Consider the following 57451-nt stretch of genomic DNA (forward strand, 5'->3'; position numbering starts at 1 on the left):
AAATCGTCTTGGTCACTTCACCAGACATTGAAAATCAAAAATTAATTTTGATGGTCGATGCTGTGAGTGCCCACACAGATTGCTTGATTCAAATTGTTAAAGAGCGTCACGCTTATCGCGTTGAGGAGGCGCATATTACGCTTCTCACTTCGAAAGTCAAGCACTTGTTTTCGCTTTTCTTTCGGCGCCCGCTTCACTGTGAAGCTAGCTCATCAACCCGGCGTGTTGTGCCGTGCTGGTAGGGGCGCATTATAGGGAACGGCGGCGCGATGACAAGCCGTTTCTTGAAGAAAGTCACGGAAACTTCAAATTATCCAGTTAGAAACAGCTTACCCAGTGTATATATACAGTGTTATCCACAAGCCGATGATTTCAGCTCTGTTTTATGGTTATTTAAGTAGGTCTTCCGGTATTAAGGAATGCCATACTGAAGCGGATAATGTGTCCCAAGTGGTCCATGGTAGCGCCAGGCGGTAAAGCTGGTTACCATGGAGGTGAATAGAGTGTTGCACCTTTTTTGCTTTCATTTACAAAAGGTCTTTAAAGATGAATTTATCCAAGTTTCCCGTATATGTGCAGGCGGCCGTTCTCGCTCTGGTGTTGGCGCTGGTCGGTTATCTGGTTGCCCAGGCCCTGCAGTTTTCTTTGAAAGCCGAAGTGATTTTTGCCGTGGGTCTGGCCATTGGCGGTTTCGTCGTACCGCTGTTCCTTAAGCGGACCTCTGCTGCCGCGGTCGAGCAGAGCTCCAACCAAGAGACTTGTACCTTATATGTAGGCAACCTGCCCTATCGCGCCAACGAGATCGCCGTGCGTGAGTTGTTTGCCGAGCAAGGCCAGGTGATTTCCGTCCGTCTGATGAAAGACAAGGCCACCGGCAAGCGCCGGGGCTTTGGATTTGTGGAGATGCCCGCCGCCGATGCGGCCAAGGCGATCACCGCACTCAATGACAAGGAGTATCAGCAACGCACCCTCAAGGTACGTGAAGCCAATGACAAGCGGGACAGGGATGAGCGAGAAGGCAGCGACGTCGACGCCGGATAACTCAGTACTCTACCTCTTCGAGTGATGACAGCCCCCATGCTTGCAAGGGGGCTGTCAGTTTTTGGGCCTGTGCATCCAGTCGGGTGCAATATGCCCTGCCCTGTCCTGCCACAGGAATGGCCGCAGGCACAGCAGCCAGCAGATGGGCCACCCTTCTCGCCACCGCATTACCCGAATCCACCAGCTGGCAGTCTGGCATCAATTGCCGGATCTCGTCATCGAGCAGCGGGAAATGGGTACAGCCCAATACCATGGTATCGGGTTTCGCATCCCCTTCTATCCAGTCCGCCAGCACCTCGCGCAACAACACCATGTTGACCGGTCGACCGGCCAGCTTGTGCTCGGCTTCGATCACCAGCTCGGTCACGCCCTTGAGCAACACCTGCTTGCCCGGTGCGAACTGGGCGATGAGATGATGGGTGTAAGCACGACTGACGGTACCCGGGGTTGCCAGCAAGCCGATGCAACCATTGCGGGTCAAGGCGGCGGCCGGCTTGATGGCAGGCACCACACCCACCACCGGAATGGTCAGGGCGGCGCGCAAGGAGGGCAGTGCTATGGTGCTGGCGGTGTTGCAGGCGATCACCACCAGATCGATGTGATGCTCGGCCACCATGTGGGTCACCAATCGGCAACAGGCGGCGATCAGATCCGGCTCACTCAATTCGCCATAAGGGAAGTGGGCATTGTCGAAGCAGTAGATATAGTTGTGTGCCGGCAAGGTGCGGCGGATCTCGCGATAGACGGTCAAACCGCCCATGCCTGAATCGAACACTAGAATATTGGCCACCTGAGCTCCCCCTTGAATGCGAGGCGGCGATCATACTCCCGCCGATGACCAATAGAAAAGGCCCCGCACATGGCGGGGCCTCGCTTTTCTTCTCTATATAAGCAGAAGCCTGGATCAGAGACGATAGTCTGCCGTCAGCTTGAACTCGGTACCCGGTGAGGCATAGCCATAGGCCGGGGCATAGTCACGATCGAACAGGTTGTCGATGCGGCCACCCAGGGTCAGCTGAGGCAGCACATCGTAACTGGCGCCCAGGTTGACCAGGGTATAAGAACCCAGCACCACCCGCTCGGCGGGGAAGCTGCTGAAGTTCTTGTCATCCCGCTTGCCAACATAGAGCAGCTCGGTCGACAGATCGACCTGTCCCAGCTGCACCTGAGTCAGCCAGCTGGCCTTCTGCTTGGCACGGCGCAGCAACTGCTGATCGCCATCATTCTTGTCTTCGGTCTTGGTGTAATCGAAGCTCAGGTCATGATGGAGCGGGCCGGTTTCCAGACCGACAGCAACCTCTACCCCCCGGATCTCCGCATCCGTGTTGTCCGGCTTGCAGGTGGAGAAGGCGCTCTGGCAGGCAATCAGGTTCTGGATCTGGTTGCGATAGAGGTTCACAGACCAGTCCCAGGCGGTGTAGCGGCCGGAGAAGTCCAGCTCCAGGTTCTTGCTCTCTTCCGGCTTCAGATCCGGGTTCTCGTAGCCTGGGTAATAGAGGTCGAGGAAGGTCGGCGCCTTGAAGGCGGTGCCATAGCTCAGACGCACATTGTGGTTATCGTTGATATCCAGACCGGTGGCGGCGGCCCAGGTATTGTGGCGGCCGTACTGCTTGTTGTCATCGGTGCGACCGGACAACTCAAACTGCAGGGCCTGCCAGCGATAGCTGCCGACGGCAAACAAGCCGGTGTTGTCGCGATCCGGCGCATCGAACGACTGACCGTAGCTGCGCGAGTCAGATTTCATCTGCTCCTGCTGCCAGTCGGCACCGCCGGTCAGCATCAGCCCTTCCACACCAGTCCAGCTGTTGATCCAGGAGAAGCGGGTCAGGCCGGTATGGATGGGCTCGGCACTGGACTCCCCATTGCCCTCCCACCAACTCTTCAACTTGTTCTCGCCATAGCTGGCCTCCAGTCGGCTGGTCAGGTCGCCACGCTGGTATTTGAGGCCACCGTCGTACTGGAAGGCCTGCACCCGGCTCTGATCCGCCGACAGATAGGGATCGTCCATCTCGGTTTGGTTGTCATAACCCTGCGCATTGAAGTCGGCGCTCCAGGCCTCGTTGAAGGCGTGGTTCAGACCGAACTGGCCGTTCAGGCTGTCAAAGCCGTCCCGATCCGGCTGCTGGGCACCGGCGACCACGTCGAAGCCGTCGGTACGCTCATAGCCGAGCAGCATGTTCATGTCGGTCTGCTCACCCAGGGCCTGCACGGTACGCACCTGACCCTGACCGTAGCCATGGCTGCCGACCCCACCCTTTAGGTGAGTTTCGCTGCCGTTCTTGGCCGAGGTCTGGGTGATCAGGTTGATGACACCGCCGATGGCATTGGCACCATAGACGGCGGCACGCGGGCCGCGAATGTATTCGATGCGTTCGATGTTGCCGAGCGGGATCTGGCTGAGATCCGGCGTGCCGGCCACCATGGCAGCGATGGGACGACCATTCATCAACACCAGAGAGTGATTGGAGTTGGTGCCACGGATAAACAGGCTGCTGACATTGCCACGGCCACCTAGCGTGGTGATCTGCACCCCAGGCAGGGTTTTCAACAGATCTGGCAGACTGGACACCTGGCGAGATTCGATCTCGGCACGATCGATCACCACCACGGGGGCGAGCACCGAATTGGCAGGCTGCTCGACCCGGTTGGCGGTCACCACCATAGTGTCATTGGCAGGCAGGGGGGACTGGGCAAAGGCGGCCGTCGGCAACAGGGCAGCCACCCAAAATTTCTTGGACATCACAGATCCTTAAGTTCGCGTAAGTATCTATTCCTTGGCCGGTTTCTCTCGGCCAGAAATACGAACTTTGGCAGGTCTTCGGACTCGGGGGCCAAGTGCCTAGGCGACGGCTTCCCGCCTTGCGGCAGTGCCCGGATGTCGCTTCGTTCCCCCTTACCGCTGCGCGCCAGCTCCGGATTTTCACCGGATTCCCTATTAAGCATGATGCGCCAAAGCGGGGGGATTATAGGAAAGGGGGACAAAAGAGTATAGCGATTTAGCCATCTATACGTCTTTTACTCACAAAAACAAAAACCGGCACCCATGGGCGCCGGTTTGTCAGATTTATCAATAGTTTCAGCTTCAGTCGGCGTAGCTGGCCTTGGGGGCCGGCAGGCGAATGGTGAGGGAGAGCACCAGCGCCACCACCATCAGCACCAGGATGAGGTTGAAGGTCGCCATGAAGCCACCGAACAGGGACGCGACTATGGAGCCAATGATGCTGCCAAGCCCGAAGCCAAGGTAGATGACACCGTAATTCTTGGTCAGGTTGTTCAGGCCGAAGAAGTCGCTCACCAGGGAGGGGTAGACGGTGATGGTGCCGCCGAAGCTGAAGGCCACGCAGGCCACCGCCACGAAGAACAGGTTGGCATTGAGCGGCACGAACAGCAGCAGCGCCATGCCCACCAGGGTGATCAGCTGGGCGATGGTGATAACCCGGATGCGAGACATCTTGTCAGACAGTATGCCCAGCACCAGTCGACCACCCAGGTTTGCCATGGCGATGATGGCGACGGCGTTGGCCGCTACCGAGCCCGGCAGACCCACCATCTTCTCGCCGATATCCTTGGCCACGCCGATGACGTAGAGGCCACTCATGCAGGCGGTGAGGAACATCAGCGCCAGCATCCAGTACTGCGGTTTGCGCATCGCCTCGGCCAGGGTGAAATCGCGGCTCTCGGTCTGCTGCAGGGAGGCAGCCTGCTTGGGCGCATCCTTCATCAGCATGCCGCCCACCAGCACCATGGACATGGCGATCAGGCCCCACAGCTGGAAGGTAGCTTCCAGGCCGTTGTTCGACAGCAGCAGCAGGTTGATGTACTTGAAACCCAGGCTACCGAGGCCGTAGGCACCGATGGAGCAGGCGGAGATCAGCCCCTTGCGCTCCGGGAACCACTTCACGCAGTTGGAGAGGGTCATCAGGTAGCCGGTACCGTCGGCGAAACCCACCAGGATGCCGGCACAGAGATAGAGCATGGCCAGGTTGCTGGCATGGGCGGTGAGGAAGAAGCCGATGCCGAGCAGCACGCCGGCGCCGAGGGTGACGTTGCGCACCCCGAACCGCTCCTGCAGCTTGCCCGCCAGGGAAGAGGCGACCGCCAGCGACAAGCTGAGCAGACCGAAGGCGAAGGCGACCTGACTGACCGGCTCGTCGAGCTTGTCGGAGAGCTGGGCGTTGAACAGGCTCCAGGTGTAAACAGAGCCCAGGGCGAACTGGGTAATGATGGTACCTATCAGGGTCAGGTACCGGGTGCGGTTCATCTCTTTGGTCATGATGCGTCTCGGTCGGTGGACTCGGGAAATTGAGCCCACTATAGGCAAGACGCATCAGTTGCAGACCGAATAAGGCATGAAATGCAGATCGGCGGGAATGAATGACAATCAGAGCCGCATCAGCTGACGGAATGCCTTGATGTTGCTGCGACTGACCGGTACCTCGAATGGCAAATCATGGAGCCGGATGAGGTAGGTACTATTGAACCAGGGCACGATTTCGCGGATCTTGTTGATATTGACGCAATAGGAGCGATGACAGCGAAAGAAGCCCTCCGCCGGTAGCCGACTGACGAACTCACTGATGGTCATGGTCATCACGTAGCGATCGGTGCGGGTGTAGACATAGGTCAGCTTCTCGTCCGCCTCCGCATAGTAGATCTGCTCGCAGGGGGTGACTATGATGCGCTCCCCCTTCACCAGGTTGACGGTGCGATTCTGGTTGCCGCTCCCCTCCCCGCTTGGCTCGCTCCCCTGACTGGATTGCAACTTGCCGGCATGCTCGAGTTTTTGCAGCAGGTTGATGATGCGCGGCTCGTTGTAGGGCTTGAGGATATAGTCGAACGCCTCCAGCTCGAACGCCTCTACCGCGAACTCCTTGTAGGCGGTGACGAACACGATGTGGGGCGGGTGGCTCGACTTGTGCAGATTCTTGGCCAGCAGCAGACCATCGATGGAGGGGATCTGGATATCCAGAAACACCACGTCCACCTCGTGATCCTGCAGGTACTTGAATGCCTCCAGCCCGTCCTCGAAGCTCGCCACTATCTCGATGGTGCTGTGCTGGTTCACCAGATAGACCAGCTCTTCCCGCGCCAGGTATTCGTCTTCGACTATGATGGCTCTCAACATGGCATCACCTCCAGACTCAGCAAACAGGCCAGCCCTTCTCGAACCAAGCACTCATCTTCCACTACGATAACTCTCAGCACGGCATGGCCTCCGGATCCGGCAGATAGAAACAGACTTCGGTGCCGGGCTCGAGCCGTTTGAGCTGCAACCCATCCCCATACAATAATTTGACCCGCTGATGAACGTTCATCAGGCCGATGCTGCGACTCTCCACCCGACCGGCGGCCACCCCGTCGATCACCGCCTGACTGATGCCGTAACCGGTATCGCGCACCGCCACCCGGATGCCACCCGCCAGCTGCTTCACCTCTATGGTGACCCGGCCCGGCGCGCTGCGGGGCTGGATGCCGTGCAGTATGGCGTTCTCTACCAGCGGCTGCAGCAACAGGCTCGGCACCTGAATGTGCACGTCATCCACCTCAAACACCACCTCCAGCTTGTCGCCGAAGCGCGCCTGCTCGATAGCCACGTAGTCGCGCACCTGCTGCAGCTCCTCCTGGATGTCGATGAGCTCATCCCCCTTGTTGAGGTTGTAGCGCAGATAGTCCGCCAGGTTGGCGATGAGCTGGCGCGCCTGCTGGGGCCGGATGCGGATGAGCGACGAGATGGCGTTGAGGGCATTGAACAGGAAGTGCGGGTTGATCTTGCTCTGCAATGCGGTGAACTCCGCCTTGCGGGTCATCTCTTTGAGCTGCTCGATGCGCGACACCTCCATCTGGGTGGAGATGAGCTGGGAGAGGCCCACCGCCATCTCCCGCAGGGAACTGGTGATGCTGTGGGTGCGACGGAAGTAGATCTTGAGGGTACCGCTGACCACGCCATTTTCCCGCAGCGGGATGATGATGACCGAGTGAAAATCCGACAGGTGGTATTGGCGCAGATCGTTGTTGATGATGATCTGATCCAGCAGCACGGCGCGCTGGGTCATGTCGCTGATGGCGTGGTGCTCGTCCAGCTCGTAGTAGCCCTTGCCGATCCCCACGTAGGCCAGCACGTCGCGGGTATCGGTGATGGCCACCGCGTCCGCGCTGATCTCGCGCCTGATCACCTCGCACACCTGGCCGAGGGAGTGGCGATCGATCTTCTGGAAAAACGGCAGCGTCTGGTTCGCGATATCCAGCGCCAGCTTGGCCTGCTTGGCGGCGATCAGCTCCTTCTCGTCGTCCAGATCCTGTACCAGCTTGATGATAAGGCCGATACACAAGGTGCCGACCATCATTGGGTAGGCGATATGACTAACAATCTCAACCCCAACAGCATGAGGCTCTGTCAGGATCCAGATAAGCAGCATGGTCAACCCCTCACAGGCCATGCCCGCCAGGATCCCGTACAGCCAGAGCCGCGACTTGCGGCAGTTGAGGTGGATCCAGGTCGCCAGCAGGCCGGCGATGATGCTGGCGATGAGGCAAGGGATCGAGGTGTGACCATCCATGTCGATGAGGTAACGGTGCAGACCCGAGATGACCCCGGCCGGAATGCCGACCCAGGGCCCGAACAGGATGCCGCCGGCGATGATGGCGATGATCCGCACGTTGATGAGGGCCCCTTCCACCGCGATGCCGGTGTAGGTGCTGAACACCGCGAAAAGGCAGAAGATGGAAGCGACCATCACCAGCTCGGCCGGGGTGTGATCCCGCTTCTGGAACAGGCGCTGGAAGGGTCTGGTACGGGTCAAGAGGAACAGCGTCATCAGCATCAGCGCCGCCCGTTCAAACACCGCCAACAACATCAACTGATTTTCGAGCATGGCCCCTCCGGCCGGCGGCCACCAGGGCGCACTATTAAGGTGTATGGAGTCAGCGGCTGCCATGGAGAGAGAAAACATCAGAGTGGCAGCGCTGGACGGCCCAGTTTACCTCAGACGACCCGCCAAGGGAGCAACGGCGTTGCAGACTGGCCGGGAGACAGCCAGCCTGCTGGAGGAATTCAGGAAGAGAGGGTCGCCAACCTGGCCGCGAAGCCCATGAAGAAGAGACCGATCAGGCCGTTGCCCAGCCTGGCGATGCCCTGCTTGCGGGCGAAGAAGCGCGCCATCAGGGTGCCGCCGAAGATAAGCAGGGTGAGATAGACGAAGCTCATGGCCTCCAGCATGCCCGCCAGCACCAGGTAGGAGAGCCAGGTGTGGGCATAGTTGAAGTCGATGAACTGCACGAAGAAGGAGACGTAGAACAGGATCGCCTTGGGATTGGTCAGGCTCAGGGTCAGCGCCTTGCCGAAGTAGTTTTCCCCCTGCACCGCCTCGCTGTGCTGCTCGTCCCGTTTGGCAATGAAGTTGGCATGGAGGATCTTGATCCCCAGGTAGAGCAGGTAGATGGCGCCGAGATAGCGCACCAGGGTAAACAGCAGCGGGGTGGTGCGGATGAGGGAGGCCACCCCCAGATAGGCACAGAAAATGAGGATCGCATCACCGACGAAGACCCCGAGCGCAGCCTTGTAACCCGGACCTATGCCACGGGTCGCCCCGGTACGTAGCACATAAAGGGAGTTGGGGCCCGGCGCTATGATGATAAAGAACAGGCCTATCAGATAGGTCCAGACGTTGATAACCCCAAGACTTTCAAACATATACTCCCCCGATGGGGGAAGGATCCGGTCAACCGGGGTCCTTCCCAGATACTGAACATGTGACTTTCCCATACTAAGCCTCCACCGGCAAAGCACAAGGGCACATCCATGGGGGCGGTGATCGGTCATCTCCCCTTTGCACATAGGCCGGCATCCCGCCCATTTTTGCTATGTCCAGATGGGCCAGGATCAGGCATGGTAGAGGGATCCTCAGGACAACAGACATACCCACTCATGGAAAAGAGCCTCAGCACCCACAGCCCACTCGCCGCGACCCCGGTGGCGGACTCCCAGCACGGCACCACGTATCCGGTGATTGCCGCCATCAGCTTCTCGCACCTGCTGAACGACATGATGCAGTCGGTGCTGCTGGCCATCTATCCGCTGCTCAAGCTCGGCCTCAACCTGTCGTTCGCCCAGATTGGCCTCATTACCCTCACCTACCAGTTCACGGGCTCCTTGTTGCAACCGCTGATCGGCCTCTACACCGACCGCAGGCCCATGCCCTATTCATTGCCATTTGGCATGGGGTTCACGATGCTCGGGCTGCTGTCGCTGTCCCAGGCAGACAGCTTTGGCACCGTGCTGCTATCGGCCATGCTGATCGGCATGGGCTCGTCGGTGTTCCACCCGGAATCATCGCGGGTCGCCCGCATGGCGGCCGGCAACCAGCCCGGTCTGGCCCAATCCCTGTTCCAGATCGGTGGCAACCTGGGGTCGGCCATAGGGCCGCTGCTCGCGGCGCTGATCATAGTGCCCCAGGGACAGGCCAGCGCGGCCTGGTTCTCGCTGTTCGCACTGGTGGGCGTGGTCGTACTCAGCTTCGTCGGGCGCTGGTCCAGCCATCACGCCGCCAGCTTCCACAAGCGGATGAAGGCCCATGCCGGCAACGGCCTGAGTCGCCGCCAGATCGGCTGGTCGCTGGCCATCCTCGGCCTGCTGATGTTCTCCAAGTTCTTCTACATGACCAGCCTGAGCAGCTATTACACCTTCTACCTGATGGACAAGTTCCACCTGTCACTGGATAGCGCCCAGTTCCATCTGTTTGCCTTCCTGTTTGCCGTCGCGGCGGGCACAGTGCTCGGCGGACCGGTCGGTGACCGTATCGGCCGCAAACGGGTGATCTGGATCTCCATCCTCGGCGTCGCCCCCTTCACCCTGCTGCTGCCCCACGTCGACCTGTTCTGGACCTCAGTGCTCTCGGTCATCATCGGCCTGATCCTGGCCTCGGCCTTCTCCGCCATCCTGGTGTACGCCCAGGAGCTGGTCCCCGGCAAGGTCGGCACCATCTCCGGCCTGTTCTTCGGTTTCGCCTTCGGCATGGGGGGCATAGGGGCGGCCTTGCTGGGTCAGTTGGCCGATGCCACCAGCATCGAGACCGTGTACCAGGTCTGCGCCTACCTGCCGCTGATCGGTCTGCTGACGATATTTTTGCCGACGATCAGAAAGGGCTAGCGAGCCGCCGATAGCCAACGCCTAAGCACGCTCTGGCTAATGCCCACCGGCAGGATGGTAGGGGAATGGGTGTGCTTTGCGGGATAACGAATGAGGAAAGTATCGGACGGAGAGAGTCGGGCAGAAAACAGGGGGCAAGCCGCCGAGCCATCAGCGCAGACGGCCTGCGCCAGCCACAGCGTCATCAATCAATCAGGCCGCCCTATGGGGCGGCCTGATTGATCTGGATAGCTCAGCCAAGAGGGCTTGTCAGCAATACTGGCCGGCAACCCAGCCGGAGGACCAGGCCCACTGGAAGTTGTAACCACCGAGCCAGCCGGTCACGTCCACCACCTCGCCGATAAAGTAGAGTCCCGGTACCTTGCGCGCCTCCATGGTCTTGGAGGAGAGCTCGTTGGTATCGACGCCACCTAAAGTCACCTCGGCGGTGCGATAGCCTTCGGTACCATTTGGCAGGATCTGCCAGTCTCCCAGCAGGCTGGCGATGGCGTCCAGCTCCCGCTCGTTGTACTGGCGCATCGGCTTGTTGACGAGCTGACCCAGCTCCACCAGCTTGTCGACGAAGCGCTTGGGCAGCTCACGGCCCAGCACGGTTTTCAGCTCCTGGGCCGGATGGGCCTCGGCCCAGCCTCTGAGGGCAGCGGGAATATCCAGCTCCGGCAGCAGGTTGAGGTGGATCTTCTGTCCTGGCAGCCAGAAAGAGGATATTTGCAGGATGGCCGGGCCCGAAAGACCACGGTGGGTGAACAGCATGGCTTCTTTGAAGCTGGTGCCATCTTCCGCAGTCACCACCACCGGCAGGCTGACCCCGGCCAGATCGGCGAAAGCATCCTTCTCGGCTTGATGCAGGGTGAAGGGCACCAGACCGGCGCGGGTCGGCAGCACGTTGAGGCCGAACTGCTCCGCCAGCTTGAAGCCATAGGGGGTGGCGCCGAGCTTGGGCATGGAGAGACCGCCGGTCGCCACCACCAAAGAGTGACAGCGGATCTCCCCCTTGTTGGTATCGAGGACGAAACCCGCCTCGTGCCTGGTCACGCTCAGGACCTCGGTCTGGTATTGCTGGGTCACCCCGGCCCAGTCGCACTCGGTGAGCAGCGCCTCGACAATCTCTTTCGCACTCTCGTCGCAGAACAACTGGCCCAGGGTCTTCTCGTGATAATTCACCCCGTGCCGGTCCACCAGATCGATGAAGTCCTGCTGGGTGTAGCGCGCCAGCGCCGACTTGCAGAAGTGCGGGTTACCGCAGAGGAAGGCATGAGGGCCGGTCTGATGGTTGGTAAAGTTGCAACGGCCACCGCCGCTGATCAGGATCTTGCGCCCCGGCTTCTTGGCATTGTCGAGCAGCAACACCGAGCGTCCCCGGTAGCCGGCCTGGGCCGCACACATCAAACCGGCCGCACCGGCCCCGATCACCACCACATCCACTTGCATCATCACAGCCTTGTTCATCAAACGACTAAAGAAAACGACCCATGAGAGCCGTCATCACGGGCACAAACCGATACCCCAGTGTGCCGGCGAAAACAGAAACGGCCCTCGAGAGGGCCGTCATTGTACTGACGCAGCACTAAGTGTCCATGACTATCAGGCGTTGCTATCCATGACGCTGGCGGGCGCGCCCTTGGCCAGCTCGGACAATTCTTTGTCGATGAAGTAGAGACCCTTGCCATCTTCGCCCACCAGAGAGAGGCGGTCGACGATGCTCTTGAACAGCTTCTCTTCTTCATGCTGCTCGGCCACGTACCACTGCAGGAAGTTGAAGGTGGAATAGTCCTGGGTGGTGAAGGCCACGTGGGCCAGGCCGTTGATGCACTTGGTGATGTGGTATTCGTGCTCGAGGGTGGTGCGGAAGATATCGCCGAGGGAGTTGAACTCGTGGGGCGGTGCTTCAATCGCGCCCAGTATCGGCATGGCACCGGTCTCGCTCACGTAGGTGAACAGGCGTTCCATGTGCTGGCGCTCCTCGACGGCATGCTGGCGCAAGAAGTTTGCCGCCCCTTCGAAGCCCTTGTCCTCACACCAGGCGCTCATCTGCAGGTAGAGATTGGAGGAATAGAATTCAAGATTAATCTGCTCGTTCAACTTCTCGATCATGGCTTTGGCCAACATGATGGTACTCCACGGTGATTTGGTCACAATTGTCGCCACTGTTGTACCACGAATCAACCATCCGCATGGGTCAGCTATCGCAGATGTGATAACGGCTTATCTCATCCTGCCCCCCATACAGGCATGGCAAGGCAAAGAAAGATGGTGTACCCGGACCCAGTCTCTATGATGACGCCAATGTTCAGGAAGAAGATTCAATGAGATTGCTGATGGCATTGGCGCTGCTCTGGATGACCCAGTTGCAGGCCGCTCCCCCTTTGCTGGAAGAGGTCGAATTGCAGGCGGCGCGCGATCCTGTCGGCTATTTGCGGCGCCTCGATACGGACTCGGGGCAAGACATGGAGCTGTATTACGCCCGATCCCTGGCCAAGGCGGCCCTTGGCCGCTACCCGGAGGCGCTGATCGACAATGCCCGCGCCCGTGGGCTGGCCAGTGCCCGCCAAGAAAGTTTGCGGCTGCTGGACTTCCAACTGCAGCAAGTGGCCCTCACCCTGAATACCGAAGATCCCCAGCAAGCCCTCAATCTGCTGGCCCAGCTCCAGACCCACGTCACCGGTCAACCGGCCCAGGAAGCCGAATGGCACGCCCTGAAGGGGCTTGCGCTCTATCGCACCCAGCACCTGAAGGAGGCGATCACCGAGCTCAAGACCGCCTTTCACCTCAAGAGAAATGAACCAGAGAGCAGCCATGCCCATCTGCAATGCGCGCGACTGCTGATGACGCTGGGCAACCTCTATGCCGATCTCAGCCTCTACAAGGAGGCGGAAAGTTATTATCAGGACGCGCTGCAGCTGATGAGGCGGCTCAACGAGCCCAACGGCCAGGCCATCATCAAGGCCAACATGGCGCGGCTCTACATCGACATGGATAGCCCCGCCCAGGCGCGGCAGTTGCTCGATGCTCTGCTGGCCACCAAGGGGCTGGCGCCGGATTATCGCGCCATCATCCTCGGCTACCAGGCCATGGCCTTCAACGCCCAGAGCAACTGGCAGGCCGCCTGGCACAGCCTGGATGAGGCGCAAGATATCTATCGGCAACTGGGCTACCCACAGGCAGGCTCTCGCCTGACGGAGACCCGGGCCAAGACGCTGCAAGGCCGTGGCGAAAAGCAGCTGGCGCTGCAACTGCTGACAACCAGGACGCACCCGGTCACCATCGATGGCAAGGCACTGCAAGCCAGGCTGCTGGCGGATCTGGGGCGCTACCCCGAGGCGTATCGGGTGATGCGCGAATACATGCACGATTACAAACAGCACTTCAACGAGACCCTGAGCCAGCATGCCAGCGTCTTCCAGGCCGAGCGGGAGCTGGCCCGTAGCGAGGCCAGCAACAGAGCGCTGCAACAGGAGAACGATCGCAAACGTCAGCAACTGCTGTATCAACAGAGCGCCCGCTACTACCAGCTGCTGCTGGTCGTGTTGCTGACGGGGGCCCTGATCCTGCTCGGGCTGGCCACCCACCGGCTGCACCGCAACTCACGCCATCTCTACCTTCTCGCCACCTTCGATCAGCTGACCGGATTGCCGAACCGGCGCGCCCTGCTCGAGCGGCTGGAACAGCAGTGGCAGCAGGAGCAGCCGCTGACTCTGCTCATCATCGACATCGACCACTTCAAGCAGATCAATGATCGCTATGGCCATCAGACCGGTGACATGGCGATCCAGCGGCTGGCCGAGGAGCTCAAGCACTGGGCCCCCGATCTGCAGCAGATCGGGCGTTGGGGAGGAGAAGAGTTTCTGGTGGCCATGCCACTGGATGGCAACGCCTGCTGGCGCCTGGCGGAGCGGCTGAGAAAGCGGGTCGAGCACTTCGACGCACCGCCCATGACCATCAGCACCGGGGTGGCAGAGCGCTCCCCCGCCGACGACAGCCTGCAGCAGCTGATCCACCGGGCCGACATGGCCATGTATCAGGCCAAGCGTCAGGGCCGCAACCAGAGCATACTGGCGCAGGATCCCGAGGGGCAGACCGAACTGAGCAGCAGCGTCGCCTGAGCGCGGCGCCGCCAGTCAGTCACAACGGGATCAGGGCACCAGCTCGGCCAGTGATGACTCATTCACCGGCGCCCCGTAGTCAACCTCGGGCAACTCGAACCCATTGAGCTGCATGAAGTCCCGCTTCAGCCCGGCAAAATCCCCAAGCCCCTGGAAGTTGTCCGGCGTCACCTTGGACCAGAGCGTCGAGACGGCGGCCTGAATGGCCGGATCCAGCTCGTGATCGTCCATCCGGATCAAGCGGTTGCCATCGGCCACCACCCCTTGCGGCCCATACATCTTACGGGCGAACAGTCGCTGCATCTGCTCGATGCAACCCTCGTGCACCCCGCGCTCCTTCATCACCCCCATCAGCAGGCCGAGATAGACCGGCAACACCGGGATATAGGCGCTCGCCTTGGTCACCAGCGCCTTGCACACCGACACCCAGGCGTGACCACCCAGCTCGGCGAGTTGCAGGTTGATGGTCTCGGCGGTGGCGTGCAGGTGCTCCTTGGCGTAGCCGATGGTGCCATCCCGGTAGAGGGGATAAGTGGATTCCGGCCCGATATAGGAATAAGCCACTGTCTGGACGCCCTTAGCTAGACAATCCGCCTGCTGCAGCGCCTGCAACCAGAGTTGCCAGTCCTCCCCGCCCATCACGGTGACGGTGTCGCGGATCTCCTCCGGGCTGGCCGGTGCCAGGGTCTGTTGCACCAGGGCATCTCGCTCCAGATCCAGCCCCCAGCCGGTGAACGGCTGACCCGTGGTCTTGAGCACCGAGCGCACCTGAGTGCCGTCTGGCAGCACCCGGATACCGCTCGCCAGGGAGTAGATCACCAGATCCACCTGCCCCAGCTGCTCGCGGATGGTGGTGATGGCCTGCTGACGCATGGCGTCCGAGAAGGCATCGCCGATCAGGTTGATGGCGAGGCGCCCCTCCTGCTCCGCCGCCTGGCGAAACCAGATGTTGTTGTACCAGCCCGCGCTGCCGAGCCCCTTGTCGGACGGCCCCCGCTCGAACGAGATGCCCAGGGTGTCGGCACCAGCACCGAAGGTCAGGGCGATGCGCGACGCCAGCCCGAAACCGGATGAGGCTCCCAGCACCAGCACCCGCTTGGGCCCGTTGAAACTGCCCGCCGCCTTGACGCTGGCGATCTGCTGGGCGACGGCGGCGCGGCAACCGATAGGGTGACAATTGCGGGCGACGCAGCCCTGAATGTGCGGATGAATAATCATGGGGGATCTCCGATTGAACTGGCTACAGCATAGCCATGACAGGGCAGATTACCTTGATATGAAGGGGGATGGGACGGAGAAAGGAGGGTAGAAAAACAAGAGGGAGCACGAGGCTCCCCAAAGCGGTATTCAGATGCTTTTTGTTGTTTTTGTGTTCATTGCGAAGCACGGGCACATCCTATTCCCCTCCTGCTTGCAGGGCAACCTGTCGGCTGTGATCGACCTCAAATTATTGCTCAATATATGTGCGATTGTTTCTCCATGGCGGCAACATAGCGGTACAACAAGCCCATTCAAATCCTGAAACTGTGGCGACAACGCCGTTTTAGTTTCAGCAGACATTGGTATAGTGAGCTCAGGATCAGTGAGGAGAACTCCCATGAATGGAACCTATTACAAACACGTACTGGCCGCGATCGACCTGTCGGAAGATAACCGCAAGGTGATCGAGAAGGCGGTCGACCGGGCCCGCTCCAACGGCGCCAAGTTGTCGGTGATCCATGTCGACGTGGACCTCAAGGATCTCTACACCGAGATGATCGATATCGACATCGACAACGTGCAGGATCAGGTGATTGCCGAAGCGAAAGAGAAGCTTGAGGCCTTCCTCGCCTCGGTGGACTACCCCATCGAGAAGAAGCTGGTGATCTGCGGCGATCTCAGCGAGCGGGTCAATCAGGCGGTCAAGGATTACCAGATAGACCTGCTGGTGTGTGGTCATCGCCAGAGCTTCTGGAGCCTGCTCACCTCGAGCGCCCGCCAGCTGATGAATACCGTGCCCTGCGATCTGCTGGTCGTGCCCTTGCAGAAGTGATCAAACGGGCGTAGCTTGTTTAACCATGAATACGACCGCTTTTAATCACAATTACTGGTGGTGCTGCTCCTAAACAGGCGGCACCGCTTTTCTATGTGAAATTTCCAACAGAAAACACCGTGACCGCCGAGAGGCGGTCAATTGTTTTCATCCCTTTGTCGCCTCCCGGCCCACCCCCATCGGAGAGAGTGACATGCACAACCCCATCATACTGACTGGCGACAGACCCACCGGCAAACTGCACATAGGCCACTACGTCGGTTCCTTGCGCCAGCGGGTGGAAGCCCAGTCCCACTACCGCCAGTTCGTGATGATCGCCGATCTGCAGGCGCTGACCGACAACGGCCACAACCCGACCAAGGTGACCGACAACGTGTTGGAGGTAATGGCCGACTACCTGGCCGCCGGCCTGGATCCCGCCAAGACCACCTTCTGCCTGCAGAGCGCCCTGCCCGCCCTCGCCGAGCTGACCTGCTACTACCTCAACCTGGTCAGCGTCGCCCGATTGGAGCGCAACCCCACGGTGAAGGCCGAGATCCAGCAAAAAGGGTTCGAGCGCAGCCTACCCGCCGGCTTCCTGGTCTACCCGGTCAGCCAGGCCGCCGACATCACGGCGTTTCGCGCCACCCATGTGCCAGTGGGAGAAGATCAGCTGCCCATGCTGGAGCAGACCAACGAGATAGTGCGCCGCTTCAACACGCTGGTCGGAAAAGAGGTGCTGACCGAGTGCCAGCCGATCCTGAGCGACACCGGCCGCCTGCCCGGCATCGACGGCAAGGCCAAGATGTCCAAGTCCCTCGGCAACACCATAGAGCTCGGCATGTCGAGCGACGAGGTCAAGCAGGCGGTGTTCGCCATGTATACCGACCCGAATCACCTCAAAGTGAGCGATCCCGGTCAGGTGGAGGGCAATACGGTGTTCGCCTATCTGGATGCCTTCCACCCGGACAAGGCACTGGTGGCCGAGATGAAGGCCCACTACCAGCGCGGCGGCCTCGGTGACATGCGCTGCAAGCAGGTGTTGAACGACTGCCTGCAGAGCCTGCTCGCCCCCATGCGGGCGCGGCGCCAGACGGCTATCGCCGACAAGGGTCAGCTGCTGGCGTTATTGCATCAAGGCACACTGGAGGCTCGCGCCCTCACCGACGAGGTGCTGGCCGAGGTCAAGGGCGCCATGGGGCTGGATTACTTCGCCGGATTGCGCTGAGCCGCAGTGCCTAGCGCGGCCGCGCCGTAGCGCTCGTAGGCGATCAGGTGGAGCAGGCTCTTGAACCAGCCGATCGCCTCGTCATGGGCACTCAGGGGGTGGCCCGCCATCAGATAGACGATGGGGATGGCGGGCTCCAGCTGATGCAGCCGCAGCGGATAGTAGCGGCAGAAGTGGCGCCCGATCATCTCGGGCACCACCACCAGGTAGCGGCCGGTCGCCATCAGCTCTGGCACCGCCATGAAACTCGGCAGTCTGGCCCCCAGCTCCCGCGCCACCCCGAAGCGGGCCAGCCAGAGCTCCACCATGGCCTGGCTGTGACCCCAGCTGGAGGTGTAGATGTGGGGGCGGCTCACCAGCTCCCCCGGCCCCAGCACGTCCGCCAAGGTGCTGCCCAGCGGTGACAGACAGACCAGCGGATTGGTGAACCACTCCTCGCGCCACAGCCGGGGGGAGAGGTGATTGGCATCGGCGAAACCGATCACCAGATCCAGCTCCCCCTTCTCCAGCTCTCGTTCGTAATCGCTGCTCGCCAGCTCGCACACCTCCAACCGACAGGCTGGCGCCAGCCGATGCATACGCTCCACCAGCGTCGGCACCAGACCGTGCTCCACCGAGCCCGGGGTGGCGATGCGAAACACCCGCTGGGCACTGGCGGGCTCGAATCCCTTCGCTTGGCGCAACCCCTGTTCCAGCATGGCCAATGCCTGACGCACCGGTCCGGCCAGCGCCTTGGCGCGCTCGGTGGGCATCATCTCGCGCCGGCTCATGACAAACAGGGGGTCATCCAGTGCGCTACGCAGCCGCCCGAGGGCGTGGCTGACGGTGGACTGGGAGAGGTGCAGACGTTCGGCGGCACGGGTGACGTTGCGCTCCTGCATCAACATGTCGAACACGGTGAGCAGGTTGAGGTCGAGACGAGAGAGGGGTTGTTCCATCGATATTAGCCATAGTCGAATGACGACAATTCATTTTAGGCATAGTAGCAGATTGCATAGAATGCGCGGGCGAATTACATCGGAGATTAAAATGCGTAGCTATCTGTTGTTGCTGGCGATCGGCCTGTTGTGGGGCTCCCAGTTCATCTTCATGCATCAGGCCGTGGCCGAGTTGCCCCCCATCATGGTGGCCGCCATTCGTGCCTTGTGCGGCAGCTTGACCCTGGGTCTGCTCTGCCTGTTCATGCGTCTCAAGAGCGAGCACACCCCCTGGCGTACCTATATGTGGATCGCCCTGCTCGACGCCACCATCCCCTTCATCATGGTCGCCTGGGGTCAGCAATATGTGGACAGCGCCATCGCCGCCGTGGTGATGGGTTGTATCCCCTTTGTCACCATCTTGATGGCACCTCTGTTGGTTTCCGGTGAAAAAATCACCAAGGGCGGTCTGCTCTCCGTGGTCATCGGTTTCATCGGTGTGCTGGTACTGTTCTGGCCGAAACTGGCCAACGGCATGGATGCAGGTCTGCTCGGCGCCGTTGCCATCCTGTTTGGTGCCAGCTGCTTCGCCATCGGCCTGCTGATGATCAAGCGTTTCGCCAAGGACCACCCAGTGGTCGTGGCCCGTAACATCCTGATCTCCTCCGCCGTACAGCTGCTGGTGGCCGCGCCCTTCGTGACCGATCTGAGCGCCCTCACCGTGCCGAGCACTCAAACCATCAGCGCCGTCGTGGTGCTGGGCGTGTTCTGTACCGGTCTGGTCTACTTCCTCTACATGGCACTGATCCAGAAGGCGGGCCCGACCTTTGCCTCCTTCAGCAACTACCTGGTGCCGCTGTTCGGCGTCATGCTGGGGGCCCTGTTCCTCGGCGAGCAGATCCAGTCCACCACAGGCGTGGCACTGGCACTGATCCTGGGTTCGGTCGCCCTCAACCAGTGGGCCCAGCAACGTCGTTCCCAGCGGGAGGCGACCCCATGTCAGGCATCCTGACCACCCTGTGTGGCGGTCTGGTACTGATCGCCGGCTGGCAGTATCGCCACCGGCTGGCCGGACTGCTCGGCCTGCTGATGCTGACCCTGCCCTGGTTCTTCGACAGCAAGCTGCAAGCCATGCTGAGCTATGCCCTGAGTGCCTGAGTGGCGGCACTGAATGTGTGACGAGAGTGTATCTCTCCTGTTTTTTGGGACCGTTTTAACAAAAACCTCCGATTTGTCCCCCTCTACCGGCGCTCTGCGCCGGTTTTTTTATGGCCGCGCTCTATGTCGACATCCGATAGCGGTACTCGAGACGCTCGTTCTTGCGCGGACCCGTGATCTCCCAGCTGAGTAGAAACCCTTCCTCATCGGGCCTGAGTTCGGCGCTGTAGTGATCCTGGCCACACAGGTGTGGCTCGGCGGTGAGCCAACGCCCATCCGGCTGGGGTAATAGCTCGAACAGCAACACGGGCGATTCGTAGCGCAGGTGAGACAGGCTGATCCCCCGCTCGCCCCGTTGCCACCAGAAGCGGTTGTGCATGGCCAACTCTCGGCCATGAGGCGTGGTGTAACACCCCTGCTCGGCAAACAGCCACCCCCCCTGATGATCGGTCACCTGCACCACTCCCTCACCCCGACCGTTCCAGTCGGTGGCGGATCCCGCCCCATTACTCGCCTCGAAAGCAAATGCTCCGATCTGTGGCAACAGCGCCCATAAACGCTGGATCGTGACGTCCAACTCGGCCATCATAGCGCCCTCCAAATTGACAACTGACGACAATTCAACCACATGAACTACTTGATAGGGGTCACCCTGCTCTGGTCCTTCTCCTTCAGCCTGATCGGGGTCTACCTCGCCGGCCAGGTGGATGCCTACTTCTCCGTCCTGACCCGCATCGCTCTCGCCAGCCTGGTATTCCTGCCCTTCCTGCGCCGCAGCTGGCTAAGACCCGATCTGGTCGCCAAGCTTATGGCACTCGGCGCCATCCAGCTCGGCATCATGTATCTGTTCTATTACCACTCCTTCCTGCTGCTGACGGTGCCGGAGGTGCTGGTGTTTACCATCTTCACCCCCATCTACGTCACCCTGATCTACGACCTACTGGAATCCAGATTCAAGCCCGTCTATCTGTGGGGAGCCTTGCTGGCCGTGCTGGGCGCGGCCGTCATCCGCTTCGATGGCCTGACCGAGAGCTATGTGATGGGATTCCTGGTGGTACAAGGGGCCAACATCTGCTTCGCCCTGGGACAGGTAGGTTACAAGGTGCTGCTGGCACGTGAGGCACAGCAGCCACCCCAACTGGCGGTGTTTGGCTGCTTCTATCTGGGAGCCTTGGTGATAGCGCTGCCCGCCTGGCTGCTGCTGGGCCAGCCCCAATATCCGACCAGCAACCTGCAATGGGGCATACTGCTCTGGCTGGGAGTGGGGGCATCCGGGCTCGGCTACTTCCTGTGGAACAAGGGGGCGACTCTGGTCAGCAGCGGTGTGCTGGCCATCATGAACAACGCCCTGATCCCGGCCGGTTTGCTGGTCAATCTGGTGCTCTGGGGCAAGGATACCGATCTGCTCAGGCTATCCATCGGCGGCCTGCTGATGCTGGCCTCACTCTGGGTTTGCCAGCGCCAGCCCGCGACTAGTACAGACTGACGATCAACCAACCGATAGGTCTGCTGATGCTAGCCCTCTGGACTCACCGGCATCATCGGGTGAGTGAGCACTGACTACAAATCAACCAACGACGGTGTTGTGTTCCCGCTTGGCCTGACCGTGACAGGAGGCCAAGCGGGCCAGCAGGTGATCGATCTGCTCGGCACTCTGGCTCTGCACCAGGCCGATGCTGACGGTTACCGGCCGTTCGGGCAATAAGCTGGCGTCGGCAATCTCGAGGCGCAGCCGCTCGGCGATCTCCAGTCCGCTCAGCCGATCGGTCTGTGACAGCATCAGGATGAAACCATCTTCGTCCCAGCGGGCGAAGGGATCTTCCCGCCGCAGCTCACGGCGTACGATGCGGGCTAGCTTCGCCAGCATGGCGTCACAGGCCACCTCCCCAAACAGCTGCAATATCTTGCTGCGGTGATCCACGGTGAACTGCAACAGGCAGAAGCTGCCACTCTCGCTGGCCAGCCGCTCATCCAGCAGCAACTCGAAGTGGCTGCGGCTCTCCAGCCCGGTGAGCGGATCCGTATCGTGGCGATCTTCCACCAAGGGAGTCACGGGATCGAGATGGCGCACCACCCCCAGCAGATGACCCGCTTCGTCACGGCGCACCCGCTCCTCCAACCGGACATAATGGCCCTGGTGGTGCAAGATACGATACTCGAGCCGCAACCCGCTGCTGTGGCCCGCCTGGCAGGCGCTGATGGCATCCGTCAGGCGAGAGCCGTCGTCAGGGTGTACCCGTGCCAGCCAGCCGAGATCGTCCAGCTCGTTTCCATCCAGTCCCAGCAATTGCAAACAGGAAGGATCGCGCCGCAGCCCCTGCTCCACCGACCAGGTCCAGATCCCGGCCTCCAGCAGCGCCATGGCCTCAGCCATCAGGGGTGTCTCAAGCCGGGTGACTGTCTCAACCCAAAGAGTCTCATGCCTTTCCATCACTCGCCTCAACACCAGATTTGAATCTCTGCTCAATAAGTAACATCGGCTCTTGCGCCGAGCAACAGGCTCAATCTGCTTTTCCCTGCTAGCCGCTCAGCTCAACCAATGCGTTCCTGATAACCGGCCATCAGTGCCTGCCAGTTTTCCGGCACGAAGTGGAAGCTGGTGTGTAACTGGGACTCTTTCACAAAGGAGCGCTGTAGCCGCTCCAGATTGGCCTGTTGCCAGTTGCCGGGGGAGCGGATCTCTCCCTTGTCAAAATCGATCACCCAGACCTTGCCCTCTTTATCGAGCAGCAGGTTATGGCTGTTGAGATCGGCGTGATAGACACCCGCATCATGCAGCTGGCGTACCGTCCGGCCCACCCTGTGCCACACCTCGCTGGCGATCGACCCTTGCTTGAGCAGGGCCACCAGATCCTTGGCGCCACGGATACGCTCGATCAGGATGTCGGCGCGGTAGAAGGGACCCTGCTTGGCCATGCGCGCCGCAAACGGACGCGGCACCGGCAGACCCTGCTCACTCAGCTGGGCCAGCAGCCGGTATTCGGCCATAGCGCGGCTGGTCTCCACTCCTTCGAACCAGAAGCGATCCCGCACCACCTTGCCCACCATGCCGCCGCGATAGTAATGACGCAGCACCAGATGGCGCGACTCATCCTTCACGAACCAGGTCACCCCGCGTCCAATGGCAGAACCCACCACCTGGCGATGGGTCTGCCACCAGACCGGATCGAACAACGCAGGAGAAGGGTCGCGAAAGGCCCCTTCGGCATACCAGCAAATCTGGTTATGGACGGTCTGTGTCAACATCATGAATGTTCCGGTGCTAGTGAATGCGATTTTTCAATTCAAGGGGTGTGCCTGTCCGGCATGCCAACTGGCGCAATTTTACAATCCACAAGGGAGTTTGCATAATGCCATCCATCCATTCTGCCACCATTGCGCCACATCATGCCGTTGTTCCAAACGCCGCCCTCTTCTATTTGTATCCTGCGGCTCTCCGCCATCGGAGATTGCTGCCATGCGTTGGCACTGGTACGCGTCATCCAGCGCGAGTGGCCAGAGACCCGCATCACCTGGATCACCGGGAAAATCGAAGCGACACTTTTTGCCGATTTGCCCGGGGTGGAAGTCATCCCGTTTGACAAGGGCAAGGGCTGGCGCGGCTATCGTGAACTGTGGCAACGGCTAAAGGGCCGCCAGTTCGATGCCCTGCTGCATCTGCAGGCCGCCATGCGCGCCAGCATCGCCACCCTCGGCATCAAGGCCAAGGTCAAACTCGGTTTCGATAAAGAGCGGGCCAACGACGGCCAATGGCTGTTCACCAATCACAGGGTACCTTCCCCCACCTCACCCCATGTGCTCGACGGTTTCCTCGCCTTCGCCAAAGAGCTGGGCATCCGGGATCTGACCCCGGACTGGCAGCTGCCCATCGGCGCCGAACAGCGCGAATGGGCCCGGGAAAAAATCGCCGGCAAACCCACCCTGCTCATCTGCGCCGCCGCCAGCAAGGCATTCAAGAACTGGACCGCCGAAGGTTACGCCACGCTGGCCGATCATGCAGCAGGCAAGGGGTTCCAGGTATATCTGTGCGGCGGCCCGGCCAAACTGGAGCGGGATCTGGCCGCCCAGATCCAGCACCTCAGTATCAGCAAACCGGTCGATCTGGTGGGGCAGACCAACCTCAAGCAACTGCTGGCCCTGATCGCCGAGGCCAGCCTGGTGCTAGCGCCGGACACGGGCCCCACCCACATGGCGACGTTGGTGGGAACCCCCGTCATCGGCCTCTATGCCCATCACAACCCGGCGCGCACCGGCCCCTATCTGTGCCGCGACTATGCGGTCAGCGTCTATCAGGAGCTGATTGAGCAGGAGACCGGCAAGCCGCTGGCCGAGCTAAGCTGGCGTACCCGCCTCAAGGATCCGGACGCCATGGCCAAGATAAGCCAGGAGCGCGTCATCGCCACCTTCGACAGGCTCTGCGCCGATAAGCATCTGCCGCGCTAACGGGGAGAACGGGAACTCGGAAATTCCGAAGCCTGAGGCTGGGATAACCTGCTGGCCCTCCCCTCCCGGGCAAGGCAGAATGCGGCTTGTGGGTAACGCTCCCGCAGCAAGCTACGAATATTTTGATCGGCTGGAATATGATTCCGGCCGTTTTTTTATCCGTCGCCATCTGCTAAGATTTGCCGCCTTTACATCCCCCCGATCCTGTTTTTATCCGTGTTTTGCGATCGACTGTCTCCCTTCAGGGCACAAGACGGCGGTCTCTGCTACAACCAAAACACGGGTCTAGCTAAAGGTACTGATATGGCGCAGCAAGGCACTCTCTACATCATCTCTTCTCCAAGCGGGGCCGGTAAATCCAGCCTGCTCAATGCCTTGCTGACCCAGCACAACGACGCTGGCAAGATGCAGCTGTCGGTCTCCCACACCACTCGCGCCATGCGTCCCGGCGAAGAGAACGGGGTACACTACCACTTCGTACAAGTGGAAGAGTTCAAAGAATTGATCGCTCGTGGCGACTTTCTGGAGTGGGCCGAGGTGTTCGGCAACTACTACGGCACCTCCCGCGCCGCCATCGAAGCTTGCCTGGCAAAGGGCATCGACGTCTTCCTCGACATCGACTGGCAGGGCGCTCGCCAGATCCGCGATCAGCTGCCGACCAAGTCCATCTTCATCCTGCCTCCCAGCCGCCACGAACTGGAGCAACGCCTGATCGGGCGTGGCCAGGATAGCGCCGAGGTGATTGCCGGCCGGATGGAGAAAGCCATTGCCGAAATGGTGCACTATGACGAGTATGACTATGTCATTATCAACGAAGACTTTGAGCAGGCGCTGTTCCAGCTCAGGGCCATCATCGAGTGCCAGCGACTGGAATTACGCCAGCAACAGCAGGCCCAACAAAACTTGCTGCAACAGTTACTGGCAGAATAGGCCAAAAACAAGTAAACTTTTGCGTCATTTTTAAACACCGCTTTTCTAATCATAGAAAGCCTAAACACTGGAGTCCTGCATGGCACGCGTTACTGTAGAAGATGCTGTAAAACAGGTAGGTAACCGTTTTGACCTGGTGCTGGTCGCCGCGCGCCGCGCTCGTCAAATCGCGGTACAAGGTAAAGATCCCCTGGTCGACGAAGAGAACGACAAGCCGACCGTGATCGCCCTGCGCGAGATCGAGCTGGGTCTGGTGAACAATCAGGTGATGGACACCCAGGACCGCTACGAGCAGCAAGAGCAGGAAGCCGCCGAGCTGGCTGCCGTTGCTGCCATCGCCGAAGGTCGCGGTTAAGTTATTCCTCTAGTTGGCACCCGCCCGGGTGCCGACTGTTCTTCCCATTTACAACCGCTCGAAAACCTCGCAAACTCAGGGGCATACCCTCAATTCCACGGATTGCCGTTTCACCGCTGCGGGGACTGTCTTGTATTTATTTGAAAACCTTAAAGAAATAGCCAGTTCCTACCTGCCATCCGAGCAGGTTGAGAAGCTCAGGCAAGCCTATGTGGTGGCCCGTGATGCTCACCAGGGACAGATGCGTTCCAGTGGCGAGCCCTATATCACCCACCCTGTCGCAGTGGCCCGTATTCTGGGTGACATGCGTCTGGACCATGAGACGCTGATGGCAGCAGTGCTGCACGACGTCATCGAAGACACCCCCGTCACCAAAGATGACCTTGCCGAACTGTTCGGCAAAGCCGTTGCCGAGCTGGTCTACGGCGTCTCCAAGCTCGACAAGCTGAAATTCCGCGATCGCAAAGAGGCCCAGGCCGAGAACTTTCGCAAGATGATGATGGCCATGACCCAGGACATCCGGGTCATCTTGATCAAGCTCGCCGACCGCACCCACAACATGCGTACGCTGGGTTCACTGCGCCCGGACAAACGCCGCCGCATCGCCCGTGAGACGCTGGAGATCTTCGCCCCCATCGCCAACCGGCTCGGCATCCATACCATGAAGAACGAGCTGGAAGAGCTCGGCTTCGAGGCGCTCTACCCCATGCGCTCGCGGGTGCTGCGCGAATCGGTACGTCGTGCCCGTGGCAATCGCCGCGAGATCATCGACTCCATCCAGAGCGAGATCGAAGGCCGCCTGCGCGAGGCCGGTATCGATGCCCAGGTCAGCGGTCGCGAGAAGAATCTGTTCTCCATCTACAACAAGATGGAGAAGAAAGAGCTGCAGTTTCATGAGGTAATGGATATCTACGCCTTTCGCGTCAGGGTGAAGGACATAGATACCTGTTACCGGGTGCTTGGGCAGATGCACAGCCTCTACAAGCCGCGTCCCGGCCGCTTCAAGGATTACATCTCCATCCCCAAGAGCAACGGCTACCAGTCGCTGCACACCTCCCTGGTCGGCCCCCACGGGGTACCGGTCGAGGTGCAGATCCGCACCGAGTTCATGGATCAGATGGCCGACAAGGGCGTCGCCGCCCACTGGGCCTACAAGCAAGATGGCGACAGCTCGGGCACCACGGCCCAGATCCGTGCCCAGCGCTGGATGCAGAGCCTGCTCGAGCTGCAGCAGAGCGCCGGCAGCTCGTTCGAGTTTATCGAGGGGGTCAAGACTGACCTGTTCCCGGACGAGATTTACGTGTTCACCCCGGAAGGCCGCATCATGGAGCTGCCGGCCGGCGCCACCCCGGTGGACTTCGCCTACACGGTGCACACCGACATCGGCCACGCCTGCGTCGGCTCCCGGGTCGACCGCCATCCCTACCCGCTCAGCAGCCCGCTGCATTCGGGTCAGACGGTGGAGATCATCACCGCCCCAGGTGCCCGCCCGAACGCGGCCTGGCTCAATTTCGTGGTGACCACCAAGGCCCGCTCCAAGATCCGCCAGTTCCTGAAGAACCTGCGCACCGAAGAGTCGGTGGTACTGGGTCGCCGCCTGCTCAACCATGCGCTCGGCGCCAAGAACATCGAAGACATCCCGGAGCCGCGCATCAAACAGGTGCTGGCCGATACCAAACACGACAACCTGCAGGGCCTGCTGGCCGATGTCGGGCTCGGCAACGCCATGAGCGTCATGGTGGCGCGCCGCATGCTGGGGGATGAACTGCCGCCGGAAGAACAACCGAAATCCAGCAGCAAGAAGATGCCGATCAAGGGTGCCGACGGCATGCTGGTCACCTTCGCCAACTGCTGCCGCCCGATCCCAGGAGACGCCATCATCGCCCACATCAGCCCGGGCAAGGGGTTGGTGATCCACCAGGAGTCCTGCCGCAACATCAAGGGCTACAGCCGCGAACCGGACAAGTATCTGCCGGTGCAGTGGGAGGTGGACAAGGAGCAGGAGCAGGAATTCCGCACCGGTATCAGCATCGAGATCATCAACCATCAAGGGGCGCTGGCGGAGCTGGCCAACGTGATTGCCGCCACCGGCGCCAATATTCACGCCATCAGCACCGAAGAAAAGGATGGCCGGGTCTATCTGGTCACCTTGCTGATCACCACCAAGAGTCGCATTCATCTGGCCAACATCATGCGCAAGATCCGCGTGATGCCCAATGTGCTCAGGGTGAGCCGACAGAAGAACTGAACACAGGCGGCGCAAGCCGCCTGTTGCTTTTACAGAGACAACCCGTGGCTCCCGAGCGCGTAAGCCGCCTATCCAGCATTCTGGCCAGCTGGAGCCCCACTGCATAGAAACTGATATGACACCTGAACGCTTTAAACGGATTTCCGACATGCTGGCCATGCGCCAGCTCGACCTGACTGTTTGCATGGAAGAGGTCCACAAGCCTCACAATCTGGCAGCCATAGTGCGCACCGCCGACGCCATCGGCATCCATCGGGTACACGCGGTCTGGCCCAAGACCTCCATCCACCCACGCAAGGGCACCGCCCGGGGCAGCCAGAACTGGGTGGATGTGCAACTGCATCCGGACATTGGCACTGCGGTCGGCGAGCTGAAAGCCGCCGGCATGCAGATCCTGGCGACCCACCTCTCCGACAGCTCGGTGGACTTTCGGGCCATCGACTACACCAAACCCACCGCCATCCTGGTGGGTCAGGAGAAGCACGGCATAGGGGAAGAGGCGCTGGCACTGGCCGATCACCATATTGTCATCCCCATGGTCGGCATGGTGCAGTCCCTCAACGTCTCGGTCGCCGCCGCCGCCATCCTGTACGAGGCCCAGCGCCAGCGCGAGCTGGCCGGTTGCTATCAGCGCGGTTGCCCCCTCAGCCTGGAAGAGCAGAACAGCATCCTGTTCGAGGGGGGATATCCCATCTATGCCCAGCTCTGCAAAGAGAAAGAGATGCCCTACCCGCAACTCGGGCCGGCTGGCGAGATCCTGGCGGACGAGGCCTGGTGGCAACGGATGCAGCTGACCCGCAAGGGCTGGGCCGCGCAACAGGAAGACCCAATGGACATGGAGTATCCATCCGATGAAATTTAACTGCCTGCCCCTGCTGGCCCTGACCCTGTTTTCTGCCGGAGCCTTCGCCGTGAACAATCCCTATCAGCTGACCACTGAGGCCGAGGTGCCTGCCCTCCATCAACAGACCCTGCCGGATTTCTGGCGCGACCATGCGGTCGAGGGTGAGTTCAAGGGCAAGGATGGAGTGAGTATCCGCTACGCCGCCCTGCGCCAGGCCAAGGTGGAGCGTGCCATCCTCATCGTCAACGGCCGGGTCGAGAGCTATCTCAAGTATCAGGAACTGGCCTGGGATCTGTGGCGCCAGGGTTATAGCCTCTATCTCATCGATCACCGTGGCCAGGGGCTCTCCGGTCGCATGCTGGCGGATCCCGAGAAGGGCTATGTGGCCGACTTCGACGACTATGTGGTGGATCTCAAACAGTTCCACGACGAGGTGGTCGCTAAAGACAAGCCTGCCAAGCTGTTCCTGCTGGCCCACTCCATGGGAGGCGCCATCTCGGCCCGTTACCTGGAACGCTGGCCGGATGATATCAAGGCCGCCGTGCTCTCTTCCCCTATGCTGGGCATCAACCTCGGCGGCCTGCCAAAGTGGCTCGCCAAAGGATTGGCCGCCACCATGGATACAGTTGGCAGCTGGTGGGGTGAGCCTCCCTACGGGCCGGGCCAGGGCGGCTATGTCTCCCACGACTTTGCCGACAACGGCCTGACGCACAGCGAGCCGCGCTACCAGTCCTTCCGCCAGCTCTACGAGCAACGCTCGCAGATAAAACTCGGCGGTGTCACCGCGCACTGGATCCGCCAAGGCATTACCGCCGGCGATGCCGCCATCGCCGACGCCGATCGCATCAAGACGCCGCTGCTGCTGATCCAGGCGGGGGATGACGGCATCGTCGACAACCTGGCCCAGGATGCGTTCTGCGCCAAGGCTCGCTGTGAAGGTGGCAAGCCGCTGCGCATCGAGGGAGCCTGGCACGAGCTGTTTGTCGAGGCCGATCCCCAGCGCATCCCGGCGTTGACCGCGACGCTGGACTTCTTCGCCCGCTTCTAGGGCTGGTTATTTTTTGTATCCCTAAATAAATGGGGTGAGGCAAAACGCTGGGGTACACTGCCCCGGCGTTCAATTGATGTTGAGGTAATGATGTTCAAGGCTGTTGTATCCGATCTCGATGGTACCCTGCTCAACGGGCAGCACCAGGTCTCCCCCCGCACCCGTGACACCCTGCACCGCCTGGTCGATCAAGGGATCAAGTTCGTAGTGGCCACCGGTCGCCACCATGTGGACGTGCGCAGCATTCGCGATGCCCTGGGGCTGGACATCTACCTCATCACCTCCAATGGCGCCGTGGTACATGACAAGCAGGATCAGTTGATCTTCAACCAGACCCTGCCAGAGAGCGTGGCGGCTGAGCTGATTACCCTGCAGCGCGATCCCTCCGTTCACCTCAACGTCTACTACGGCGACGAGTGGCTGGTGGAAGAGGAGATGCCGCGGATCCTGCAGTTCCATGAGGAGTCCGGCTTCGCCTACCGCCTGGCAGATTTTCGCACCCACCCGACGGACAAGGTCAACAAGGTGTTCTACATCGGCGAGCACGAGAAGCTGCTCGAGATCGAGGCACAGCTCAACCAGCAATATGGTGATCGACTCAATGTCACCTTCTCCCTGCCGGACTGTCTGGAGGTGATGCACGGTGGCGTGCACAAGGGTAACGCCGTGCGCGCCGTGCTGGAGCAGAATGGGCTAGAGATGTCCCAGGCCGTTGCCTTCGGCGATGGCATGAACGATTTCGAGATGCTGAGCATGGTGGGCCGTGGCGTGGTGATGGGCAATGCCCACGATCGCCTCAAGCTGGCCCTGCCGGAACATGATCAGACCCTGAGCTCGGACGAGGATGGCGTCGCCGTCTATCTGGAGCGACTGTTCGCCACCCAGCTGGCCTGAGTCGACTTATTCTGCCTCGCCAGAAACGCAAAAGGGTGGCCACATGGCCACCCTTTTTACATTCGCATCTACGGCTCTCAGGCCGGGTGACTCCCCTCTGAGTCGGCTTACCAGGCCAGCTTGGGCAGTACCAGGCTATCCAGCAGGCCACCCTCTTGCTTCCACTCAAAGCTCTGATTGGCGCCACCGTAGCACTCCGCCAGCCGCAGCGGGGTGCCGGGCTGATGACGACGGCCAGCCACGTCCAGGCACAGTGACAGCTGCCGGTTGAACAGCCGGTCTGCCTGCCACTGCCATTGATGGCTATCGTCCTGGCAATCCGCCAGGGTGAGCTCGTCATCCCCCTTGGCGATCAGACAACGCTGGGCCAATTGCAGTGCCCCCGCATCCCAGTCGAACTGTTGATGTGGGCCTTTGTCGCACTCTTGTGTCAGCAGAGATCCCTGCTCGCCGAGCGTCACACAGAAACCTCCACTGGTTATCAATTCAGATGCAGTCGTACGCGCTGCTTTTGGTGAAATACCTAGCAGGAGTGAATCCTGCTTGGGCTGCAAGGCAGCGCAACCACCCAGCATCAGGGTGAGCAAAGCCAACAGGCCGGGCTGTAGAGTATTGTGCTGCATAAGGTAGGTGCCTGAAGCTGTTCCATGGGCCCACTGTCTCGTGAGAGTGGCACACAGCATAGCGAACTCGCGGCGAGCAGGCGCCAACAGAAGTGTAAAGAGACGTGACAGAGCAGAGAAGTAATTCGCAGAAAAGCAAAAACCCCGCCGAAGCGGGGTTTTCAAATGTGGTCGGTGATAAAGGATTCGAACCTTTGACCCTCTGGTCCCAAACCAGATGCGCTACCGGGCTGCGCTAATCACCGATGGGTACTGCTTTTTTCAACTATCGAGATAACCAATGGTCACCTTCGTCATACAGCAAGTATGGTGCGAAGAGAGGGACTCGAACCCTCACACCCGGGGGGCACTAACACCTGAAGCTAGCGCGTCTACCAATTCCGCCACCTTCGCATACCTAACATGCTGCAAAACAGCTTTAAAATGGGGTGGCTGATGGGGCTCGAACCCACGACAACCGGAATCACAATCCGGGACTCTACCAACTGAGCTACAGCCACCACAGCTGTTTTCGTTCCACAACAACGCCCGTTTAACTGGCGCACGTTTGATGGTGCGCCCGACAGGATTCGAACCTGTGACCTCTGCCTCCGGAGGGCAGCGCTCTATCCAGCTGAGCTACGGGCGCTACGCTGTCGAACGGGGCGCATTATTGATGATGGCGCCCACCTTGTCTACTCTTTTTTTATCTAAAAGAATCAAGTGTTTGTTTTTCAATCGTTTTGTGCGGTTTTATGCCATTTTTCAGGGTTCAGGACCAAAATGGCGGCCCTTCGTACCAGTTTCATCCCCTCGTATGGTGGGAAACAGGCCCCGTCCCTTGACTTGCCTTCTTGCCCACTTAGAATGAATGAACGTTCATTCAGCCGTTAACAGTCAGAAGCTCATGGATAAGAAAGAACGCATTTTCGAAGCGGCGCGCGAGATCCTCGGCGAGCAGGGTTTCTACGGCCTATCTATTGCCGTGGTCGCCAAGAAAGCCAAGGTGGCGGCGGGTACCATCTATCGCTATTTCAGCGACAAGGATGACCTGATCCGCCAGCTGTATCAGCACACCATCCTCAAATGTCATCCTCTGGTCATGGAAGGCGTGCAGATAGAAGAGGTGTCATATCGGCAGTATCGGCGCCTGTGGCTCAACATCGACGGCATCTTTACCCACTCCCCCAATGCACTGAAATGTAAATTGCAGTACGAAAGTTCTCCGTTGGGGGCTGAATTGGAGCGGGATCCGGTCATAATGGCAACCTGGGCGCCACTTGAGAGCTTTTTTGAGCGGGGACGCCAGCAAGGACTGTTTATCGATTTACCCGTCCTGGTGTTGCAGGCGCTGAGTCTCGATTGTGTAGCCAATTTGGCTCAGCAACGCCGAGTTCACCCTTTTGTATTGACGCAAGAACAGCAGGAGTCGGTGATCCGGGCCAGCTGGAATGCCATTTTAAACCCTAATATTTCCACCACAGGAGCCCGTTCATGAAAAAGTGGATGGCCATCATGTTGCTGATCGCACTCGCCCTGTTTGGCAGTGTCATCGGCTTCAATATGTTCAAGCAGAAGAAGATTGCCGAATTCATGGCCAACCGGCCCGAGCCGGAGTTCCCTGTCACCGCCATGGTGACCAAGGCCCAGGACTGGACTCCCACCATCGAAGCGATCGGTTTCGTCGAACCGAACCAGGGGGTGACCCTCTCCAGTGAGCTGGCGGGCACCATCGACAACATCAGCTTCGAATCGGGCATACATGTCAAGGCAGACCAGCTGCTGCTGAGCCTGGACTCCAGCGTGGAAAAAGCCAATCTGCAGTCTTCCCAAGCCAGATTGCCGGCGGCGCGGGCCAAGTTCGAGCGCTACAAGAATCTGTATCAGAAGAACTCCATCTCCCGGGATCAACTGGATGATGCCGAAGCCAGCTACCGTTCGCTGGAAGCCGACATCGAGAGTCTGAAGGCCACCATAGCCCGCCGTGAAGTACGTGCGCCCTTCGGCGGTGCCGTGGGTCTGCGCAACGTCTTCCTCGGCCAGTACCTGGAGCCGGGTACCGAGATTGTGCGGCTGGAAGACACCAGCGTGATGCGCCTGCGCTTCACCGTGCCCCAGACCGACATCTCCAAGATTTCACTGGGTCAGACCATCAAGATCAACGTGGATTCCTACCCCAGCACCCAGTTTGACGGCCAGATCACCGCCATCGAGCCTGCCGTCAACTATCAGAGCGGCCTGATCCAGGTGCAAGCAGCCATCCCGAACAACGATGGTCAGCTCCGCTCCGGTATGTTCGCCCGCGCCAGTATCATTCTGCCCACGGTGAAAGATCAGATTGTGATCCCGCAATCCGCCATCTCCTTCACCCTCTATGGCGAGAACGTCTACGTCATCCACGAAGCGGATGGTGTGAAACGGGCCAAGCAGGTGGTGGTCAAGGCAGGCGAGCGTCGCGGCAATGACGTCCACGTGCTGTCTGGCATCAAGTCTGGCGATGAAATCGTGCTGTCGGGTCAGGTTCGCCTGAGCAACGATACCAAGGTGCGCGTGGTCGACAACGATGCCCTTGCCGTTCCGGCACAAACCCCGATGCTGTAAGCGCGGAGACCTGCGATGCGATTTACTGACATTTTCATAAAGCGGCCCGTACTGGCGATCTCGATCAGTTTCCTGATCGCCCTGCTGGGCTTCCAGGCCATCTTCAAGATGCAGGTGCGAGAATACCCCGAGGTCACCAACACGGTGATCACGGTCAGCACCAGCTATTACGGGGCCAGTTCCGACCTGATCCAGGGCTTCATCACCCAGCCACTGGAGCAGGCGGTCGCGCAAGCCGACAACATCGACTTCATGACCTCCTCCAGCCAATTGGGCAGTTCCACCATCACTGCCTACATGAAGCTGAACACCGATCCCAACGCCGCCCTTGCCGACATCCTGGCCAAGGTCAACTCGGTGCGCTCCCAGTTGCCCAAAGAGGCGGAAGACCCCTCGGTCACCTCCTCCACCGGCTCCACCACGGCGGTGCTCTACATGGGCTTCACCAGCCCTGAGCTGAACTCCAGCCAGATCACCGACTACCTGGAACGGGTTATCAAGCCCCAGCTGTTCACCGTGGGCGGGGTCTCCAAGATCGATATCTACGGCGGGGTCGAGTTTGCCCTGCGGGTATGGCTGGATCCGGCCAAGATGGCGGCCTTCGACTTGACCGCCAGCGACGTGATGACGGTGCTCAACAGCAACAACTATCAGTCCGCCACCGGTCAGGCGACCGGCTACTTCACCCTGTTCAACGGCAATGCCAAGACCCAGGTCGAGAGCACGGATGAACTCGAGCGACTGGTAGTGGCGACCCGCAAAGGTCAGGTGATCCGCCTGTCCGACATCGCCAAGGTGTCGCTGGAGAAGAGCCACGATATCTATCGTGCCAGCGCCAACGGTAAAGAAGCCGTGGTACTCGCCATCAACGCGGCGCCGACCGCCAACCCCATCACCATCGCCCACGATGTGCTGGAGCTGCTGCCGGACCTCAAGCGCAACATGCCGAGCACCATGCAGACCAACGTGCTGTATGACTCCACCATCGCCATCAACGAGTCCATCCACGAGGTTATCAAGACCATACTGGAAGCGGCCGCCATCGTACTGGTGGTGATCACCCTGTTCCTCGGCTCGTTCCGGGCGGTCATCATCCCCATCATCACCATCCCGCTCAGCCTTATCGGCGTGGTGATGATGATGGATTTGTTCGGCTTCTCGATAAACCTGATGACGCTGCTGGCCATGGTGCTAGCGATCGGCCTGGTGGTGGATGACGCCATCGTGGTGCTGGAGAACGTCGACCGCCATATCAAGGAGGGGGAAGAACCCTTCAGGGCGGCCATCATTGGGACCCGTGAGATAGCCGTGCCGGTTATCGCCATGACGGTCACTCTGGCCGCCGTGTACGCGCCCATCGCCCTGATGGGGGGCATCACCGGCTCCCTGTTCAAGGAGTTCGCGCTGACCCTGGCGGGGGCGGTCTTCGTCTCGGGCATCATAGCCCTGACCCTGTCGCCCATGATGTGTTCCAAGATGCTCAAGGCCAACGCCAAGCCGAACAAGTTCGAGAGCACGGTGCATCACCTGCTGGATCGAATGACGGCGCGCTACGACGCCATGCTGCACGCCGTGATGAAACATCGCATCGTGGTGGTGCTGTTCGCGGTCATCGTGTTCGGCAGTTTGCCGCTGCTGTTCAAGTTCATCCCAAGCGAACTGGCCCCGTCGGAAGACAAGGGGGTCATGGCAGTCCTGGCGACGGCACCGTCCAACGCCAACCTGGACTACATCGAAAACACCATGATCGACGTGAACAAGATCCTGGATGAGCAGCCGGAAATCGCCTACGCCCAGGTCTTCTCCGGGGTGTTCAACTCCAACCAGGCATTTGGTATTGCGTCCATGGTGCCCTGGAGCGAGCGCGAGGCGAGCCAGAAAGAGGTGCTGGACAGGATAGCCGGTCTGGTGACCGACATCCCCGGCATGGCCATCACCACCTTCCAGTTCCCCGAACTGCCAGGTGCCTCGAGCGGTCTGCCCATCCAGTTCGTCATCACCACCCCGAACAGCTTCGAGAGTCTGTTCCTGATCGCGGGTGAGATGCTGGCGGCGACCAAGGCCAACGGCCAGTTCGTCTACACGGATCTGGATCTGAACTACGACTCCGCCACCATGAAGATCAAGATCGACAAGGACAAGGCGGGTGCTTACGGCATCACCATGCAGGACATAGGCACCACCATGGGCACCATGATGGCGGATGGCTACGTCAACCGTATCGATCTGGATGGTCGCTCCTACGAGGTGATCCCGCAGGTAGAGCGCAAATACCGTATGAACCCCGAATCCATGAAGGGCTATTACGTGCGCGCCGCCGACGGCAAATCGATCCCGCTGGGCAGCCTGATCACCATCGACGTGGTGGGTGAGCCCCGTGCTCTGCCCCACTTCAACCAGCTGAACTCGGCCACCATAGGCGCAGTTCCTGCTCCGGGTGTCGCCATGGGTGATGCGATCAACTGGTTCAAAGCCACCGCAGAGGAGAAGCTGCCGCAAGGCTATCGCTACGACTTCATGGGGGAAGCTCGCCAGTTCGTGACCGAGGGTAACGCCCTGTACGCCACCTTCGCACTGGCCCTTGCCATCATCTTCCTGGTGCTGGCGATCCAGTTCGAATCCGTGCGTGACCCGCTGGTGATCATGGTCTCGGTGCCGCTCGCTATCAGCGGAGCCTTGATTGCACTGGCCTGGGGCATGGCCACCATGAACATCTACTCCCAGGTTGGTCTCATCACCCTTGTAGGTTTGATTACCAAGCACGGCATCCTGATCTGTGAGGTGGCGAAGGAAGAACAGCTGCTGCACGGCATGAACCGGATGCAGGCGGTGATGCAAGCCGCCAAGGTGCGTCTGCGCCCGATCCTGATGACCACGGCGGCCATGATTGCGGGCCTCATCCCGCTGCTCTACGCCTCCGGCGCCGGCGCTGCCCAGCGCTTTAGTATAGGTATCGTGATCGTGGCCGGTCTGGCCATCGGTACCCTGTTCACCCTGTTCGTACTGCCGGTGATCTACACCTACCTGGCGTCCGAACACAAACCACTGCAGGAATTCGACGAGTCGATTCCCGCCAAGGCGAAAGGGGGTCATTGATTCCCCCCGCAATGAAACAAGGCCCCTCACGGGGCCTTCTTTTTATCGATTTCACAGGGCACGACATCGCTGTTTGAAGCGGTTACACTGAACCGCACTCAATCCAGACCGCAAGGACGCCATGTCAGGAATCTTCTCCAAGGCCGTTGGCCGTAACGGCCTCTCCTATCGCCTGCTTTCCTACATCCTCATATGCAGCACAGTGCTGGCGTTGATCATTACCGTGTTGCAGCTCGCCTGGGACTACAACAAGGATGTGACCGTCATCGAGGACAGCATCGACCAGATCGAAGCTTCCTTCCTGCAGCCTATCTCCGCCAGTTTGTGGAATCTGGATGAGGAGCAGGTCAAGGTGCAGATAGAAGGCATCATGAACCTGCCCAACATGCAGTTCGTGATGGTCAAGGAGATGCTCGGCAGCTCGGAAGTCCCCCTGCTGACTCAGGGCGTGGAGAAGGATGTCTATGACATCTCTCGTGAATTCAGTCTCACCTATCAGGGTGAAGTGGTCGGCAAGCTGTTTGTCGCCGCCTCCCTCGAGCAGATCTACCAGCGCCTGATCGAGAAATCCGTGCTGATCATGGTCAGCCAGACCATCAAGACCCTGGTCGTCTCCTTCTGTATTCTGATCATCATCTACTACCTGGTGATCCGTCATATCAATCGCATCGTCAGCTACGCCCAGAAATTGAGTCTGGATCGGCTGGCGGTAGAGCTGACCCTGGAAGGTCGCCCCCTGCCCCGCAAGCACCCCGATGAGTTCGATGCCCTGGCCGCGACCCTCAACCAGATGCGCACCCGGCTGAACGATGAGTTCAGGGCCCGCCATCAGGCGGTCGAGCAACTACAGCAGGAGCGGGATTTCTCCGCCACCCTGATCAACTCGGCCAACATGGTCATCTGCTGTATGGAGCCGGATCTCACCATCGCCAGCATCAACCCGGCGGCCATTCTGCTCACCGGCTATCACCATCAAGAGATACTGCAGCACAACTGGCTGGATCTGTTCGTCAGCCGGGAGCAGAGAGCCGAGCTGGCGGACATTCTGGCCAACCAGGGCTCCCTCGAAGACAAAGAGATCATCATGCACGACCAGCAGGACAATGAGCTCGTCCTGCAGTGGACCTTCGCCCCCTTCTACGAGGGGCCAAATCTCAAGTATCTGATTGGATTCGGTTATGACATCACTCGCCTCAAGAAGGTGGAGCGGGAAATCACCCAGTTCAACGAACAGCTGGAAGGCAAGGTCGTCGAGCGTACCCGCAGCCTGAGCGATGCCAACGATCAGCTTGGCAAGGCGTACGATGACCTGAAACAGGCCCAGCAGACGCTGGTGGAATCGGAGAAGATGGCTTCCCTCGGTTCGCTGGTGGCCGGGGTTGCCCACGAGATCAACACCCCCATCGGCATCAGCGTCACCGCCTCCTCCTATCTGCAAGAGCAGGTGGCGGAGTTCAAGCAGCACATCGAGGCCAAGCAGCTCTCCCGCTCTTATCTCAACGAGTTCACGGTCAATCTGGACGAATCCATGCAGCTGCTGCAAGGCAACCTGCGACGTGCCTCTGAGCTCATCGCCAGCTTCAAGCAGGTGGCAGTGGATCAGTCGTCCGAGGCGCGCTACAACTTCAGCCTGGCGGACAACCTGCATCAGGTGGTGGTATCGCTCGGCCACAAGCTGAAAAAGGCCCAGTGCGAGGTCGACATCCAATGCGATCCCAAGCTGACCATCTACTCCTTCCCCGGCAGCTTCACCCAGATCTATTCCAATCTGATCCTCAACTCCATCACCCACGGTTTCGATGGCTGGGATAGGCCCAAGAAGATCACCATCAAGGTGGAGCAGCGGGAAGACGAGCTCGTCATCGACTACAGCGACAATGGCCGTGGCATTCCGCCCGAGATACTGCCGCGCATCTTCGATCCCTTCGTCACCTCCAGGCGAGGCCAGGGTGGCAGCGGGCTCGGCACCCACATCATCTACAACCTGGTGGTGCAGTTGCTGCGTGGTCGCATCCACTGCGCCAGCGAGCTGGGCCAGGGCGCCCAGTTCCATATCCGCCTGCCCATCCTGCCTCATTGAGAACTGTGGGGTCTGAGGTTTTGACGCTAGCGCCGCGGTGGCGGTGATACCTCAACGGACCCTGGCTCTTGTGAGTTCGACGCTTTATCCCCATCATGCTGTGATAGCTTTTTTAACGAGTGGAGAACCTCGCAATGGCACAGCACTTTGACTATATCGCCATCGGTGGCGGCAGTGGCGGCATCGCCTCGGCCAACCGGGCCGCCATGTATGGCAAGAAAGTCGCCCTGATCGAAGCCAAGGCGTTGGGTGGCACCTGCGTCAACGTCGGTTGTGTTCCCAAGAAGGCCATGTGGTATGCCGGCCAAATCGCCGATGCCCTCAGATATGGGGCCGACTACGGCTTCGATACCACGCTCAACCACTTCAGCTGGGCCAAGCTGGTCGAGTCCCGCCAGGCTTACATCAGCCGCATTCACCAGTCCTATGAAAATGTGCTGGGCAAGAACCAGATCACCGTCATCAAGGGCTTCGCCCGCTTCGTCAGCAGCAACACGATCGAGGTCGATGGCGAGCAGTACACTGCCTCCCACATTCTGATCGCCACCGGCGGTCACCCGGAAGTGCCCAACATCCCCGGCGCTGAGCTCGGCATCGACTCCGACGGTTTCTTCGCGTTGCAGGAGCAACCCAAGCGGGTCGCGGTAGTGGGCGCCGGCTATATCGCGGTAGAGATCGCCGGGGTGATGCAAGCGCTGGGCTCAGAGACCCACTTGGTGGTGCGCAAGCAGGGTCCGCTACGTAGCTTCGATCCCATGATCCAGGAGACCCTGGTGGAGATCATGGCCGCCGAAGGTCCGAAACTGCACACCCATGCCATCCCCAAGGCGGTGATCAAGAACGCCGATGGCAGCCTGACCCTGCAGCTCGAAGATGGTCGTCACCTCACGGTGGATTGCCTGATCTGGGCCATCGGCCGCGCCCCGGCCACCGACAAGCTGAATCTCTCTGCCACCGGCATCGAGCTGGATGCCAAGGGCTATATCCCGACCGACAAGTTCCAGAACACCCAGGTCGACAACATCTATGCGGTGGGTGACAACACCGGCCGCATCCAGCTCACCCCGGTCGCCGTCGCCGCCGGTCGCCGCCTCTCCGAGCGGCTGTTCAACAACAAGCCGAACGAGCACCTCAACTACGATCTGGTACCGACCGTGGTGTTCAGCCACCCCCCCATCGGCACCATAGGCCTGACCGAGCCGGAGGCCGTCGCCGAGTATGGCGAGAGCCAGGTGAAGGTCTACCGTAGCCAGTTCACCGCCATGTATTCGGCCCTGACCCAGCATCGCCAGCCCACTCGCATGAAGCTGGTCTGCGTCGGGTCAGAGGAGAAGGTGGTCGGCCTGCACGGCATCGGCTTTGCCATGGACGAGATCCTGCAAGGGTTCGGTGTGGCCATGAAGATGGGTGCCACCAAGGCAGACTTCGATAACTGTGTCGCCATCCATCCCACCAGTGCCGAAGAGTTCGTCACCATGCGTTGAGGTAGGAAATAGGAGTACCAAGGTCAACGCGACAACGGCGTTGTCATCTCCCACCCGCACAGAAGCGCTAGATATCCTGCGCTAGTCCCCGGGAGATGCCGGTTCCATGGCATCGCCCGGGGGCAGATATCTCACCACTCACAAGACCCGGCTCAGGCCGGGTCTTGTCATTCAGGTCACTGATTTTTCCGCTTTTTACGCCAATTTTACGTCCGCGACAGGGCCCTTTATGGCGCCTTTACGCCCACTCTACGTACCCTTGTGGTGTCAATTACACCAAGGGAATTTATATGAATTGGCTATATCTGCTACTGGTCCTCGCCCTGTTGGGCTATCTGCTGCGTGCTCTCACACGCAGTCATGAGTGAGGGACCAGATCATGTGGCAAGAACTCATCTACCCAGTCGCCTTCGTGCTGCTGGTTCTGCTGCCTGCACCCCTGCTAGGCAGTTATATGTATCGCGTATTCGAGGGACAGACCCGTTGGCTTGCTCCCGTCGAGCGAGCGACCATGGCCTGCTGTGGCACCGATGGGCGGGAGCAAGACTGGAAGTCCTACGCCGTCAGCCTGCTCGCGTTCAACGGTGCGGGCTTTGGTCTGTTGTTCCTGATCCTGATGGCGCAAGGCCTGCTGCCGCTCAACCCGCAGAATATGCCGGGACTGAGCTGGGAGCTCGCCTTCAACACCGCGGTCAGCTTCATGACCAATACCAACTGGCAGGCTTACTCCGGTGAGGCCAGCCTCTCCTACTTCAGCCAGATGGTCGGACTCACCACCCAGAACTTCGTCTCCGCCAGTACCGGCGCCGCCGTGGCTGTGGCCCTGTTCCGCGGTATCACCCGCCAGCAGACTACCCATCTGGGTAACTTCTGGCAGGATCTGGTGCGTTTCTGCCTCTATGTGCTGTTGCCGATGGCACTGATCATGGCGCTGTTGCTGGTCTGGCAGGGTGTGCCCCAGACGCTGTCTGCCTACCTGCCGTTCCACAGCCTGGAAGGTCAGGAGCAGCTGCTGCCGCTCGGCCCGGCCGCGTCCCAGATCGCCATCAAGCAGCTCGGCTCCAACGGCGGTGGCTTCTTTGGCATCAACTCGGCCCATCCGTTCGAGAACCCGACCGCGTTCACCAACTGGCTGGAAATGGTCACCCTGCTGACCCTGCCCGCCGCCCTGGTGTGCACCCTGGGTCGCTACGTCAAGCATCAGGGTCACGGCCGAGCCATTCTCACCGCCATGACCCTGCTGTTCGTGCTCGGGCTCAGCCTCTCCCTCTATCAGGAGCTGCAACCGGACCCGGCCCTCGCCCACCTCACCCAACAGACTGGTAACTGGGAAGGCAAGGAGAGCCGCTTCGGCCCTGTGCTCTCCAGCATCTGGGAAGTGGCGACGACCTCGGCCTCCAACGGCTCGGTCAATGCCATGCATGACAGCTTCACCCCCCTCGGCGGCATGGTCGGCATGATCAACATGCTACTGGGTGAGGTGGTGTTTGGCGGCGTCGGCGCCGGTATCTACGGCATGATGCTGTTCGTGCTGCTGACCGTGTTCCTGTGCGGCCTGATGGTAGGACGCACCCCCACCTATCTGGGCAAGCGTCTCGGTATCACAGAGATGAAATGGGTGGTCGCCAGCATGCTGGTGATGCCGATCGGGGTATTGGTGATCGGTGGGATAACCCTGCTGATGCCAAACGCCAGCGCCGTGATAGGTCACGACGGCCCGCACGGCCTGTCTCGCCTGATCTATGCCTACGCCTCCGCCGCTGGCAACAACGGCTCCGCCTTCGCAGGCTTTGCCGCCGCCGACAGTTGGCAGTGCATCGCCATCGGCTTGGCCATGCTGCTCGGTCGCTTCGGCTACATCATCCCGGTACTGGCCATCGCCGGCCAACTCTCCCGCGCCCAGCGCCAGGATGTCGGCGAAGGTGACTTCCCGGTCAGTGGTCCGCTGTTTGTGACCCTGCTGATCATTACCGTATTGCTGATAGGCGGCCTCTCCTTCTTGCCCGTGCTGGCACTGGGACCGGTAGCCGAACATCTCACCCTGATGCAGGGAGCTTTCTAATGAGCAAGTCTATTTCAGTGGCCACCGGTACCGACAAGGTCAAGGCCAAGTCACATCGTTCACAGGTCGTACAGGCCATGATTGAAGCCTTCTATCGCTTCAACCCCAAGGCACTGTTTGGCAGTCCCATACTGTTCACCCTCTGGCTGGCCGCCGTGATGGCGACCGTCGAGTCCCTTCTGGGGCAGCCCCTGTCCGGGGTGGCGCCCAGCCTGGCCTGGCAGTTGACCGCCTGGCTCTGGCTGACGCTTTGGTTTGCGAACTTTGCCGAGACCCTGGCGGAAGGCCGTGGCAAGGCAAGGGCCGATAGCCTGAAGGCGGGCATGAGTCAGCTCAAGGCACGCAAGGTCACCCATCCCCGTGATGATCGGGGTGAGTGGGTTCCCGCCACCAGCCTGCTAAAGGGCGATATGGTGCTGGTACGCAGCGGCGAGATGATCCCGGCGGATGGCGAAGTCATCGCCGGCATCGCCTCGGTCAACGAAGCCGCCATCACCGGGGAATCCGCCCCGGTGATCCGCGAGTCGGGTACCGATCGCAGCGGCGTGACCGGCAACACCACCGTCGTCTCGGACGAGATCTGGATCAAAGTCAGCAACAATCCGGGTGAGAGCACGCTGGATCGCATGATTGCGCTGGTGGAAGGGGCCAAGCGTCAAAAGACGCCAAATGAGATGGCGCTCGACGCCCTGCTGGTGGGTCTGACCCTGATCTTCCTGCTGGTGGTGGCCACCCTGCCCTGGTTCCTCGACTACAACGGCACTCAGGTCCCCAGGCTCTACCTGATCGCGCTCTTCATCACCCTGATCCCGACGACCATAGGCGGTCTGCTCTCCGCCATCGGTATCGCCGGCATGGACAGATTGGTGAAGCTGAACGTGATCGCCAAGTCAGGCCGCGCCGTGGAGGCCGCCGGTGATGTGCGTACGCTGTTGCTGGACAAGACCGGTACCATCACCTTCGGCAATCGCATGGCGGACGAGCTGATCCCGGCACCGGGGGTGGATCCTTCCCTGCTGGCACAGGCTGCCATGCTGGCCTCCCTGGGTGACAACACCCCGGAGGGCAAGTCTATCCTGACCCTGGCCGGCAAGAGCATGGCCAAGCCGAGCCAGCTGGAGAGCGACAAGCTGATCCCCTTCAGCGCAGAGACTCGATTGAGCGGACTGGATCGCAACGGTCATCAATATCGCAAAGGGGCGGTCGATGCGGTTCTTAACTACCTCTCCCTCGATCGCAAGGCGGTGCCCGAGATCATCCTGAAGGCGGTCGATAACATCGCCCGCCAGGGTGGCACCCCCCTGCTGGTCTGTACCCACGAGCAACTGCTCGGGGTGGTCTACCTCAAGGACATCATCAAGCCCGGCATCAAGGCCCGCTTCCAGATCCTGCGCCACATGGGGATCCGCACCGTGATGATCACCGGGGACAACCCGCTGACGGCGGCGGCCATCGCCGCCGAGGCCGGGGTGGATGACTTCATCGCCGAGGCGACACCGGAGAAGAAACTGGCCTACATCCGCCAGGAGCAGGCCGATGGCCGACTGGTGGCCATGTGCGGTGACGGCGCCAACGATGCCCCGGCACTGGCCCAGGCCGACGTAGGGCTGGCCATGAACGAAGGTACCCAGGCCGCAAAAGAAGCAGGCAACCTGGTGGATCTGGACTCCAACCCCACCAAGTTGCTGGATGTGGTACTGGTGGGCAAACAGTTGCTGGTCACCCGTGGAGCCCTGACTACCTTCTCCATCGCCAACGACGTGGCCAAGTATTTCGCCATCTTGCCGGCCCTGTTCATCGCAGCCTACCCACAACTGGGCGCCCTGAACCTGATGCAGCTAGGCAGCCCGCAGAGCGCCATCCTGTCGGCCATCATCTTCAACGCCCTGATCATAGTGGCGCTGGTACCGCTGGCCCTGCGAGGTGTCAGTCTGAAGGGATCCGCTGCCAGCCTGCTGCGCCGCAACCTGCTGATCTACGGTGTCGGCGGTCTGCTGGTGCCCTTTATCGGCATCAAGCTCATCGATCTGGTCATCACCGGCCTCGGTCTGGTGTAACCATTACGGGGTGCGGGCCTGGCCCGCATCCCATAAATTCCGCTCAGGAATTAAGGACATATCATGATTGCGATTAGAACCCTGCTGACCCTGACCCTGCTGCTGGGCGTCGGCTATCCGCTGGCGGTGACCGGGCTGGCCCAGGTGCTGTTCCCCTGGCAGGCCAACGGCAGTCAGCTGACCAACAACAAGCAGCAGCTGATCGGCAGCGCCCTGCTGGCGCAGAAATTCGAGCGGGCGGAATACTTCCACTCCCGCCCCTCAGCCACCGACTTCGCCACCATAGGTAGCGGTGCCAGCAACCTTGGCATGAGTTCGCCGCTGCGTGCCGAGTTTGCCCAGACTGAAGCCAAGGCTCAGGCCGCCAACCCGTCGCCCACCCTGCTGACCCGCTCGGCATCAGGGCTCGACCCTCATCTGCCGCTGGATGCCGTGTTGTCTCAGGTGGACAGAGTAGCCAAGGAACGGGGGCTGGATCCCGCCTCGTTGACGGAACGGGTCAAGTCCGCTACACAAGCTGGTATCCTTGGCCCGCAAGTGGTCAACATCCTTGAGCTGAACCTGCAGCTCGACAAGGATGCCTGATGATGATGGCCCGGCAACTTGTGCCGGGTCTTCTATTTGGCTGAGACAGAGAAACACGATGACAGTCCAGGCTGACTCGGTGATATACAGGCAGTGATACACATTCTTGAGCCGAGCCGGCTGCTGCTCGATAGGGACTAAGATGCGTGATGAGGTTAGGGCCGACGCCTTGCTGGCCAGCCTGGAAGAAGAACACAAGGGCAAGCTGAAGGTTTTTCTCGGCGCAGCCCCCGGCGTAGGCAAGACCTACGCCATGCTGCAGGCCGTGCGTGAACAGGCCAAAGAGGGGGTCGACATCCTGATCGGGGTGGTGGAAACCCATGGCCGCCAGGAGACTCTGGCCCTGCTCGACAAACTCCCCCTCCAGCCACTGCAACTGCACTACCACCGCCAGCAACGGCTGGAGGAGATGGATCTGGATGGCCTGCTCGTGCGCAAACCCGCCATCGCCGTGGTGGACGAGCTGGCCCATACCAATGCCCCCGGCAGCCGTCACGAGAAGCGCTGGCAGGATGTGGAAGAGCTGCTCGGCGCAGGCATCGATGTCTACACCACCCTCAACGTGCAGCACCTGGAGAGCCTCAACGATCTGGTGTGGCAGCTGACCGGTGTCAGGGTCAAGGAGACGCTGCCGGATCAGGTGCTGCTGGAAGCCGACAGTCTGGTGCTCATCGACCTGCCCCCCAAGGAGCTGCTCGGGCGGCTCAAGGAGGGCAAGGTCTATGTGCCTCATCAGGCCAAGGCCGCCCTGCAATCCTTCTTCTCCCTCAACAATCTGACCGCCCTGCGCGAGCTGGCGATGCAGACTGCCGCCAGCCACGTGGAAGGCGATCTGCAACTGCAATGGCAAGCGGCGGGCAAGACCACGCTGCCCCTACGGGGCAAGCTGATGGTCTGTCTCGGGGAGCAGCACGGCGCCTTACTGGTGCGTTATGGTCATCGCTTCGCCCAGCGTCGCCAGCTGCCCTGGCTGGTGGTGCACATCGACAGCCAGGGACAGCGCTCGGCCGAACTGGAGCAGGCGCTGGCGCTAGCCTCCCAGCTGGGCGCCAAGGTGTTGACCCTCTCCAGTCCGGCGGTGGCCGATGCCCTGCTGGAAACAGCCGAGCAGCAACAAGTCTCGCAACTCTTGCTTGGCAAGCCCCACAAGTCACCCTGGCGTCGTTCCCTGGTGCAACACCTGCTCAAACAAGCTCAGGGGTTCGAGATCACCCTGGTGGATACCGAGAAACACAAACCTGGCCTCGGCCTGTATCCCGCGGGCCCCAAGGATATCCGCCAGAGCTTGCTCGCCTTGTTCATCATGGGCACGACCTCGGCCATCGCCTGGGGACTCTCGCACTGGCTGCCCCCCGCCTCGCTGCCATTGTTGTTCGTGCTGGGGGTGCTGGCCACGGCACTCTCCACCAGTCTGGTTCCTGCCATCCTGGCGGCCGTGCTGGGCTTCGTGGCCCATAACCTGCTGTTTGTCGCCCCTCACTTCTCCCTGAACGTGGCCAACCACAGCGATCTGCTCACCCTATTCGTACTGCTCATCGTCGGCATGGCCGCCGGACGGCTGGCGTCACGCCAGCGCCAACAGTTGGTGGGCTTGCGCGAAACCCAGCAACTCGGCAATGCCCTGCTATCCCTGAGTCAGGGGCTTGCCACCGCCAGCAGCCCGGTTGAGGTGCTCAGGCAAGGCACCCAGGCCATTTCGCTGGCGCTGGGCCAACCCGTGTTTGCCCTCGATCAGGATTACCAATACCGGGCGGGCGATGCGCCCAACGGGCCGGGCCAGACTGACAAGGCGGCTATCGACTGGTGCCTCGCCCAGAAGCAGAGTGCCGGCGGCCACACGGCCACTCTCAATGCCGCCGAGGCCCAGTACCATCACCTCACCGATGAGCTGGTGCTTGGCATCAAACTAGCCAACCCGCTCAGCTCCTCCGCCGAGCATCAGTTGCAGGCACTGCTCACCGATATCCGCGCCGCCCTGGCGCGGATCGATCTCAACGAGCGGCTGGCCGATAGCCAACTGCAGGCGGAGACCGACAGAATGCGCGCCGCCCTGCTCTCCTCGGTTTCCCACGATCTGAAGACGCCGCTCGCCACCATCATGGGTGCCGGCAGCACCCTGCTGGAATATGGTGATCGGATAAGTGCGGAGGATCGCAACGAACTGCTGCATTCGGTACAAGACGAGGCCCGCCGCCTGCACGGCTATGTGCAAAACCTGCTGGACATGACTCGCATCGGCTCGCCGGACTTCCAGCTGAAACGTGACTGGGTCAGCCTGGCCGATCTGGTGGAGAGTGCGCGCAAGCGGCTGGAATCCTCATGGCGCCAGCACAAGCTGCTCATTCACTTCGATCAGCAGATCCCCGAACTTTATGTCCACGGTGCCCTGATCGAGCAGGTGCTGGTCAACATCCTCGACAACGCCTCCCGCTACTCGCCAGCCGGCACTCCCATCGAGTTCAAGGTGATGCTGGCCACGCCGGATCTGATCATCGACATCATCGACATCGGGGTCGGCATCGCCGAATCCGATCGGGACAAGATCTTCAACCTGTTCTACACCCAGCCGGTCGGAGATTGTGGCAGCCGCGGCACCGGGCTTGGCCTCGCCATTTCTCGCGCTATGATAGAGGCGCACGGCGGCCGCATCTGGGCATTTTCCGGCCCCAACGGCAACGGTACCTGCATGCGCATCTCCCTGCCACTCGCCCTCAACTCACCGGAGATATGATGGATCACATTGCTTGTCATGATGCCACTGAGGCGGCCATCCATCGCCCTCTTCCCCTATTCATGGCTGGAGGCTAGATGGCCCATATTCTGGTCATTGACGATGAAGCGGCGATCCGCCGTTTTCTGCGCATCAGTCTGATCGCCGAAGGCCACCAGGTCAGCGAGGCGGTCGGCGTCAATGAGGGGCTGGAGCAGTATCGCCACCTCAACCCCGATCTGGTGATCCTGGATCTGGGGCTGCCCGACGGAGACGGCATTCAGGTATTGAAAGCCATTCGGGAACATCACCAACATCCGGTGCTGGTGTTGTCGGCGCGGGATTCGGAGCAGGAGAAGGTGCGGCTGCTGGATGCGGGTGCCAACGACTACATGAGCAAGCCGTTTGGCATTGGGGAGATGATGGCGCGGATCCGCGTGCTACTGCGGCAACGGGCCGGGGTCAGCAGCGGCGAGTGCCGCCACTTCCCGCTCTGTGGCCTGAGCCTGGATACCAGCAGCCACAGGGTGAGTCTGCACGATGAGGAGATCCCCCTGTCGCGCAAGGAGTTCGCCCTGTTGCAGGCGCTGGTGTGCCACCCCGGCAAGCTGGTACTGCAGACCCAGCTGCTCAACGATATCTGGGGACCAAGCCACAAGGAAGATACCCACTACCTGCGTATCGTCATCGCCAGCCTGCGCAAGAAGCTGGGCGATAATCCCCAGCAACCCAACCTGATCGAAACCGAGTCCGGCATCGGCTACCGTTTTATCGGCAGTTGATGTTTCACGTGGAACGACGGTAGCCACACAGCAGCGCCAACAGACCACAGCCAAAGAGCAGCAAACCCAGGTCCTGCACCGCCGCCGCCACGGCCAGCCCCAAGCTAAGCAGCAGGTAGTAAGCCAGCCCGAACAGGGCGCCAGCACTGCCCGCCACCTCGCGGTAAGCCAACAAGGCCTGACTGAGCACATTGGGGATGGCGATACCGAAGGCCACCACTGTGCCCATCATGGGCAGCAAGAACCAGAGTGATGCCTGACTCATCCACACGGCGAGGCCAGAACCCAGCGCCAGCGACACCGCCAACCGGATCAACGAGGATGGTAACCATCCCTTACCCAACAACCGCTTGTTCAACAGACTGCCGATCAGCGTCGCCAGTGCCAGCACCAGGCCGGAGTAACCGAACTCGCGGGTCGTCAGACCCAGTCCGGCAAAGATGAACGGCGCCAGGCTGTAGTAGCCAAACAGCATGGTGTTGAACAAGGCCACCAGCAGTGCACTACGCCAGAGTCCAGCATCCCCCACCATTCGCCGCACCAGCGGCCACAAGGCCACTCGAGTGGTGCTCACTGGGCGGGTCTCCGGCAATCGCCAGCAGGCAAGCAGCCCCAATACCATGGCCAATAGCATCAAGCCACCGAATACACCGAGATAGCCAAATTGATCGGCCAGCAGGCCACCACTCACCAAGCCCAGCACCGGGCTGAGAGAGAGCGCAACCCCCATCACCGAGAAGACACGTGCCAAATCACTGCCCTGATAGCTGTCACGCAGCATGGTCTGGGTGACCACGGATCCCACGGCGGCACCAAAGGCCGAGATGACCCGCGCCAGCAACAAGGTTTCGAACTGATGGGCCAGCAGCGCCAGCAGGGTGCCTACCCCATAGGTCAGCAGACCGGTCAACATGGCCGGGCGCCGCCCGATGAGATCGCAGAGTCGACCCCAGCAGACCACCCCCACCGCAAACGCCAGAAAGTAAACCGACAGAGTCTGGGATGCCTGCCCGTCACTCACCCGAAACTGGCTGGCGATATGGGTCAGTACCGGGCTATAGATGGTCTCCACTATCTGGGGAAACATCATCAACCCGACCACTAGCCAGAGTGGTGGCAACTTGTTGTTCATGACAAACCTCCTTCATAAGAGGCTGCCAGTCTAGAGAGAAGCAGGATGTCTGATTACAATAAGCTGGACTATAAACATCAGAAATCAGACAAATGGCCTTTATTCTACCCGACAGCCCCTTTGACCCCGACCGACTGACGGGTAGCCTGCTTGGCATCGCCTCCGATCTCGGCTGGCATGACTCGGGCCTGCACCAGCATCAACGCCACCAGCTATTGTTCGCCCAGACCGGCTGTATGAGCATCGAGCTGGATAACAGGGTCTGCCTGCTTCCCCCCAGTCGGGCTGCCTGGATACCCGCGGGGGTTCCCCATCGAGTACTGATGCGCGGAGTCGTCGCCTACCGCTCCCTCTATTTCAGGCCACGACCCGAGCTGCCCGCCGGCGTGCAGGTCATCGCCGTCAACCCCTTGCTGCGGGAGATCATCGAGCGGATGGCGTTCTGGCCATGGGACAAGCCGGAGGTGGAGCAGCTCAGCATGGTGGCACTCTTCTTGGAAGAATTGGCGCAATCGCCACGGGAATCCTGGCAGTTGCCGCTGCCGGCAGATCCACGTCTGACGACCTGGCTACAGGAGCTAAAACGCAGTGACGCCCTGCCCGCTCGGCTCAACCAGCTGGCCGAACGGGTGGGTGCCAGTGACAAGACCATTGGCCGCATCTTCCTGCGTGATACCGGTATGAACTATCAGGCCTGGCGGCAGCAGTGGCGATTGCTGCGCGCCATGGAACTGCTGGCCGACGCCACCCCCATCAGCCAGGTGGCTGGCCAACTGGAATTCTCCAGCGACAGCGCCTTCATCAGCTTCTTCAAGCAGCACACGGGACAGACTCCCAGCGCGTGGGGAAGGTAGCCGCCATTACGGATGCCTACACCCTGCGGGCATTCGATGGGTTACAACAGGCTGTCTCCAGAATTTTTATAAGCCAATGATTTTATTTAAATTAATCATCATTCGGATATGAAGAGTAAAATATATCCATTTCGGATTAGGAATTTTCAAATCCCCGATTAGCCTCCCGATATCAGGGCCATGTTCCACGTGAAACGTCCGGTTTTTTTGATCGACACCCGCTTTTAAACTGAGCTATGGTGCTACATCCCCGCAACCAAATCTGGATCCGTCACCGAATGGAATTTTCCTTGTTCGGCGAGAAGTTCACTCGCCATGCCGGCATTACCCAACTCATGGATGACCTTAATCAGGGGCTGACCAATCCGGACGCCATCATGCTGGGTGGCGGCAATCCGGCCCCCATCCCCGCCATGCTGGAGCGCTTTCAAACCGAAGCCAAAAACCTGCTCGACAATGGCGAACTGGTCAAAGCCATGGCCAACTACGATGGCCCGCAAGGCAAGGACAGGTTCACCAAGGCGCTGGCCGCCCTGCTCAACAGAGAACTGGGCTGGGACATCTCGGCCCTCAACATCGCCCTGACCAACGGCAGTCAGAATGCCTTCTTTTATCTGTTCAATCTGCTGGCCGGTGAGTTTGCCGATGGCCGCAAGAAGAAGGTGCTGTTCCCCCTGGCCCCGGAGTACATCGGCTATGCCGACTCGGCGCTCGCTGACGACCACTTCGTTGCCTACAAGCCCACCATCGAGAAGTTGCCCGATGGTCAGTTCAAATACCATGTGGATTTCGAAAGCCTGGAGGTCGGTGACGACATCGGGGTGATCTGTGTCTCCCGCCCGACCAACCCGACCGGCAACGTGCTGACCGATGAAGAGATCGAGCATCTGGATCAGATCGCTCGTGACAAGGGCATCCCGCTGCTACTCGACAATGCCTATGGCGTGCCCTTCCCCGGCATCATCTTCAGCGAGGCCAAGCCATTCTGGAACGCCAACACCATCCTCTGCATGAGCCTCTCCAAGCTGGGCTTGCCGGGCACTCGCTGCGGTATCGTGATCGCCGACGAGAAGATCATCCGGGCCATCGCCAACCTGAGCGGCATCATCAATCTGGCCCCTGGCAGTCTGGGCCCGGCTCTCACCATTCCGATGATCGAGAGCGGCGAGATCATCACCCTGAGCGAACAGGTGGTGAAGCCGTTCTACCGACAGAAGGCGGAGCTGGCGGTGCAGCTACTGCGCGAGGCGATCCCGGATCCCCGCTTCCACATCCACAAGCCGGAAGGTGCGCTCTTCCTCTGGCTCTGGTTTGAAGACTTGCCGATCCACAGTCAGACCCTCTACGAGCGGCTGAAGGAGAAGAACCTGCTGATCGTGCCTGGCCACTACTTCTTCCCCGGCATTAATGATCCTGCCTGGCGCCACAGCCAGGAGTGCATCCGCCTCAACTACTCCCAGAGTGAGGAGCTGGTGCGCCGTGGTGTCGCCATCCTGGCCGAGGAGATCAACGCTCTCTACGCCAACTGAGCCAACCCTAGAAAACAAAAAGGCCTGCAATCGCAGGCCTTTTTTCTGTCGGCACTTAGTTGGGCAGTGCCAGGGACTCGTTTTGTCCGATGGGAATGGCGCGGGGCTTGAGCGCCTCTGGCAGCTCACGGGCCAGGTCGATGACCAGCAGGCCATGCTCCAGTCGGGCATCTCGTACCTCAACGTGCTGGCTCAACTTAAAGGCGAGCTCGAAGTCACGCTCGGCAATGCCCTGATGGAGGAACTGACGCTCCCCTGATGCTGGTGCCTTGCGGCCCTTCACCTTGAGGGTACCGTTCTCGGTCTCCAGCTCCAGCTCTTCACGTTCGAAGCCGGCCACCGCCAGGGTGATGCGGTAGCCATCTTGCTCCCGCTTCTCGATGTTGTAAGGGGGATAAGCCACTGTCTTTTGATCGAGCAGGCCTTCCAGCTCACGGGCCATCCGCTCGAAGCCGACGGCATTGGAATAGAGATGAGACAAATCGAAGTTACGCATAATCCTATCCTTCTAATAAGCAACAGGTTGTTATCTTCTCAGGCCCATTATCGGCACCCGGGAAGCGTGGTCAGGTACTGGGTTAGCCGTTGATTTCAATCTTGCGCGGCTTCATCGCCTCAGGCACTTCACGCACCAGGTCGATGTGCAGCAAACCATTTTTCAGGTCAGCCCCTTTCACTCGCACATAGTCGGCCAACTGGAAGCGGCGTTCGAAGCCCCGCTCGGCGATGCCCTGATAGAGATAGCTGCGATCGCTTTCGGCCTGCTTGCTCCCCTTCACCGTCAGCAGGTTTTCCTGGAAGCTCAGCTCCAGCTCTTCCTGGGTAAAGCCCGCCACCGCCATGCTGATGCGGTAGTCGCTGTCGCCCAGCTGCTCGATGTTGTAGGGGGGATAACCGGCATTGCCATTGCTGGCCGCAGATTCGATGAGATTGGCCAGACGATCGAAACCGATGGCAGAACGATAGAGCGGAGAGAAGTCGATAGAACGCATAGTATTACCCTCTTGTGAGCGATAACGGATTGTTTGCCCTCCATTTGGACGGGCGCCTGGTCGAAACCTCTATTGAGCGTTCCGGCCTTGTTACCTATATAGGGGTCAGCTTTTTGCTTTCAAGGGCATTTTTTAAAAAATTTTTCCCGGTTCACTCTCGAGATGCAATTTGGCCCGATTGCGATGATTATCGGCCCACGGGCCACTCATGGCTCGCCTCGCCCGGCGCCATACTGGTTGCACATCCCCACACCGCACCCGAGGACGCCATGAAAATCACCCAGGTTCGCAACGCCACCCTGCTCATTCACTACGCCGGGATCCGCTTCCTGATCGACCCCATGCTGGCCCCCAAGGGAGCCTATCCCGGCTTCGAAGGCATGGCCAACAGCCACTTGCGCAACCCCCTGGTCGAGTTGCCGCTGCCCATGGTGACCCTGCTCGAGGTGGACGCCGTGATAGTGACCCATGATCATCTGGACCACTGGGAGAGCGGCTGGGCGAGGTCTGTGGGGTGGTCTTCTCCCATCCCGCGGAGAAGACTCTCTACCTGGCCGGCGATACGGTCTGGAACGAACAGGTGGCCCAAAGCCTGAGACGCCACACACCCGAGGTGGTCGTACTCAACTGTGGCGATGCCCATATTCCGGGGCTCGGCGCCATCATCATGAACAAGGAGGACGTGCTGGCGGTGTACCAGGCCGCCCCGCAGGCGACCCTGATCGCCAGCCATCTGGAGGCCGTCAATCACGCCCTGTTGTCACGGCGCGAGTTGCGTGGCTATCTAGGCGCACAGGGCATGGATCACCGGGTGCGGGTGCCGGAGGATGGCGAAATCCTGGAGCTGTGAGCAAGCGGGCCATGGGACCATATGGCCCTTCGTCTTTACGCGACCAGAGACTATCATCCTTGTGCAACGAGCAGAGGAAGCCATCATCATGTCCATCCCGATAGTCGCCGTGGTGACCTTCGATCAGTTCAGCCCTTTTCATTGTGCCGTGCCCTGCCTCATCTTCGGCGACATGATGATGCCGGGTCAGCCCCTGTTTGAACTCAGGCTCTGCGCCGGCGATGCAATCCACCAGCCCGGCTCCTCACAAGGCTTCTACATTAATCCCCCTCATGGGCTCGAAGCCCTGGCCGAGGCGGATATCATCATAATTCCCTTCTGGCGGGATCCGGCGGAGCGCCCGGCCCAGCCCTTGCTCGATGCCCTGGTGGCCGCTTATGACAGAGGCGCCCAGGTGGTGGGGCTCTGCCTCGGCACCTATGTGCTGGCCTACGCCGGCTTGCTGGAGGGGCGCAGAGCTTCCACCCACTGGGAGTACGAGCAGGACTTCATGCACCGCTTTCCCGGCGTGCGGCTCGATACCAATGCCCTCTACGTGGACGATGAAAAGCTGATCACCTCAGCTGGCACGGCGGCCGGGCTGGATTGCTGCCTCTACCTGGTGCGCCAGCATCATGGCAGCCAGATCGCCAACAAGCTGGCAAGGCGGCTGGTGGTGCCACCCCATCGAGAAGGCGGCCAGGCCCAGTTCATCGAGCAGCCGGTACCCTCCTCCACCCGGGATGCCAGGATGAATCAGCTACTGGACCATCTGCGCGGCCATCTGGCGCAGCCCCACAACCTGGACAACCTGGCGGAACACTGCCTGATGAGTCGGCGCACCTTCACCCGCCGTTTCCAGCAGGCGACCGGCCTCTCCGTCGGTGACTGGTTGCTGGCCGAGCGGCTCAGGCGCAGCCAGGAGTTGCTGGAGTCCAGCTCTCACTCCATGGAGCGCATCGCCGAGCTGGTGGGATTGAAGACGGCCACCAGCCTGCGCCAGCACTTTCGCACACGCTTCGGGGTGTCTCCGAGCGAGTGGCGCCGCACCTTTCGCGGCGATAGAGTGTAACGCCACCCTCGCCGAGTCATCCGTCCGTTGAGAGCCATCACAGATCCCAAGGAGCCACACCATGTCCCGTTCCGAACGCCTGCTCGCCCTGCTCCAGCAGCTGCGTGGTCATCGCTACGCCATCACTGGCACGGCTCTCGCACAAGAGCTGGGCATCAGCCTGCGTACCCTCTATCGAGATATCGCCACTCTGCAAGCCCAGGGGGCACAGATTGAAGGGGAAGCCGGCATCGGCTATGTCCTGAGACCCGGTTTCACGCTGCCACCCCTGATGTTCAGTGAGGAGGAGCTGGACGCCCTGGTGCTGGGGTCCCGATGGGTGGCAGAGCATGCGGACAGAGACCTGAGCACAGGCGCCCGTAGTGCGCTGGCCAAGATAGAAGCCGTGCTGCCCGCCGAGTATCGACAGCAGCTCCAGGCCAATGCCCTACTGATCGGCTCCTACCGCACCACGGAGAGCACGGACGAGACGCAGTTGCGCAGCGCCATCCGCCAGCAGCGCAAGGTGACCCTCGGCTATCGCGACCTGAAGGAGGCACTCTCCGAGCGCACCGTCTGGCCCTTCGCCCTCGGCTACTTCGACAAGGTGCGGGTGTTGATGGCCTGGTGTGAGCTACGCCAGGACTTTCGTCATTTCCGGGTCGATCGCATCGACCATTTGCAGCTGGAGGCGAGCCCCTATCCCAGGAGCCCGGCCCTGCTGCTCAAGGAGTGGCGGGCCAACCAGCAGATCCCGCAACCGGGATTCATTGCTGACAGAAACTGACACCCCGGGCGGCCATGCTGATGGGGTCGGCGCAGTGCGCCATCCCCCAAGCAAGGAGTGTCACATGCATATCCCCCAATTCAGCATCCTCTATGTCGCCAATCCGGTTCACAGCGCCCGCTTCTACCGCGAACTGTTCCAGCGCGCACCGGTAGAAGAGTGCCCCAGTTTTGCCATGTTCGTGTTCGAGTCGGGCGCCAAACTGGCACTCTGGGCCAGAGAACAAGTCGAGCCGGCTGTCACTCAAGAAGCCGGTGCCATGGAGCTGGCCTTCCCCCTGCCCGATGATGCCTGTATCGATGCTTGCTTTGCCAAGTGGCAGGCCGACGGCTTGACCATAGCGCAGCGCCCCACCCGGATGGAGTTCGGCTACACCTGCGTGGCACTGGACCCTGACGGCCATCGCCTTCGCCTCTACAGCCCGGCTCCAGAATTAGCCTGATGCTAACGGCATCGGAACGAGTGTTTCACGTGGAACGTGGCTCTTATGCCCAGCCCTGAAAACAAAAAGCCGGTCACAAGGACCGGCTTTTTTATATCGCGATGATAGAGTCGAATTAGACGTCGAGGTTGGCCACGCGCAAAGCGTTGGTCTCGATAAAGTCACGACGCGGCTCGACCGCATCACCCATCAGGGTGGAGAACAGCTGATCGGCACCGACGGCATCATCGATGGTCACGCGCAGCATGCGGCGCGCTTCCGGATCCATGGTAGTTTCCCACAGCTGTTCCGGGTTCATCTCACCCAGCCCTTTATAGCGCTGGATGTAGATGCCGCGCTTGCCTTCACCCATCAGCCAGTCGACGGCTTCCACGAAGTTGGCGACCGGTTTGACCTTCTCGCCACGCTTGATGAAACCGCCGTCCTCGATCAGGTTGGCGATCTCCTTGCCCAGAGAAACCAGCTGACGGTATTCACCGGACTGCAGGAAGTCGTAGCTGATCGGGTATTCGCGATCGACACCATGCTGACGTACCACGGCGTGCGGCACGAACAGGCTGCGCTCTTCGTCGCGACGGACCTGGATCTGGTACTGGATGCCGTGGTTGCTCTCGTTGAGAACGGCTTCCATGGCCAGGCACCAGGCCAGCAGATCGCTTTCGCTGGCCAGCAGTGCTTCGTTCAACTCAGGCTGATAGATCAGCTGGGTCAAGACGGCGTCCGGTGCACGGCGAGACATGCGGGAGATCAGGTGAGAGACGGCGCGATGCTGATTGACCAGACGCTCCAGCGCTTCACCACCGATGGCCGGGGCAGATTCGTTGACGTGCAGGGTCGCACCATCCAACGCCATAGCCGTCTGGTACTGCAGCAGCGCATCTTCATCTTTCAGATACTGCTCCTGCTTGCCCTTCTTGACCTTGTACAACGGCGGCTGGGCGATGAAGACATAGCCACGCTCGATGATTTCCGGCATCTGGCGGTAGAAGAAGGTCAGCAGCAGAGTCCGGATGTGCGCACCATCGACGTCCGCATCGGTCATGATGATGATGTTGTGGTAGCGCAGTTTGTCCGGGTTGTACTCGTCACGACCGATGCCACAGCCCAGGGCGGTGATCAGGGTGCCCACCTCTTGCGAGGAGATCATCTTGTCGAAACGGGCCTTCTCCACGTTCAGGATCTTGCCCTTGAGCGGCAGTATGGCCTGGTTCTTGCGGTTGCGACCCTGCTTGGCGGAGCCGCCAGCAGAGTCCCCTTCCACTATGTAGAGTTCAGACAGGGCCGGGTCTTTCTCCTGGCAGTCTGCCAGCTTGCCGGGCAAGCCAGCGATGTCCAGCGCACCCTTGCGGCGAGTCAGTTCACGCGCCTTGCGGGCCGCCTCACGGGCACGGGCCGCATCGATGATCTTGTT

Annotated in this window: 50 protein-coding genes, 4 tRNA genes, 1 pseudogene and 1 riboswitch (1 of these 56 cut by a window edge); of the genes and pseudogenes, 33 read left to right on the forward strand and 22 right to left on the reverse strand. The window is 60.3% G+C overall.

Annotated elements, in window-relative coordinates:
- Positions 1 to 242 (forward strand): hypothetical protein (locus tag BN1137_RS22845; RefSeq protein ID WP_232306910.1); only part of this gene is annotated, 242 nt, incomplete at its 5' end.
- A 304-nt stretch (positions 243 to 546) separates the two neighbouring features.
- The gene (locus tag BN1137_RS08440; protein ID WP_050718185.1) at positions 547 to 1041 is read left to right on the forward strand and encodes an RNA recognition motif domain-containing protein; all 495 of its coding nucleotides are present in this window, start codon (positions 547 to 549) and stop codon (positions 1039 to 1041) included.
- Between the two features lies 1 nt (position 1042).
- Here the strand turns inward: BN1137_RS08440 and murI are convergent, their stop codons facing one another.
- From murI to leuE, 6 genes are all read right to left on the reverse strand, one after another.
- Entirely contained in the window at positions 1043 to 1831 is a 789-nt protein-coding gene (gene murI, locus BN1137_RS08445) for a glutamate racemase (RefSeq protein WP_050718186.1), read from the reverse strand.
- A 114-nt stretch (positions 1832 to 1945) separates the two neighbouring features.
- Positions 1946 to 3781, reverse strand: coding sequence for a TonB-dependent receptor domain-containing protein (locus BN1137_RS08450; RefSeq protein WP_050718187.1), 1836 nt, complete (start codon positions 3779 to 3781; stop codon positions 1946 to 1948).
- 52 nt (positions 3782 to 3833) lie between these two features.
- Positions 3834 to 4010, reverse strand: a riboswitch (cobalamin riboswitch).
- 113 nt (positions 4011 to 4123) lie between these two features.
- Positions 4124 to 5314, reverse strand: coding sequence for an L-lactate MFS transporter (locus BN1137_RS08455; protein ID WP_050718188.1), 1191 nt, complete (start codon positions 5312 to 5314; stop codon positions 4124 to 4126).
- A gap of 108 nt (positions 5315 to 5422) precedes the next feature.
- A complete protein-coding gene (locus BN1137_RS08460) occupies positions 5423 to 6166 on the reverse strand; it encodes a LytR/AlgR family response regulator transcription factor (RefSeq protein ID WP_050718189.1) in 744 nt (247 codons plus the stop codon).
- A gap of 73 nt (positions 6167 to 6239) precedes the next feature.
- Positions 6240 to 7913: a sensor histidine kinase gene (locus tag BN1137_RS08465; RefSeq protein WP_050718190.1), complete on the reverse strand. Its 1674-nt coding sequence runs from the start codon at positions 7911 to 7913 to the stop codon at positions 6240 to 6242.
- A gap of 179 nt (positions 7914 to 8092) precedes the next feature.
- Positions 8093 to 8731 (reverse strand): leucine efflux protein LeuE, encoded by a 639-nt coding sequence (gene leuE / locus BN1137_RS08470; RefSeq protein ID WP_050718191.1) that lies wholly within the window; start codon positions 8729 to 8731, stop codon positions 8093 to 8095.
- Between the two features lie 234 nt (positions 8732 to 8965).
- Between leuE and BN1137_RS08475 the strand changes: the two genes are divergently transcribed.
- Complete coding sequence (locus BN1137_RS08475; RefSeq protein ID WP_050718192.1) at positions 8966 to 10186, forward strand: MFS transporter; 1221 nt, start codon at positions 8966 to 8968, stop codon at positions 10184 to 10186.
- Positions 10187 to 10435: 249 nt separating this feature from the next.
- Here BN1137_RS08475 and BN1137_RS08480 read toward each other — a convergent pair whose 3' ends face one another.
- On the reverse strand, positions 10436 to 11620 hold the full coding sequence (locus BN1137_RS08480; RefSeq protein WP_050718193.1) for a BaiN/RdsA family NAD(P)/FAD-dependent oxidoreductase: 1185 nt from the start codon (positions 11618 to 11620) through the stop codon (positions 10436 to 10438).
- 150 nt (positions 11621 to 11770) lie between these two features.
- Complete coding sequence (gene ftnA, locus BN1137_RS08485) at positions 11771 to 12295, reverse strand: non-heme ferritin (RefSeq protein ID WP_050718194.1); 525 nt, start codon at positions 12293 to 12295, stop codon at positions 11771 to 11773.
- Positions 12296 to 12504: 209 nt separating this feature from the next.
- On the opposite strand from ftnA, the gene BN1137_RS08490 reads away from it, so the two are divergent.
- The gene (locus BN1137_RS08490; protein WP_050718195.1) at positions 12505 to 14289 is read left to right on the forward strand and encodes a diguanylate cyclase domain-containing protein; all 1785 of its coding nucleotides are present in this window, start codon (positions 12505 to 12507) and stop codon (positions 14287 to 14289) included.
- Between the two features lie 30 nt (positions 14290 to 14319).
- Here BN1137_RS08490 and fabV read toward each other — a convergent pair whose 3' ends face one another.
- Positions 14320 to 15507: an enoyl-ACP reductase FabV gene (fabV, locus tag BN1137_RS08495; RefSeq protein ID WP_050718196.1), complete on the reverse strand. Its 1188-nt coding sequence runs from the start codon at positions 15505 to 15507 to the stop codon at positions 14320 to 14322.
- Positions 15508 to 15886: 379 nt separating this feature from the next.
- Here fabV and BN1137_RS08500 point away from each other — a divergent pair, with 379 nt between their 5' ends.
- Positions 15887 to 16321: a universal stress protein gene (locus BN1137_RS08500; protein WP_033130880.1), complete on the forward strand. Its 435-nt coding sequence runs from the start codon at positions 15887 to 15889 to the stop codon at positions 16319 to 16321.
- A gap of 193 nt (positions 16322 to 16514) precedes the next feature.
- Entirely contained in the window at positions 16515 to 17528 is a 1014-nt protein-coding gene (gene trpS, locus BN1137_RS08505; RefSeq protein WP_050718197.1) for a tryptophan--tRNA ligase, read from the forward strand.
- Here the strand turns inward: trpS and BN1137_RS08510 are convergent.
- Positions 17507 to 18466, reverse strand: coding sequence for a LysR family transcriptional regulator (locus BN1137_RS08510; protein ID WP_050718198.1), 960 nt, complete (start codon positions 18464 to 18466; stop codon positions 17507 to 17509). The genes trpS and BN1137_RS08510 overlap by 22 nt on opposite strands.
- A gap of 91 nt (positions 18467 to 18557) precedes the next feature.
- Here BN1137_RS08510 and BN1137_RS08515 point away from each other — a divergent pair, with 91 nt between their 5' ends.
- Positions 18558 to 19457: a DMT family transporter gene (locus tag BN1137_RS08515; protein WP_050718199.1), complete on the forward strand. Its 900-nt coding sequence runs from the start codon at positions 18558 to 18560 to the stop codon at positions 19455 to 19457.
- Positions 19442 to 19603: a hypothetical protein gene (locus BN1137_RS22385; RefSeq protein WP_157433683.1), complete on the forward strand. Its 162-nt coding sequence runs from the start codon at positions 19442 to 19444 to the stop codon at positions 19601 to 19603. Before BN1137_RS08515 ends, BN1137_RS22385 begins: the two co-directional genes overlap by 16 nt.
- A gap of 121 nt (positions 19604 to 19724) precedes the next feature.
- Here the strand turns inward: BN1137_RS22385 and BN1137_RS08520 are convergent, their stop codons facing one another.
- Positions 19725 to 20189: a DUF6314 family protein gene (locus BN1137_RS08520; RefSeq protein WP_050718260.1), complete on the reverse strand. Its 465-nt coding sequence runs from the start codon at positions 20187 to 20189 to the stop codon at positions 19725 to 19727.
- A 42-nt stretch (positions 20190 to 20231) separates the two neighbouring features.
- Between BN1137_RS08520 and BN1137_RS08525 the strand changes: the two genes are divergently transcribed.
- On the forward strand, positions 20232 to 21089 hold the full coding sequence (locus tag BN1137_RS08525) for a carboxylate/amino acid/amine transporter (protein ID WP_050718200.1): 858 nt from the start codon (positions 20232 to 20234) through the stop codon (positions 21087 to 21089).
- Between the two features lie 81 nt (positions 21090 to 21170).
- Here the strand turns inward: BN1137_RS08525 and BN1137_RS08530 are convergent, their stop codons facing one another.
- Positions 21171 to 21977: a sensor domain-containing diguanylate cyclase gene (locus BN1137_RS08530; RefSeq protein WP_157433684.1), complete on the reverse strand. Its 807-nt coding sequence runs from the start codon at positions 21975 to 21977 to the stop codon at positions 21171 to 21173.
- A 158-nt stretch (positions 21978 to 22135) separates the two neighbouring features.
- The gene (locus BN1137_RS08535) at positions 22136 to 22849 is read right to left on the reverse strand and encodes a 3-deoxy-D-manno-octulosonic acid kinase (RefSeq protein WP_050718261.1); all 714 of its coding nucleotides are present in this window, start codon (positions 22847 to 22849) and stop codon (positions 22136 to 22138) included.
- Positions 22850 to 22990: 141 nt separating this feature from the next.
- Between BN1137_RS08535 and BN1137_RS08540 the strand changes: the two genes are divergently transcribed.
- The 7 genes from BN1137_RS08540 to BN1137_RS08570 all read left to right on the forward strand — a co-directional run bounded on the left by BN1137_RS08540 (position 22991) and on the right by BN1137_RS08570 (position 30365).
- Positions 22991 to 24046 (forward strand): glycosyltransferase family 9 protein, encoded by a 1056-nt coding sequence (locus BN1137_RS08540; protein WP_050718262.1) that lies wholly within the window; start codon positions 22991 to 22993, stop codon positions 24044 to 24046.
- Between the two features lie 303 nt (positions 24047 to 24349).
- Entirely contained in the window at positions 24350 to 24976 is a 627-nt protein-coding gene (gene gmk / locus BN1137_RS08545) for a guanylate kinase (RefSeq protein ID WP_050718202.1), read from the forward strand.
- Between the two features lie 79 nt (positions 24977 to 25055).
- Positions 25056 to 25331: a DNA-directed RNA polymerase subunit omega gene (gene rpoZ / locus BN1137_RS08550; RefSeq protein ID WP_005307060.1), complete on the forward strand. Its 276-nt coding sequence runs from the start codon at positions 25056 to 25058 to the stop codon at positions 25329 to 25331.
- Between the two features lie 130 nt (positions 25332 to 25461).
- Complete coding sequence (gene spoT, locus BN1137_RS08555; RefSeq protein ID WP_050718203.1) at positions 25462 to 27579, forward strand: bifunctional GTP diphosphokinase/guanosine-3',5'-bis pyrophosphate 3'-pyrophosphohydrolase; 2118 nt, start codon at positions 25462 to 25464, stop codon at positions 27577 to 27579.
- Between the two features lie 115 nt (positions 27580 to 27694).
- Positions 27695 to 28441 carry a tRNA (guanosine(18)-2'-O)-methyltransferase TrmH gene (gene trmH / locus BN1137_RS08560; protein WP_050718204.1) on the forward strand — a complete coding sequence of 249 codons (747 nt, stop codon included), beginning with the start codon at positions 27695 to 27697 and terminating at the stop codon, positions 28439 to 28441.
- A complete protein-coding gene (locus BN1137_RS08565) occupies positions 28431 to 29471 on the forward strand; it encodes an alpha/beta fold hydrolase (RefSeq protein ID WP_050718205.1) in 1041 nt (346 codons plus the stop codon). The genes trmH and BN1137_RS08565 overlap by 11 nt, the downstream gene beginning before the upstream one ends.
- Positions 29472 to 29561: 90 nt before the next feature.
- Positions 29562 to 30365 carry a Cof-type HAD-IIB family hydrolase gene (locus tag BN1137_RS08570; RefSeq protein ID WP_050718263.1) on the forward strand — a complete coding sequence of 268 codons (804 nt, stop codon included), beginning with the start codon at positions 29562 to 29564 and terminating at the stop codon, positions 30363 to 30365.
- A 107-nt stretch (positions 30366 to 30472) separates the two neighbouring features.
- Here the strand turns inward: BN1137_RS08570 and BN1137_RS08575 are convergent, their stop codons facing one another.
- From BN1137_RS08575 to BN1137_RS08595, 5 genes are all read right to left on the reverse strand, one after another.
- Positions 30473 to 30826 (reverse strand): RICIN domain-containing protein, encoded by a 354-nt coding sequence (locus BN1137_RS08575; protein WP_332309846.1) that lies wholly within the window; start codon positions 30824 to 30826, stop codon positions 30473 to 30475.
- 330 nt (positions 30827 to 31156) lie between these two features.
- Positions 31157 to 31233: transfer RNA gene (locus BN1137_RS08580), tRNA-Pro, on the reverse strand.
- 62 nt (positions 31234 to 31295) lie between these two features.
- A tRNA-Leu gene (locus tag BN1137_RS08585) sits at positions 31296 to 31381 on the reverse strand.
- 31 nt (positions 31382 to 31412) lie between these two features.
- Positions 31413 to 31488, reverse strand: a tRNA-His gene (locus tag BN1137_RS08590).
- Positions 31489 to 31539: 51 nt separating this feature from the next.
- A tRNA-Arg gene (locus tag BN1137_RS08595) sits at positions 31540 to 31616 on the reverse strand.
- 258 nt (positions 31617 to 31874) lie between these two features.
- On the opposite strand from BN1137_RS08595, the gene BN1137_RS08600 reads away from it, so the two are divergent.
- From BN1137_RS08600 to BN1137_RS08645, 10 genes are all read left to right on the forward strand, one after another.
- Entirely contained in the window at positions 31875 to 32465 is a 591-nt protein-coding gene (locus BN1137_RS08600) for a TetR/AcrR family transcriptional regulator (protein WP_050718207.1), read from the forward strand.
- On the forward strand, positions 32462 to 33568 hold the full coding sequence (locus tag BN1137_RS08605) for an efflux RND transporter periplasmic adaptor subunit (RefSeq protein ID WP_050718208.1): 1107 nt from the start codon (positions 32462 to 32464) through the stop codon (positions 33566 to 33568). Before BN1137_RS08600 ends, BN1137_RS08605 begins: the two co-directional genes overlap by 4 nt.
- Before the next feature lie 15 nt (positions 33569 to 33583).
- A complete protein-coding gene (locus tag BN1137_RS08610; RefSeq protein WP_050718209.1) occupies positions 33584 to 36664 on the forward strand; it encodes a multidrug efflux RND transporter permease subunit in 3081 nt (1026 codons plus the stop codon).
- A 121-nt stretch (positions 36665 to 36785) separates the two neighbouring features.
- Complete coding sequence (locus tag BN1137_RS08615) at positions 36786 to 38744, forward strand: ATP-binding protein (RefSeq protein WP_050718210.1); 1959 nt, start codon at positions 36786 to 36788, stop codon at positions 38742 to 38744.
- A gap of 134 nt (positions 38745 to 38878) precedes the next feature.
- The gene (gene gorA / locus BN1137_RS08620) at positions 38879 to 40228 is read left to right on the forward strand and encodes a glutathione-disulfide reductase (protein ID WP_050718211.1); all 1350 of its coding nucleotides are present in this window, start codon (positions 38879 to 38881) and stop codon (positions 40226 to 40228) included.
- Positions 40229 to 40607: 379 nt separating this feature from the next.
- The gene (gene kdpA, locus BN1137_RS08625) at positions 40608 to 42290 is read left to right on the forward strand and encodes a potassium-transporting ATPase subunit KdpA (protein WP_050718212.1); all 1683 of its coding nucleotides are present in this window, start codon (positions 40608 to 40610) and stop codon (positions 42288 to 42290) included.
- Positions 42290 to 44347: a potassium-transporting ATPase subunit KdpB gene (kdpB, locus tag BN1137_RS08630; RefSeq protein ID WP_050718213.1), complete on the forward strand. Its 2058-nt coding sequence runs from the start codon at positions 42290 to 42292 to the stop codon at positions 44345 to 44347. The genes kdpA and kdpB overlap by 1 nt, the downstream gene beginning before the upstream one ends.
- Positions 44348 to 44410: 63 nt before the next feature.
- Positions 44411 to 44932 carry a potassium-transporting ATPase subunit C gene (locus BN1137_RS08635; protein ID WP_050718214.1) on the forward strand — a complete coding sequence of 174 codons (522 nt, stop codon included), beginning with the start codon at positions 44411 to 44413 and terminating at the stop codon, positions 44930 to 44932.
- A 142-nt stretch (positions 44933 to 45074) separates the two neighbouring features.
- Positions 45075 to 47663, forward strand: coding sequence for a sensor histidine kinase (locus tag BN1137_RS08640; protein ID WP_050718215.1), 2589 nt, complete (start codon positions 45075 to 45077; stop codon positions 47661 to 47663).
- A 77-nt stretch (positions 47664 to 47740) separates the two neighbouring features.
- Complete coding sequence (locus tag BN1137_RS08645; RefSeq protein WP_050718216.1) at positions 47741 to 48424, forward strand: response regulator; 684 nt, start codon at positions 47741 to 47743, stop codon at positions 48422 to 48424.
- 4 nt (positions 48425 to 48428) lie between these two features.
- Here the strand turns inward: BN1137_RS08645 and BN1137_RS08650 are convergent, their stop codons facing one another.
- The gene (locus tag BN1137_RS08650; protein ID WP_050718217.1) at positions 48429 to 49556 is read right to left on the reverse strand and encodes a multidrug effflux MFS transporter; all 1128 of its coding nucleotides are present in this window, start codon (positions 49554 to 49556) and stop codon (positions 48429 to 48431) included.
- Between the two features lie 92 nt (positions 49557 to 49648).
- On the opposite strand from BN1137_RS08650, the gene BN1137_RS08655 reads away from it, so the two are divergent.
- Positions 49649 to 50410 (forward strand): AraC family transcriptional regulator, encoded by a 762-nt coding sequence (locus BN1137_RS08655; RefSeq protein WP_050718218.1) that lies wholly within the window; start codon positions 49649 to 49651, stop codon positions 50408 to 50410.
- Between the two features lie 278 nt (positions 50411 to 50688).
- The gene (locus BN1137_RS08660) at positions 50689 to 51939 is read left to right on the forward strand and encodes a valine--pyruvate transaminase (RefSeq protein WP_050718219.1); all 1251 of its coding nucleotides are present in this window, start codon (positions 50689 to 50691) and stop codon (positions 51937 to 51939) included.
- 55 nt (positions 51940 to 51994) lie between these two features.
- On the opposite strand, the gene BN1137_RS08665 is transcribed toward BN1137_RS08660, so the two are convergent.
- Both BN1137_RS08665 and BN1137_RS08670 read right to left on the reverse strand, forming a co-directional pair.
- Positions 51995 to 52435: an Hsp20 family protein gene (locus BN1137_RS08665; RefSeq protein WP_050718220.1), complete on the reverse strand. Its 441-nt coding sequence runs from the start codon at positions 52433 to 52435 to the stop codon at positions 51995 to 51997.
- 82 nt (positions 52436 to 52517) lie between these two features.
- Positions 52518 to 52931 (reverse strand): Hsp20 family protein, encoded by a 414-nt coding sequence (locus BN1137_RS08670; protein WP_050718221.1) that lies wholly within the window; start codon positions 52929 to 52931, stop codon positions 52518 to 52520.
- Positions 52932 to 53200: 269 nt separating this feature from the next.
- Between BN1137_RS08670 and BN1137_RS23155 the strand changes: the two are divergent.
- The 5 genes and pseudogenes from BN1137_RS23155 to BN1137_RS08690 all read left to right on the forward strand — a co-directional run.
- A pseudogene (locus BN1137_RS23155) lies at positions 53201 to 53419 on the forward strand (MBL fold metallo-hydrolase); the annotation flags it as partial.
- 92 nt (positions 53420 to 53511) lie between these two features.
- Entirely contained in the window at positions 53512 to 53781 is a 270-nt protein-coding gene (locus BN1137_RS23160) for a hypothetical protein (RefSeq protein WP_408605538.1), read from the forward strand.
- A gap of 88 nt (positions 53782 to 53869) precedes the next feature.
- Positions 53870 to 54832, forward strand: coding sequence for a GlxA family transcriptional regulator (locus tag BN1137_RS08680; RefSeq protein WP_050718222.1), 963 nt, complete (start codon positions 53870 to 53872; stop codon positions 54830 to 54832).
- A 61-nt stretch (positions 54833 to 54893) separates the two neighbouring features.
- Complete coding sequence (locus tag BN1137_RS08685) at positions 54894 to 55598, forward strand: helix-turn-helix transcriptional regulator (protein ID WP_050718223.1); 705 nt, start codon at positions 54894 to 54896, stop codon at positions 55596 to 55598.
- A 64-nt stretch (positions 55599 to 55662) separates the two neighbouring features.
- Positions 55663 to 56040 (forward strand): VOC family protein, encoded by a 378-nt coding sequence (locus BN1137_RS08690; RefSeq protein WP_050718224.1) that lies wholly within the window; start codon positions 55663 to 55665, stop codon positions 56038 to 56040.
- Positions 56041 to 56155: 115 nt separating this feature from the next.
- On the opposite strand, the gene gyrB is transcribed toward BN1137_RS08690, so the two are convergent.
- Positions 56156 to 57451, reverse strand: the 3' portion of a protein-coding gene (gyrB, locus tag BN1137_RS08695; protein WP_050718225.1) for a DNA topoisomerase (ATP-hydrolyzing) subunit B. The gene runs 1119 nt beyond the window's last position; the window shows 1296 of its 2415 coding nt (coding positions 1120-2415); its start codon lies off the right edge, out of view; it ends in the stop codon at positions 56156 to 56158.

The sequence above is a fragment of the Aeromonas tecta genome (genome assembly GCF_000820185.1).
GTDB classification, from domain to species: domain Bacteria; phylum Pseudomonadota; class Gammaproteobacteria; order Enterobacterales; family Aeromonadaceae; genus Aeromonas; species Aeromonas tecta.

Bases quoted from the DNA above. Each gene is read 5' to 3' on its own strand.
- BN1137_RS08490 (WP_050718195.1), top strand. From the start codon at position 12,505: ATGGCATTGGCGCTGCTCTGGATGACCCAGTTGCAGGCCGCTCCCCCT.
- BN1137_RS08655 (WP_050718218.1), top strand. From the start codon at position 49,649: ATGGCCTTTATTCTACCCGACAGCCCCTTTGACCCCGACCGACTGACG.
- BN1137_RS22385 (WP_157433683.1), top strand. From the start codon at position 19,442: ATGTCAGGCATCCTGACCACCCTGTGTGGCGGTCTGGTACTGATCGCC.
- BN1137_RS08645 (WP_050718216.1), top strand. From the start codon at position 47,741: ATGGCCCATATTCTGGTCATTGACGATGAAGCGGCGATCCGCCGTTTT.
- BN1137_RS08635 (WP_050718214.1), top strand. From the start codon at position 44,411: ATGATTGCGATTAGAACCCTGCTGACCCTGACCCTGCTGCTGGGCGTC.
- BN1137_RS08440 (WP_050718185.1), top strand. From the start codon at position 547: ATGAATTTATCCAAGTTTCCCGTATATGTGCAGGCGGCCGTTCTCGCT.
- trpS (WP_050718197.1), top strand. From the start codon at position 16,515: ATGCACAACCCCATCATACTGACTGGCGACAGACCCACCGGCAAACTG.
- trmH (WP_050718204.1), top strand. From the start codon at position 27,695: ATGACACCTGAACGCTTTAAACGGATTTCCGACATGCTGGCCATGCGC.
- leuE (WP_050718191.1), bottom strand. From the start codon at position 8,731: ATGTTTGAAAGTCTTGGGGTTATCAACGTCTGGACCTATCTGATAGGC.
- BN1137_RS08460 (WP_050718189.1), bottom strand. From the start codon at position 6,166: ATGTTGAGAGCCATCATAGTCGAAGACGAATACCTGGCGCGGGAAGAG.
- BN1137_RS08515 (WP_050718199.1), top strand. From the start codon at position 18,558: ATGCGTAGCTATCTGTTGTTGCTGGCGATCGGCCTGTTGTGGGGCTCC.
- BN1137_RS08690 (WP_050718224.1), top strand. From the start codon at position 55,663: ATGCATATCCCCCAATTCAGCATCCTCTATGTCGCCAATCCGGTTCAC.
- BN1137_RS08500 (WP_033130880.1), top strand. From the start codon at position 15,887: ATGAATGGAACCTATTACAAACACGTACTGGCCGCGATCGACCTGTCG.
- BN1137_RS08540 (WP_050718262.1), top strand. From the start codon at position 22,991: ATGCCGTTGTTCCAAACGCCGCCCTCTTCTATTTGTATCCTGCGGCTC.
- kdpB (WP_050718213.1), top strand. From the start codon at position 42,290: ATGAGCAAGTCTATTTCAGTGGCCACCGGTACCGACAAGGTCAAGGCC.
- BN1137_RS08475 (WP_050718192.1), top strand. From the start codon at position 8,966: ATGGAAAAGAGCCTCAGCACCCACAGCCCACTCGCCGCGACCCCGGTG.
- BN1137_RS08680 (WP_050718222.1), top strand. From the start codon at position 53,870: ATGTCCATCCCGATAGTCGCCGTGGTGACCTTCGATCAGTTCAGCCCT.
- BN1137_RS08670 (WP_050718221.1), bottom strand. From the start codon at position 52,931: ATGCGTTCTATCGACTTCTCTCCGCTCTATCGTTCTGCCATCGGTTTC.
- BN1137_RS08570 (WP_050718263.1), top strand. From the start codon at position 29,562: ATGTTCAAGGCTGTTGTATCCGATCTCGATGGTACCCTGCTCAACGGG.
- BN1137_RS08510 (WP_050718198.1), bottom strand. From the start codon at position 18,466: ATGGAACAACCCCTCTCTCGTCTCGACCTCAACCTGCTCACCGTGTTC.
- BN1137_RS08650 (WP_050718217.1), bottom strand. From the start codon at position 49,556: ATGAACAACAAGTTGCCACCACTCTGGCTAGTGGTCGGGTTGATGATG.
- gmk (WP_050718202.1), top strand. From the start codon at position 24,350: ATGGCGCAGCAAGGCACTCTCTACATCATCTCTTCTCCAAGCGGGGCC.
- BN1137_RS08610 (WP_050718209.1), top strand. From the start codon at position 33,584: ATGCGATTTACTGACATTTTCATAAAGCGGCCCGTACTGGCGATCTCG.
- BN1137_RS08525 (WP_050718200.1), top strand. From the start codon at position 20,232: ATGAACTACTTGATAGGGGTCACCCTGCTCTGGTCCTTCTCCTTCAGC.
- ftnA (WP_050718194.1), bottom strand. From the start codon at position 12,295: ATGTTGGCCAAAGCCATGATCGAGAAGTTGAACGAGCAGATTAATCTT.
- BN1137_RS08660 (WP_050718219.1), top strand. From the start codon at position 50,689: ATGGAATTTTCCTTGTTCGGCGAGAAGTTCACTCGCCATGCCGGCATT.
- BN1137_RS08455 (WP_050718188.1), bottom strand. From the start codon at position 5,314: ATGACCAAAGAGATGAACCGCACCCGGTACCTGACCCTGATAGGTACC.
- BN1137_RS08600 (WP_050718207.1), top strand. From the start codon at position 31,875: ATGGATAAGAAAGAACGCATTTTCGAAGCGGCGCGCGAGATCCTCGGC.
- fabV (WP_050718196.1), bottom strand. From the start codon at position 15,507: ATGATTATTCATCCGCACATTCAGGGCTGCGTCGCCCGCAATTGTCAC.
- kdpA (WP_050718212.1), top strand. From the start codon at position 40,608: ATGTGGCAAGAACTCATCTACCCAGTCGCCTTCGTGCTGCTGGTTCTG.
- BN1137_RS08535 (WP_050718261.1), bottom strand. From the start codon at position 22,849: ATGTTGACACAGACCGTCCATAACCAGATTTGCTGGTATGCCGAAGGG.
- BN1137_RS08615 (WP_050718210.1), top strand. From the start codon at position 36,786: ATGTCAGGAATCTTCTCCAAGGCCGTTGGCCGTAACGGCCTCTCCTAT.
- BN1137_RS08605 (WP_050718208.1), top strand. From the start codon at position 32,462: ATGAAAAAGTGGATGGCCATCATGTTGCTGATCGCACTCGCCCTGTTT.
- BN1137_RS08450 (WP_050718187.1), bottom strand. From the start codon at position 3,781: ATGTCCAAGAAATTTTGGGTGGCTGCCCTGTTGCCGACGGCCGCCTTT.
- BN1137_RS08640 (WP_050718215.1), top strand. From the start codon at position 45,075: ATGCGTGATGAGGTTAGGGCCGACGCCTTGCTGGCCAGCCTGGAAGAA.
- BN1137_RS08565 (WP_050718205.1), top strand. From the start codon at position 28,431: ATGAAATTTAACTGCCTGCCCCTGCTGGCCCTGACCCTGTTTTCTGCC.
- rpoZ (WP_005307060.1), top strand. From the start codon at position 25,056: ATGGCACGCGTTACTGTAGAAGATGCTGTAAAACAGGTAGGTAACCGT.
- BN1137_RS08520 (WP_050718260.1), bottom strand. From the start codon at position 20,189: ATGGCCGAGTTGGACGTCACGATCCAGCGTTTATGGGCGCTGTTGCCA.
- BN1137_RS08665 (WP_050718220.1), bottom strand. From the start codon at position 52,435: ATGCGTAACTTCGATTTGTCTCATCTCTATTCCAATGCCGTCGGCTTC.
- BN1137_RS08465 (WP_050718190.1), bottom strand. From the start codon at position 7,913: ATGCTCGAAAATCAGTTGATGTTGTTGGCGGTGTTTGAACGGGCGGCG.
- BN1137_RS08685 (WP_050718223.1), top strand. From the start codon at position 54,894: ATGTCCCGTTCCGAACGCCTGCTCGCCCTGCTCCAGCAGCTGCGTGGT.
- gorA (WP_050718211.1), top strand. From the start codon at position 38,879: ATGGCACAGCACTTTGACTATATCGCCATCGGTGGCGGCAGTGGCGGC.
- BN1137_RS08530 (WP_157433684.1), bottom strand. From the start codon at position 21,977: ATGGCTGAGGCCATGGCGCTGCTGGAGGCCGGGATCTGGACCTGGTCG.
- BN1137_RS08480 (WP_050718193.1), bottom strand. From the start codon at position 11,620: ATGATGCAAGTGGATGTGGTGGTGATCGGGGCCGGTGCGGCCGGTTTG.